Source organism: Acidovorax sp. Leaf160, from assembly GCF_001424265.1.
Taxonomy (GTDB): Bacteria; Pseudomonadota; Gammaproteobacteria; order Burkholderiales; family Burkholderiaceae_C; genus Paracidovorax.
In genome coordinates this window covers 1-55,608 of the sequence record NZ_LMOV01000029.1, presented here as the reverse complement: position 1 = coordinate 55,608, position 55,608 = coordinate 1, and the positions used below count along the sequence as shown (strand labels likewise).

The window sequence follows — 55,608 nt, the reverse complement described above, 5'->3', positions numbered from 1 at the left end:
GGATGGAATCGAAGCCGCAGGAAAACACGATGCGGGCGCCGCTGGCCTGGGCCTGCGCTTCGTGCGCGTCGATCATCTGGCGCATCCACGCGGGCTCGCCGCACAGGTCCACGTAGTCCACGCCGGCCTGGGCGCAGGCGGTCACCAGCGCGCTGCCATAGAGCTGGTAGGGCCCCACGGTGGTCAGCACCAGGCGCGTCTGCGCCATCAGCGCCTGCAGGCTGGCCGGATCGGCGATGTCGGTCGCCACCAACGGGGTGTCGGCCGGGGCGCCGAGTTCATCGCGCACCGCCGCCAGCTTGTCCGCACTGCGCCCGCCCATGGCCCAGCGCAGGCCGCTGCCCGCGGGGTAGCGCCGCAGCAGGTATTCGACGACCAGCCGCCCGGTGAAGCCGGTGGCGCCGTGGACGACGAGGTCGAAAGCAGGAGTCGTCATGCGGGGGTCTCCATAACGGGGCAAAGGTGGAGGCGGCCGTACGGGCTGCCGTGGGTGGACGCGATTGTCAGACGCCCGACCGCCGGCACCTGTCGCCCAGATTCAGCGCGCGGTGCCGCTGTGGGGGCTTGGGCAGGGCAGAAAGTATTGGAAATCGATACCGGCCAGCATGTCTCAGGCCACCGGCGGCATTCGCTGGGGCCGCCAGCGCATCGCACCGCCACCATGTGGCCTGTGTTCCACCACGGCCCGAGCGGCCACCACCTTCATGCCTTCCGCCGCATCCGCGTCTTTTCCTGTTCAGCGTGACACCCGTGCCTGGCAGCTGCAGGTCTGGGTATCGTTCGGCCTGGCCGTGTTCCTCTGCGCCGTGGGGCTGGCGTGGCTGCCTGGCGCGCAACTGGAGCGGGCCTTCATGGTGATGGGTTATGTGTTCTGCCTGTCGGCGGCCTTCGTGCTGGCGAAGTTCGTGCGCGACAGCGAAAGCGCCGCGCGCCGGGGCGGGGGCGACACACCGCTCTGGAAGCTCGTCGTCTGGGGCGGCTTCGCGGTGGCCATGGGGCTGACGGGCTGGGGGCTGCTCGGTATGCAAATCAATGTGACCTACAAAGCCTTTCTGGGCGTGGGCTGGCTCTACCTCATCACCACCGCCTTCACGCTGGCTAAGATGCTGCGCGACCGCCACGAGGCCGATCTGGCCGAGGCCCGGCTGCAGGGCCGGCGGGACGCGGCCCAGTCGCCTGAGGCGGGCGAGTGAACCGATGCAGCAGCACCTTCGCCATGCCCCGTCGGCTCCCACCCACCCCAGCGCTCCCGTCGCCCCTACCGATCTGAAGGAGGCCACCCCATGATGCATTCGACCCTGTTCCGTTCCGCCCTGGCGCGCGCCGCGCTTGCGCTGGCCTGTGGCTGGTGCGCAGCGGCCGGCCCTGCGCACGCGCAAAGCGAGGCTTCCGCCGCACTGTCGCTGATGCCCGTGGCATCGGTGGTCGGCTCGGTGGGTGCCGGCTCGGCAGTCGCCGGGGCGGTGGCGACCTTGCCGGTGGCCCTATCGGTGGGCGGTGCGGTGCTCACGGTGAAAGCCGTGCAGGCGTCGGCCACCGGCACCGTGTACCTGCTGGAGCGCGCGTCCGACGGCGCGCAGGCCAGCATCGAAGTCAGCGGCCGTGCGGCTTCGGCCGTCGCGCAGGGTGTGGGCACGGTGGTGACCTGCAGCTCGATCGCGTCGGGCGTCATTCTTTCGGCGGCCGGCGAGGTGCTGGCCTTCGTGCCCAACGCCCTGGGCCGTGCCCTGCTGCACAACGAGCGTCTGTGATGCAGCGCCTTGCCTCCCCGGTCGCTTGCATCGCCCGGCGCAGCCTGCCCTGGCTGGTGGCGGCCCTGACCGCCGCGCCGGCCCTCGTGGGCACAGCGCATGCCGGGCGCTCGTGCGAGCAGCGCCAGCCCTCGGCGCAGGTCATCGAGCGCGGCATGCAACTGGCCGAGCGCACGGCCCGCGCGCTCGATGCCGAATTCGCGCGCTCCGGCACCCGTGTGGTGGTGCTGGCGCGTGCGGGGCAGGACCTGTCGAAATACGGCCTGCGCTGGTCGCACCTGGGCTGGGCCTACCGCACGCCCGAAGGCCCCTGGCGCGTGGTGCACAAGCTCAACGCCTGCGGCACGGCGGTGGCCCACGTGTACCGCCAGGGCCTGGGTGACTTCTTCCTCGACGACCTCTGGCGCTACGAAGCGGCCTGGGCCGTGCCCACGCCGGCCGTGCAGCAGCACGTGCTCACCCCGCTGACCGACGCCAGCCGCGTCAAGGCCCTGCACGAGCCCGCCTACAGCATGGTCAGCTACGCCTGGGGCACCCGCTACCAGCAATCCAACCAGTGGGCGCTGGAAACCCTGGCGGCGGCCATGGAGCCGGTCACGCTCCGCACGCGCAGCCAGGCGCAGGCCTGGCTGCAGTTCAAGGGCTACGAGCCCGCCGCGATGAAGATCGGTCCGCTGACCCGGCTCGGCGGCCGCGTCACGTCGGCCAACGTGGCGTTCGACGACCATCCCAACGAGAAGCGCTTCGCCGACCGCATCGAAACCGTCACGGTGGACTCGGTCTTCACATGGCTGCAGCGCGCGCAGCTGGCCGGCGCGCCGGTGTCGCTGCAGGCCGGGCCCTGAAGCAGCAGGGCCGGCACGGGCCTGAAATTATCGTCAAAATGGCCTCGGGCGCTCGTCAATAAAGCGCGTTTAGCTATAAAAATCATAGCATCAAGCAAGGAGTCCGCATGAGCAAAGGTTTGCGTCTGTCCGAGAAATGGTTCCGCCGCGGCCTGTGGCTGGTGGCGCTGGTGTTCGCCGGCTTCCTGATCGGCCTGGGCGGCACGGTGGTGGGCGACCTGCCGCGCGTCGAGGCGCCATTGCAGCTCGACGACTACCTCGACCGGAACGCCGCCGAGGCGCTGCGCGCGCAGGTCGCCGCCGCCGAACGCGCCCAGTCCGCCGCAGAGACCGCGCTGGAACAGGCCCGCCTGCAGCACGACAAGGCGCGCAGCGCAACCGCCGCCGAGCGCGAAACCTTCGACAACTGGCTGGCCACCCGCAGCGCCACGCAGCAGGCCGAGCACAACCCCGAGGTGGTGCGCCGCACGCAGGCGCTGGACGCCCTCACGCAGCGCGAGCGCCAGGCGCAGCAGGCCGTGCAGGCGCAGCAGCAGGCGCATCTCGATGCGCGCCAGGGTGCTGCCGCCGCACGCCAGCGGCTGAGCGCGGTGGAGGACAGCGGCTACCAGCGCATGCAGCAGGAGATGCGCAAGGTCGAGCTGCGCGTGTTCCTCTACCGGCTGGCGCTGACCCTGCCGCTGCTGATCGCCGCCGGCTGGCTCTTTGCGAAAAAGCGCAAGAGCACCTACTGGCCTTTCGTCTGGGGCTTCATCTTCTTCGCGCTGTTCGCCTTCTTCGTCGAGCTGGTGCCCTATTTGCCCAGCTACGGCGGCTATGTGCGCTACGCGGTCGGCATCATCGTCACCGTGCTGGTGGGCCGCTATGCCATCGTGGCGCTCAACCGCTACCTCGAACGCCAGCGCCAGGCCGAGGCCCTGCCCGACCAGGAGCGCCGCAAGGAGCTGAGCTACGACGTGGCCCTGGCCCGGCTGGCCAAGGGCGTCTGCCCCGGCTGCGAGCGCGCCGTCGATCTGAAGAACGAGGCTATCGACTTCTGCCCGCACTGCGGCATCGGCCTCTTCGACCATTGCAGCTGCTGCAGCACCCGCAAGAGTGCCTTCGCGCGGTTCTGCCACGCCTGTGGCACGCCGGGAGGCGCGCAGCCCGTTGGGCAGTGACGGCGCGAGCCTGCACGACAATCGCGCCTGACGCGGCCACCGCCGCCGCTGCCTTTCCTGCCGCCCACGCCATGGCCAAACTATCCGACACCCTCTACGCCGACCTGCGCCGCCGCCTCATGTCCGGCTACTACACGCCGGGCGCCCGGCTGCGCGAGGAGCACATTGCCGAAGAGATGAAGGTGAGCCGCACACCCGTGCGCGCGGCGCTGCAGCGCCTGGTGGAAGACGGCCTGCTGGTGGCCGCCGCGCGCGGCGCCACCGTGGCGGAATGGACGCGCTGGGACGTGGCCGAGGTGTTCGAGCTGCGCATGCTGCTGGAGCCCCATGCGGCGGGCCTCGCCGCCGAGCGGGCGACGCCCGAGCAGGTGGCCGAGATGGAGGCGCTCAACGACGAGATGCTCGACTGGGTGAAGTCGCGCAAGGATGACCGGCTGGCGCGCATCCAGGCGGTGAACAACCGCTTCCACCATCTGCTGGTCGAGGCCGCCCGCTCGGGCCGCCTGAAGGCCATGCTGCAGAACTTCCTCGACATGCCGATCATGATCGGCTCGTTCTACTTCTACACGGAGCAGGACATGCTCAACAGCGTCGAGCACCACCGCCAGGTCACCCAGGCCATCCAGCGCCGGGACCGGCGCCATGCCGAGCAGGCCATGGCTTTCCACCTGCGTGCATCGTTCCTGCGGTTCGAGATGCAGCGCGTGGCCTCGGCGCCCGAGGACGCCGCCCTCAGCGTTCGACCGGACAGCCCAGGCGCTTGAGCGTCTCGTCGATCCAGGGCGCGCTGTACGTGCCTGCCGCGATGTCGGCCACCATCTTTGCCTCGATCACCTGCTTGTGGTGCGCGGCCTCCAGCAACGCCTCGGCCTGGGCGAAGGGCACGCACAGCAGGCCGTCGTCGTCACCGATCACCAGGTCGCCCGGCTCGATCACCATGCCGTCGATGGCGATGGGCACGTTGATCTCGCCCGGCCCATCCTTGTAGGGCCCGCGGTGCGTGACGCCCGCCGCGAACACCGGAAAGCTGCCGGCCCGGATCCAGGCCGCATCGCGGATCGCGCCATGGATGACGATGCCGCCGAGCTGCCGGCGCATCGCGTCGCCCACCATGATCTCGCCGATCAGCGCGTTGGTGAGGTCGCCGCCCGCATCCACCACGATCACGTCGCCGGGGCGGGCCAGCTGCAAGGCCTTGTGGATCATCAGATTGTCGCCCGGGCGGGTCTTGATGGTGAGTGCCGGGCCGGCCATGCGGCCGCCCGCATGCATGGGCCGCAGGCGGGCGCCGCCGGCCGTCATGCGGGCCATGCAGTCGCTCACGTTGGCGACGGGAACCTCCAGGTAACGCTGGGCGAGGTCGAGGCTGACGGAGCGCTGGCGCTTGAGAATTTGAAGACCGATCATGGTGTGTGCAATCAGAGTGGAACAGGCAGGGAAGCACCGGGTGCGGGCGCAGTCAGGGGTGCGGGAAAGCGGTAGAGGCGGGCGGGGTTTTCGACCAGCACGCGCTGACGCTCGCCTGGCGAGAACCAGTGCGCCAGCAGCTGCATGAGCGCCGCGTCGTCGGGTGCGTCCGGTGCCGTGACGTGGGGCCAATCCGTGCCCCAGACCAGTTGGTCCAGCGAGGCATCGGCCAGCCGGCGCACGAAGCCGCCCAGCGCCGCCTGCGGCGGGGAACCCGGCGCCGCGATGTAGGGCGCGGAGAGCTTGAGCCACACGCGCCGGCTGGCCAGCAGGCGGGCCACCGTCGCCTCGACCCGTTCGGCATGCCCGGTGGAAGCGACATCGGCATGCAGGCGCGCGAAGTGGTCGATCACCACCGGCACGGGCAATGCGAGGAGACGGTCCGCCAGGCCGATCAGGTCGCCGGAGTGCGCATGCAGCTGGATGTGCCAGCCGAACGGCTGGATCAGGCGGGCCACCGGCTCCAGCATGTCGGCCGTCGGGGCACCGGCCTGCACCAGGTTGAACCGCACGCCCACGACGCCGTGGTCGCGCAACTCCAGCAGCTCGTCCGCAGGGGTGAGCGGGTCGATGACCGCGATGCCCCGGGCGCTGTCGCCCAGGCGGCGCAGGCCGGCCAGCAGCACGCGGTGGTCTCGCCCGTAGCTGGAAGGCTGCACCAGCACGTTGCGGCCGATGCCGAGGCGGCGCATCAGCCGCAGATACTGCCCGGCGTTCGCCTCGCCGGGCCGTAGCACGGCGCCCGGCACGAAGGGCACGGCCGGGTCGAACAGGTGCATGTGGCAGTCGCACGCCCCGGCGGGAACGTCGATCGGCACCGCCCCCGGTTCCGCTGGGTGGGCCGCTTGCTGCGTCATGGAGTGGGCTTGGCGGCGTGCCAGAACTGGTAGGACTTGGCGAGTTCTGCGGCGGACTGCTCCAGGTCCGTGGGCGCGAGTTCCAGGGACATGTCCTGCACGCGGGCCTGCACCTCGGGGTCTTTCAGCACGCTGCGCAACGCGGCATTGAATTTCTCGGCCAGCGGCGTGGGCAGGCCCTTGGGCGCGAAGAAGGCGTTGAAGCTGCTCACGTTCACGCCGCTGAAGCCCAATTCCTCGAACGTCGGAACTCCCGGCAGCAGCGCCGAGCGCTTGCCGCCCGAAATCGCCAGGATGCGCACCTTGCCGCCCCGCGACATGGTCACGCCTTCGGGCTCGCCGGTCACGCCCGAGGCCAGCTGCCCGCCGATCAGCTGCGGCATCATCTGGGCCGAGCCGCCGAAGGCGATGGCCTCCATCCTCACACCGGCCTTCCGGCTGATGGCCGCGCCGATGATGTCCGGCACACCGCCGATGAGGGGCACGCCGTAGTTGCCCAGCTGCGGGTTGTTGCGCACCGCGTCGACGAATTCCGGCAGCGTCCTGGCGGAGCCGCTGAGCGGCACGGCGAAGGTCCACTGGAAGCGGGCCACCTGGCCGACCGCAACGAAGTCCCGCATCGCGTCGTAGCCCGCGCTGGGCGTGAGGATCGGCACGACGACGACAGAATGGTCGAGCGCCAGCAGGAAGGTGGCGCCATCCGGCGCGGCCGCCTTGACAAACGCGGTGCCGATCTGGCCGCTCGCGCCGGGTTTGTTCTCGATGACGACGGTCTGGGACAGCGCCTTGCTCAGCCGTGGGCCCAGCAGCCGCGCCAGGGCATCGGTAGCGCCGCCGGGCGCGAAGGGCACGACGATCTTGATCGGATTCTTGAAGTCCTGCGCGGCGGCGCTGGCCGCCAGGGCGGCGAGGATCGCGCCGAAGAAGAGGGTGCGGAGTGTCTGCATGGTCTGTGCGGGGTGGGAGCGGGCGGAGGGGCTGGGCGGTTCAGTCGAGCTTGGTTCCCGAATCGCGCACCACGGGGGCCAGGCGCGCCCGGTCGGCGGCGTAGAGTTCGCCCATTTCCTTGGGCGTGCTGCCCAGGATGTCGGCGCCGCTCGCCAGGATCTTGGCGCGCGTGTCGGGCTGCTGCAGCACCTGGTTGACGGCGGCGTTCACGCGGCTCACCACCTCGGGCGGGGTGCCGGCCGGGGCCATCACGCCCCAGACGCTCGCCAGCTCCACGCCGGCAATGCCCGATTCGGTGTACGTGGGCACATTGGGCAGCACGGGTGAGCGCTTGGCGGTGGTGACGCCCAGCGCCCGCACCTTGCCGCCCTGGATGTGGCTCTGCAGCGTGGGAATGGAGCCCATGTACATGTCCACCTGGCCGCCGATCAGGTCGGGCAGGGCCTGCGACATGCCCCGGTAGGGCACGTGCGTGAGCTTCATGCCGGAGCTTTTCTGCCACAGCTCGCTGATCAGGTGCGCCACGGTGCCGGTGCCCGGCGACGCGAACGTGAGGCGCCCCGGCTGGGCCTTGGCCGCCGCGATCACGTCGGCCAGCGTCTTGTAGGGCGAGTCGGCCCGCACCACCAGCACAGCCGGGCCGCTGGCGACCAGGCCCACGGGGATCAGGTCCTTGACGGGGTCGTAGGTGAGCTTGGAATAGAGCAGGGGGTTCAGCACCACGTTGTCGGTCTGCGCCATCACCAGCGTGTAGCCGTCGGCGGGCGCCTTGGCCGTGCTGTCCAACGCTAGGTTGCCGCCAGCGCCCGGCTTGTTGTCGACCACGACGGTCCACTTCAGGGTGTCGGTCAGCTTGGTGGCCATCAGCCGCGTCAGGCTGTCGGTGCCGCCGCCGGGCGGGAAGGGAACGATGAACTTGATCGGTTTGGCCGGGTAGTCCTGGGCGAGGGCGGTGGCGCCCACCGCCAGCAGGCAGGCGGTGGCGAGGATGCGGTGAAGAAGGCGCATGGGTCGTGTCTCCGGAAGTCGTTTTAGAGGGGCTTGAGGGGCAGGGAATCAAGGGCGTTCGGTGCGTGACAGCGCGGCCAGCCAGGCCAGGGCGTCGGCGGTACTGCTGCCGCCGTAGGGCGTTCCGGCCTGGCCCTGCACGGTGCGCTCGAACAGCTGCTGCACGGCGGGCAGCACGAGCGGCTGCACCCCGGAGAGCTGCATCTGGCGCTGGGCCTCGACCACCTCGTTGCGGCGGCGGCCGGCATGCGGGATGTGCGTGCGCACCATCGACTCCATGGTCTCGCGCAGCGAACCCTGGTCGATGTCCAGCAGCACGTCGTGCAGCTCGGCGCGCAGCCCCTTCTGCTCTGCGGTCACCAGGCATTCCACGGCCAGCGCCTCCATGCCCTTGGTGAAGATGCTGCGCAGCAGCTTGAGCGATGCGGCGTCGCCCGGCCGCGCGCCCACGGGGCGGATGGGGGCGCCGCAGGCGGCTAGCAGCGCCGCCACTTCCTGCGCCGCCGTGCCCGAGCACAGCAGCGGCGTGCGCGCGCCGCTCAGGTTGACGGCTCCGGTGATGGCCACGTCGACGAAGCGGTGCCCGCAGGCTTCAGCCTCCTGCTCGGCCTGGCGCATGTCGTCGGGGTCGGCCGTGGTCATGTCGACGTACAGCGCGCCGCGCTGCAGGTGGGGGAAGGCCTGGCGAGCCACCTCCAGCGCGACGGTGCCGAAGACGGCGCTCACCACCAGCTCGGCCTCAAGCATCCACGCGCCGGGCGCGGCGTGCAGGCCGGCACCGAGCCTGCCGGCAAGGGCCTGCAGCGCTTCGCCGGGTTGCGGATCGGCAAAGCCGCTGATCGTGTGGCCCTGGGCCGCCAATGCCTGTGCGTAGCACTGTCCCACCGTGCCGCCACCCAAAATGACTGTGTTCATATAAATACAAGAAAAGTACAAAAAGGATTGGACACTCCCCGAGATGGGCAGTCAATCCGGCTGAAATGGAATTTCATTAGGGTTTGTGTTTATTATTTGTATTTATTTGGGCTTGAGCGGGTGGTCTGGGCGCATCGTCGGGGTGAGGTCGATGCAAGCCGACACGCAGTGGGGCGAGTTCTCCTACAACCCGGGGGCGCTGGCTGTTCGAAGACTGCGGGGCTGCGGGTGCCGCTGCCCGGCACCCGGTTTTCATCCCACTTCCAGGAGCCTTTCCCATGCCTCTCGATCCCCGCACCGCCGGTCCCCGGCCGCCGTTTTCCGACCAGCAGCCGCTGACGCCGCCGGGCGCTGAAACCGACATGAATCCGCGTCCCGACTACGGCGCCGAGTCGTACCGGGGCTCGGGCAAGCTCCAGGGGCGCAGGGCCGTCATCACCGGCGGCGACAGCGGCATCGGGCGGGCCGTCGCGCTGGCCTATGCGCGCGAGGGCGCTGACGTGCTCATCGCCTACCTTCCGGAGGAGGAAGGCGATGCGCGCCACACGCTGGAAATGGTCGAGGCCGAGGGTCGCCGGGCCATCGGCGTGCCGGGCGACATCCGCGAGGAAGCGCACTGCAACGGCATCATCGAGCGCGCGGTGAAGGAGCTGGGCGGCATCGACATCCTGGTCAACAACGCGGCCTACCAGATGTCGCACGACAGCATCGACGAGCTGACGGCCGAGGAGTTCGACCGCACTTTCCGCACCAATGTCTATGCCACCTTCTATCTGAGCAAGGCCGCAGCGCGGCACATGCCGCCGGGCAGCGCCATCATCAACACGGTGTCGGTGAATGCGGACAAGCCGAACAAGACGCTGCTGGCCTATGCGTCGACCAAGGGCGCGCTGCAGAACTTCACCGGCGGGCTGGCGCAGCTGCTGGCCGACAAGGGCATCCGCGTGAACTGCGTGGCGCCCGGGCCGATCTGGACGCCGCTCATTCCGTCCACGCTGGACATCGAGCGCGCGCGCGAGTTCGGCAAGCAGGTGCCCTTCCAGCGCCCCGGCCAGCCGGCGGAACTGGCGCCTGCCTATGTGCTGCTAGCGTCCGACCAGGCGAGCTACATCTCCGGCGCCACCATCGCCGTCACGGGCGGCGTGCCGATCATCTGACGGGCAGCCTGCGCCGGCGCCTCTGTGTTCACGCAGGTGCCGGCCGCGCCGGTCGGATCAGGTAGACATCAGGACATCACCACGGGCCCGCCCTTTTCCAGCGCGCGCTGGTAGGCGGGCCGGGCGCGCATGCGGTCCCGATAGGCGCGCAGGTGCGGATGGCGGTCGGCCCCTTCGGCGCGCGAGAGGGCGGCTTCCACCGGAAAGCTCATCTGGAAGTCGGCCAGGCTCAGGTGGTCGCCCGCGAACCAGGTGTGGCGCGACAGATGCTCGTCCATGAAGGCGAGGGCGGTGGCCAGGTTCGGATCGACCAGTTTCTGCTGCGCCTGGCTGCAGATGCCGCGTGCCACGGGCCGCACGAAAAACGGCATGGGCCGGGTCGGCAGGGTCTTGAACACCAGCTTCAGCATCAGCCAGTTCATCAGCGAGCCTTCCGCGTAGTGCATCCAGAAGCGGCACTGGCGCAGCGCGGGCGTGCCGCGGGCGGGCACCAGATCAGCCAGTTCAGGCGGCGCGGCATCGCCGAAGCGGTCGGCCAGGTATTCGAGGATGGCGCCGGACTCGGCCACCGTGTCGTCGCCTTCGGTGATGACCGGGGACTTGCCCAGCGGGTGGATGCGCTTGAGTTCGGGCGGCGCCAGCCGTGTGCGCGGGTCGCGCTGATACCGTTTGAGCGTGTAGGGCACGCCCAGCTCTTCCAGCAGCCACAGGACGCGCTGCGAGCGCGAGGTTTCGAGGTGGTGAACGGTGATCATGGCTGCATGCTAGCCACGGGCGGGTGAGCCATGCGTACGACAAGTTCGCCAGCGTGTCGTTGGCTGGGGCTGGGGCTGGGGCATCGGCATGGAGCTTGGCAGGGGCACGGTTCGCGCCGGGCCCGCCCGCCCTGCGGGCCTGCCCGTCGCTTCAGACCCCGCGTGCCCGGTCGGCCGCAAACCGCTGGCGGAAGGCCGCGAATGCGCCCGCGTCCAGTGCTTCTCGCACTTCGCGCATCAGGTTCAGGTAGTAGTGCAGGTTGTGGATGGTGGTGAGCATGGGGCCCAGCATTTCGCCGCAGCGGTCCAGATGGTGCAGGTAGGCCCGGCTGAAGCCGCCGCGGCCGCCGTCTGCCCAGGCCACGCCGTCCTTGCCGGCGCACGCATGGCAGGTGCAGGTGGCGTCCAGCGGCTGGTGGTCGGCCTTGTGGCGGGCGTTGCGCAGTTTCAGGTCGCCGTAGCGCGTGAAGATGGTGCCGTTGCGCGCATTGCGGGTGGGCATCACGCAGTCGAACATGTCCACGCCGTCGGCCACGCCCTGGACCAGGTCCTCGGGCGTGCCCACGCCCATTAGGTAGCGCGGCTTGTTCGCCGGCAGCAGGTGCGGCGTGTGGGCCATGATCTCCAGCATCTCGTCCTTGGGCTCGCCCACGCTGACGCCGCCCACGGCATAGCCGGGAAAGTCCATCTCGACCAGGGCCTGCAGCGATTCCTCGCGCAGGTTCGTGTACATGCCGCCCTGCACGATGCCGAAGAGCGCATTCGGGTTGCCCAGGCGCTCAAACTCGTTCTTGGAGCGCACGGCCCAGCGGCGGCTCATCTCCATCGACTTGCGCGCCTCGGCCTCGGTGGTCTTCTGGCCCTTGGTCTCGTAAGGCGTGCACTCGTCCAGCTGCATCACGATGTCGGAGTTGAGCGTGGTCTGGATCTGCATGCTCACCTCCGGCGACATGAAGAGCTTGTCGCCGTTGACCGGGCTGGCGAAGGTCACGCCTTCCTCGGTGATCTTGCGCATGGCACCCAGGCTCCAGACCTGGAAGCCGCCCGAGTCGGTGAGGATGGGCTTGTCCCACTGCTCGAACTTGTGCAGGCCGCCGAAGCTCTGCATCACGTCCAGGCCGGGGCGCATCCACAGGTGGAAGGTGTTGCCCAGGATGATCTGCGCGCCCATGTCGTGCAGGCTCTGCGGCATCACGCCCTTGACGGTGCCGTAGGTGCCCACGGGCATGAAGATGGGCGTCTGCACCACGCCGTGGTTGAGAGTCAGGGTGCCGCGCCGCGCGTGGCTTGCGGGGTCGGTCTTGAGGAGGTCGAACTGAAGCATGGCGCGATTGTCCCAGACCGCAGGGGATTGGCCGGCCGCTGCGCCGGGCCGCCGCTACACTGAATCGCACCGGGGCGGGCTGGAACCGCCCTGTCCACCAACGCTGCGAAAGGACCGACCATGACCAAGATTCTGATTGCCGCCGACGGCTCCGACCTCTCGCTGGATGCCGTGCACCACACGCTGTCGCTGCTGCGCGGCGGCCTGCGTGGGGAGGTGGTGCTGGCCCATGTGCAGGAGCCCGCCACGCTGTATGAAATGGTGACCACCCGCGACCCCGACCTCATCGCCGCAGCCAGCGTGGAGGCCGGCCAGCACCTGCTGGCGCCGGCCCGCGCGCTCATCGAGGCGGCGGGCGTGGCCTGCGACACCGAGGTGGGCGTGGGCGACGTGGCGCACACGCTGGTGGACATTGCCGAGCGGCGCGGCTGCGACCTGATCGTGGTGGGCGCTCGCGGCCAGGGCGCCATTGCCAGCGCGCTGCTGGGGTCGGTATCGCAGGCGCTGGTGCAGGCCAGCCCGGTGCCGGTCACCATCGTCAAGCATGCAGATACGCTGCAGGACATGGAGGCGGAGCCGGCCTTGTCGGCGGAGGTGATCGCAGACCGCGGCGGCCTTTGAGGCGTTGGCGGGCGAGCGGGCGGGGGGAGCGGCGGCGGTGAAGACCGCCGAAAGGTGCCGGATGGCCCGAGCAGGGGTCTGGCCGCTTTCGTCTTTCTGTATCTGCCTGCGGCTCTTCCGATGTTGTCCTCAGGCCGCCTTGCGGAAGGGCTCGGCCGTGCGCTGCAGCTTGCCGTGCGGCAGGCTGGCCAGCCGCTTGAACATGCGGCGGCAGTAGCCGTTGATCCAGAGGCACTTGTTCAGTTCGTCCACCGGCAGCGGCCCCGACACGACCACGATGTCGTTGGCGGCTTCGACCGCACCGGCCGCGCGCAGGCGGCGGCGCGTGTTGCTGGCCCACGACTGGATGCGCGTGGGGCTGCCGTGCTGGTGCACTTCGCCCGTGTGGGCATCGAAGGCGATGGCCACGGTGTCGGTCTTGAGCTTGAACCGCCGCTCGCCCGTGACGGCGCTGGGCGCATCGCGCATGTCGTACAGGTAGTAGCTGCCCGACTTGAGCTGGTATTGCATGTCCATGGTGTTCGTCCTCCGAGCGGCATTTTCGAGGGGGCTCGTGGCCGGCAATGGCGGAGAAAACGGGAAGAAAACCGCTCTTATTCCAGGAGCTGCGCGTGGCGCGCCGTGTGCCTGCCGGGCTGCTGCATTGTGTCGGTGCCGTGGGGCAGCTTCAAGGCATCGGGGCGGGCAAAGGGTAACGGGTTGTGATGCAGGGCCGCTGCAGCCGCGCGGGCCGCGAAGGCCCAGCCTTGGGGCCGTCGCTCGAGCCCGGCGCCCGCGCGGGCGCCGGGCCGCCGGATCAGAAATCGACCAGGCTCAGGCCCACGCTGAACACCGTGCGCTTGCGGTTGTAGTCGGTCATGGTGTCGCCATAGCCGCTGAAGAGCGCCGTGTGCAGGCGCAGGTTGCTCTTGCCCGCGCCCAGGTTCTGGCCCAGCGTCTGCATCCACTCGAAGCGCGCCGAGCCCCGGTGCGCCGAGCCCAGCGAATGCCGGCCCGTGAAGATGAAGGTGTTGTTGCGGTCGCGGTTCCACGACACGGTCATCTCGCCGCGGCCCAGGTAGTTGCTGATGCCGGGGTTGTCGTCGCTGTCCGCGCCTTCGTTCAGGCGCTTCCAGACGCGGCCGGTCACCGTCCAGCGGTCGTCCAGCTCCATGCCGCTCATCAGGTAGACGCGGTTCCAGCTGCGCGACAGCGGCAGGCTCTGGCCGTTGGACTGGTGCACCAAACCCAAGCCGGTGTAGCGCCAGCGCCAGCCGAACGGCAGCTTGGCGTCGGTGGGGTAGACGTACATCACTTCCGGCTCGTGGTCGGTGGCGCGGAAGGGGCGCGAGATGTCGGGGCTGAACAGCTGCCAGTACGACTGCTGGGTGTAGCCCACCCAGAGCGAATCGGTCTGCGTGGGATGGCCCTGCGTCAGCAGGCCCTGGGCGAGCTTGGTGCGCACCGACAGCTGCACGCGCATCTCGGTCGTGCGGTAGTCCACGGCGGTGAGCGCGTTGTGGTCGGGCGCATCGGAGGTGGGCTGGCGGTTCACGTTGCTGCCCTTGACCACCGACACGCTGATGGGCCGGTAGCCGCGGAAGCGGAAGGTGCCGCAGTCGCTGCCGGTTTCCAGCTCCCAGAAGCGCGACAGGGTGCTGTACTGCGCGTCGCGGCAGCCGTCGGTCTGCGCGACTTCGATCACGCGGGTGGCGGGCAGCGTGGCATCGACCGGCTTGGGCGGTGCATTGCCATCGGCAGGCGGCTGCGCGGCGGCGCTGGCGGCGGGCGCCTGCCACGATTGCTGGCCGGCCCACTGGTCGAAGCAGGCGAGGCGTGCGTTGCTGTCGCCGGTCATGGCGGAGCAGCGGCGCCAGGCCGCGTCGCTGCCCGGGCCGGCGGCGTTCTGGGCTGAGCCCGCCTGCGCCCAGGCGGCGCCGGCAGGTGCGCACAGCGCCAGCGCCAGGGCGGTCAGGCGGGTTGCCGGCAGGCGGCGGGAAGAAGAGGAAGCGGGGGCAGAGGGCATGGTGCGCGGGTGATGCTGGCGGCAGGGGAAGAGTATCGCTGCGCGGCCCGCCTGGCGGAGCGCGCGGTAGGGACTGATGTTTTTAAGCCAAAAATGCCTGTCGCGCCCATGAATAAAGCGCGTATAGCTATCAAAATTATAGCAAACGCTTCGCGCGCCTCAAGCGCCGGCGGCCGGCTGGGCTTTGCGCGCGGCGAATTCGGCACGTAGGGCGCGCAGCTTCTCGCGCGGGTCTTCCCGGGCGGTGTTCTTGTCCAGCCCCATTTCGGCAATGAACCGGCTGGGCTGGGCGGCCACCATCTCGCGGCCCTTCTTGCGGCGCTTGGTCCAGCTGACGGCCAGGCTGCGCTGGGCGCGGGTGATGCCCACGTACATCAGGCGGCGCTCTTCCTGCAGCCGCTGCACGGTCTCGTCGCTCACCGTGGTCGCCCGGCCTTCGTTGTCGTCCAGCTTGAAGGGCAGCATGCCTTCGGTCACGCCCACCAGCATCACGTGCGGCCATTCCAGGCCCTTGGAGGCGTGCAGGGTCGAGAGCGTCACCAGGTCTTCGTCCTTCTCGCGTTCGCTGATGGTGGACAGGAGCGCGATGGTCTGCGCCACTTCCAGCAGGCTCTTGGTTTCCTTGGCCACCACGGCGCCGGCGGTGTCCTCGATCTGCCCGCCTGCGCGCTGGCTCATCCAGTCGCAGAACTCCAGCACGTTGCTCCAGCGGGCGGCGGCCACCGTCTCGCTGTCCTCGCTGTCGTAGAGATACTGCTCATAGCCGATCTCCTTGAGCCATTCGGTCATGAAGGCGCGGGCGTCCTGCGCGCCCAGGGTGCGGCGGGCGCGGTATTCCAGGTCGTTGATGTAGCGGCCGAACTCCAGCACGCTTTCGTGCGCCTTGCGCGGCAGCACGGCCTCCAGCATGTGGTTGAACAGCGCGCCGAACATGCTCACCTTGTGCTGCGTGGAGAACTCGCCCAGCTTGGCCAGCGTGGTGTGGCCGATGCCGCGCTTCGGGGTGGTCACCGCGCGCAGGAAGGCCGGGTCGTCGTCGCTGTTGATCCAGAGGCGGAACCAGGCACACAGGTCCTTGATCTCCGCCCGGTCGAAGAAGCTGGTGCCGCCCGAAACCTTGTAGGGCACGTTCGCCTTGCGCAGCGCCTTCTCGAACGGCTTGGCCTGGTGGTTGGCGCGGTACAGGATGGCGAAGCTCTTCCAGGCCGGCTGCGGGTTCACCGAGGCACGCAGGCTGAGGATGCGCGCCACGGCGCGCTCGGCCTCGTGCTCCTCGTTGTCGGCGTCCACCACGCGCACCGGCTCGCCCTCGCCCAGTTCCGAGAACAGCGTCTTCGGGTAGAGCTTCGGGTTGGGCTGGATGACGTTGTTGGCCGCGCGCAGGATGGCGCTGGTGGAGCGGTAGTTCTGCTCCAGCTTGATCACCTGCAGCTGCGGGTAGTCGACCGGCAGCTTCTTCAGGTTGTCCAGCGTGGCGCCGCGCCAGCCGTAGATGGACTGGTCGTCGTCACCCACGGCCGTGAAGCGCGCGCGCTCGCCCACCAGCAGCTTGAGCAGTTCGTACTGCGTGGCGTTGGTGTCCTGGTACTCGTCGACCAGCACGTGGCCGAGCGCGTCCTGCCACTTGGCGCGCACCTCGGGGTGGTCGCGCAGCAGGCGCAGCGGCATGCCGATCAGGTCGTCGAAGTCCACGCTCTGGTAGGCCGTCAGGCGCTCTTCGTAACGCTGCATGATGAGCGCGATGCTGCGCTCGTTGTCGTCCTTGGCCTGGGCGAGCGCCTCGGCGCTGTTGAGCCCGGCGTTCTTCCAGGCGCTGATGGTCCACTGCCACTGGCGCGCGGTGGCGATGTCGGTGGTGCCGCCGGCCGCGTCCTTGATGATGCCGGTCACGTCGTCGGCATCGAGGATGCTGAACTGCGGTTTCAGGCCCAGCGCGGCGCCGTCTTCCCGCACCATGCGCACGCCCAGGGCGTGGAAGGTGCACACCAGCACGTCCTTGGCCGCCCGGCCGATCAGGTGCTGCGCGCGCTCGCGCATTTCCGCCGCCGCCTTGTTCGTGAAGGTGATGGCCGCGATGCGGCGCGGCGCGAGGCCGGTCTCGATCAGCCGGCCGATCTTCATCGTGATCACGCGGGTCTTGCCCGAGCCGGCACCGGCCAGCACCAGGCAGGGCCCGTCGGTGTAGTGAACGGCGCGGAGCTGGGCGAGGTTGAGGCCGGCGGACATGGAATGGAAAAAAACGGGTTCTGGAGGGAGAAAAATCAGGCGCGGAGGGTTCGCCGTGCAAGCCGCAGAGGGAGGCGCCCCGCAACGTGCTGCACCAGCGCGTCGCTGGCGGCAAGGGCCGGGCACCCTCACGCCGAGGCAGGCGCCGGAGCCGGGCGCGCCATCATATCGACCCCCGGCGCCGGCCTGCCTGCGCGCGGCCAGTCCGGGGGGGGGGCCGCGCGTGGCCGGGGCGGCCTGGCGGGCGCACTGGCCGGCGACGGTGAATGAATGTCAAAACGGGGCCGGCAGCCGGCTTTCCCGCAGAACCGGCCGTCGCCATCGGCGCCCGCGCTTTTAGACTGAAAGGCAAAGGCATCGAGCCCGCCCTGCACCCCGTTCACCCACCATGCCCACGACTTCGCGCACGGTTGCGGCCCACTTGCTCAGTGCGACCTCGCGCGATCGCTTCAGGCATCTGCTGACGCTGGCATCCCCGCATGCCGTCTGCCAGTGGCACGAAGCGGAGGCCGCGCAGGCCCAGCTCTGGCTGTTGGACGCTTCTTCCACCATTCCCGCCGGGGCGCAGCCCCCGCTTTGTGTCATCTGCATCGGCCCCGCCGTGCCCGAGCAAACGCCGCCTGCCTGCTGGCTGACGCGGCTGGGCGATGGCCATACCGCCGCGGACCTGGCCGACGTGCTGGACCGTGCCGCGATGTTCCTGACGGACTGGGAGGCCTGGCAGGCCAGCCAGCGTGCCCGGGTGCCGCTGGCTGCCGCGCCGCCTGCATCGCCAGCTCTGCAGCGCTGGCGGCTGCGCGCCTGGCCGTCGCTGGGAGCGCCGTACGACACGGGCCCGCACCTGCGCGCGCTCGCCCTGCTGTCGCGGGAGGCCGTCACGGTGGAGCAGATTGGCCGGCATGCCGGGCTGGAACACGCCCGCGTGCTGCAGCTGCTGGCCGAACTGCAGCGCCGCGGGCTGGTCCGCAGGACCAGGGAGCCGGCGCACCGCTGCGCTCCGGCTGCAGCGCCCACTGCACTGCCGGTGTCATCGCCGCTCTCGGCGCCAGTCTCATCGGCGGTCTCATCGCCGCTTGCCTGGGCGACGGCACGGCCCGCATCGGCTCCTCCCGCGCAGCCGATAAGGCAGTGGATCCCTCAGTCGATTACACAGCCGATCCCGCAGTCAACAACGTGGCCGACCGCACCTCTTGCACCCGCCGCAGCGCTCTCGCGCCGTGCCCGGGCCCATGCCAGTGGGGTCGTGGGTTGTCCGGGGCCGGTTCCGGCTGGCCTGGCGCGGCGCCTGTCGTCGTGGGTCGGCAGCCAGGGGTGCGGCCGATGAGTGCAGCCATCTCGCGCGTGGCGCTGGTCGGCCCGATGGGCCTGGGCATGGCCACTCTGCTGCAGACGCTGTGCGGCAGCGTGCGATCGACCGTCGACGCGCCCACGCCCGGGCGCGGTGGGCAGGGGAGGGCGCTCAGCCCCAGCCGGCCTCAGTTCGGCGAGATCGACCTGGGCGGTGGCCATCGTCTGCAGCTGTGCGCCTGCCCGGGGACCCAGCGCCTGGACTTCGTGCGCCGCTGGGTGCTGTCCGCCTCGGTGGGCGTGTTCATCGTGGTGGACGTGAACGCGCCGGAGGCGGTCGATCTGGCCCGCGCTTTGCTGGCCGAAGCGGCGGCGCAGTCGGGCTCCGCCATCGCGCTGGTGCTGAGCGCCTGCCCGGCGACGGCGGCCGCGCGCGAAGCCTTCGGCAGGGCTCTCGCCGACGGCTGCGGCGGCGGGGTCGTCCCCGTCCTGCAGGTGGACCCGGCCAACCGCCTGCAACTGCTGGAAGCCCTGAGCGTGCTGGCCTGCCTGCTGGCGCTGCAGCAGGAACGGGTCCTGCCGCTCTGATCGTCCTCGGCCCAGGGAAGCTCTGCACGAATCGAGCGGAAAGTGGGCGCTGCGGATCGGGAGGGGCTGCAAGGCGCAAACCGCTGCCAGAGCGGGGCCATGGCGAGGATGTGCAACGCCGCAGGCTGCCCGAATCCGCAGAGGCCCACGGCGCGGTGATTCGTGCAGGGCTTCCCTGGCGGCTTTCCGCCACCCGGGCCGCCGGCGGCGTCGCCCGCAGCGGCCGGGCGTTGCGACAATGCCGCCGTGCTGTCCATTCTTGCCATCACCTTTCCCTTCTTCGCCCTGGTGCTTTGCGGCTACCTCGCGGCGCGCGGCGGGGTGCTGCCGCAGGCGGCCATCCCCGGGCTCAATGCCTTCGTGCTGTTCTTCGCGCTGCCGTGCATGCTGTTTCGCTTCGGCGCGCGCACGCCCATCGCCGATCTGCTGGACCCGGCGGTCGCGGCGGTCTACATCGCCTGCGCGCTGGTGATGGTGGCGGGCGCCGTGGCGCTCAGCCGGCGCCGCCTGGGCTGGAACGACGCGGCCTTCGGCGCCCTGGTGGCGGCTTTCCCGAACACCGGCTTCATGGGCGTGCCTCTGCTGGTGGCGCTGCTGGGCACGGCGGCGGCCGGGCCGGCCATCTTCACCATGCTGGTGGACATGGTGCTCACCACGTCGCTGTGCATCGCGCTGTCGCGGCTGGACGGCGCCGGCGCGCACGGCGTGGCGGTCGCGCTGCGCCGGGCCCTGCGCGGCATGCTGACCAACCCCATGCCGTGGGCGATCGCGCTGGGGGCGGTGGCCTCTGCCGCCCGCTTCACGCTGCCGGGCCCGGTCGATCGCACGGTGGCGCTGCTGGCCGATGCGGCCTCGCCGGTGGCGCTGTTCACCATCGGCGCGGTGCTGGCGCGCTCGCAGATGCAGGCCGTCGCCCATGCCAGCGAACGGGTGGCGCCGCGCGACTATGTGCCCATCGCTCTTGCCAAGCTGTTCCTGCACCCGCTGCTGGTGTGGGCGGCCGGCCACGCCGCCACCGCCGCCGGGCTGCCGCTCACGCCCTTCGCGCACACCGCGCTGGTGCTGGCGGCGGCGCTGCCCAGCGCCAGCAACGTGTCGCTGCTGGCCGAGCGCTTCGGGGCGCACAACGGGCGCATCGCCCGCATCATTCTGGTGTCGACCGCGCTGGCGTTCCTGAGCTTCTCGGGCGCCGTGGCCCTGCTGGTTTGATGCTATTTCTTTGATAGCAATAAGCGCTTGTCCATCAAGCGCTGGCGGCCGAAAACGCCCTGAGTTTCAGCCGCATCGCCATCATCAAGCGGCGGGCGGGGTGGCGGGCCGGGGCGCGCTGCGCCGCCCCACCAGGTACACCACACCCTCGGGGCCGTACCACTCGGCATGCGGTTCTTCATGGGCCAGGTGGAAGACGTCGCCCGCCCGGTAGGTGCGATCGGCGCCGTCGGCCATGGTCCGGATGCGGATCTCGCCCGACAGGATCAGCGCCTTGGCTTCGAACGGATGGGTGTGGTCGTCCCAGAGGCCGTCGGCTTCGCGCTCCACGCGAACGGCGGGCTCGAAGCCTTCCTGGGCAAGCTGGCTCTGGAATGTGGTGGCATCCATGGGGCTGTCGGGTAGTGAGGGGTGGGAGCGAAGGCTATCACCGCGCCCGGGCGGGCGGCATCGGCTTTTCCAATCTGCGCCATAGCCGCGCCGCACTCGCGCCGCAGGCCGGGGTGCGGTCCACTCCCTGGCGGGGCCGACCGACGCCAAGGCAACGCCAAGCCAACGCCAACGCGACCGGCGGGGGCTCCCGGACCGCAGCCACCGCCTGCGGCCCGCATCTTTACAATCGCGCACCTCTCCTCCTGTCCGGCCTTTTCCGATGCAAGCGACCGCCCCTTCGCCGCAGCTTTCCCTTCCACTGCGGCCCATCTTCTGGGTGGCCGTGGTGTACGTCCTGGCGTGGTCGCTGCTGCCGCCGGTGCTCAGCTCCAGCCTGCCGCTGGATGTCGTCGAAAGCCTGTCCTGGGGCCGGGAGTGGCAGTGGGGCTACTACAAGCATCCGCCGCTCGCGCCATGGGTGCTGGAGCTGTTCTTCCGCGCCTTCGGCTGGGTCGGCCCGTTCCTGCTGAGCCAGCTCTGCATCGCCGCCGCGCTGTGGCTGGTGTGGCGCATGGGCTGCCGGCTCATGTCGCCCGACCGGGCGCTCATCGGCGCGCTGCTGACCCTGGGCGTGGCCTACTACACGCGGCCTGCGCTGGAGTTCAACCACAACATCGCCCAGGTGCCGATCTGGGCCGCGCTGGGCTGGTGCCTGCTGGCCGCGCTGCAGGACGGGCGCCTGCGCCAGTGGGCGCTGCTGGGCGTGATCGCCGGCCTGGGCCTGCTCACCAAGTATTCGGTGGGCGCGCTGCTGGCCGTGATGGCGGTCTACCTGCTGCTGACGCCGTCACGCCGCGTGCTGCTGACCCCCGGCCCCTGGCTGGCCCTGGCGGTGATGCTGCTGCTGTTCGCCCCGCACCTCTATTGGCTGCGCCAGTCCGAATGGCTGCCCATGGCCTATGCCCAGAGCCGCGCCGTCACCGAAAGCGCCAGCCCTCGGCTCGAAGCCCTGGGCTTCCTGGCCACGCAGGCCGTCAACCATGTGCCGCTGATCGTCATCGTGCTGGTGGCGCTGCTGACCAGCCGGCGCGAGCGCCGCGCCGCGCCGGTGGATGCCACCGCCGGCTGGCGCCTGCACTGCCGCATGCCCGGCTACCTGCTGGCGGTGTCGCTCGGCGCCTGCCTGCTGGTCACCACTGCGGGCCTGGCCACCGGCCTGCGCCTGCGCGACATGTGGGGCGTGCCCATGTGGGTCTTCAGCGGCCTGCTGGTGGCCGCGTGGCTGCCGTCCCGCTGGCTGGCGGCGCTGCAGCCGCGCCTGCTGCGCGGCCTGGCCGTGTGGCTGGTGCTGATCTCGCTGCTGTCGGGCGCCTTCCTGGCCTATGGCGCCGCCTGGCGCAAGCGCCCGGCGCGCACCGACTGGCCACAGGCCGCGCTGGCGCAGCAGGTGCAGTCCACCTGGCAGGCGCAGGTGCTGCCCGGGCCGCAATGCGCCCTCGATGCGGTGGCGGGCGACTACTGGCTGGTGGGCCTGGTGGCTGCGCAGCTGCCGGGGCGCCCCTCCGTCTTCATCAACGGCGACGAGCGCTTCTCGCCCTGGATCACGCCGCAGCGGCTGCAGGCGCACGGCACGCTGTGGCTCGGCCTGGAAGCCGATCTGGCCCTGCCGCAGCAGCCCATGCTGGCACAGTTGCAAGCCGTGCCCGGCATGCGGCTGCAGCAAGGCCAGTGGCAGATCGACTGGCCGGAGCGCCGTGCGGGCGCGCCGCTCGTCATTCACTGGCGCACCTACGTGCCGGCCGCCTGTGCCGCCTCCTCCTGAAGCGCGCTGCCGCCCGACCCCGACCCCGCCTTCACCGACACCCGGAACACGACCTACTCGATGACCAAGGCTTCCCCGCCGTCCACGGCAATCGACACCGACTTCCACGCCGAATTCGCCCCAGCCGCGCCCGAAGGCGTGCTGCCCCGCGCGCCGCTGCGGCTGAGCTGCGTGGTGCCCGCCTACAACGAAGGCGAGAACCTGGACGGCTTTCTGCGCGCCCTGGCCCAGGCCGTGCGGTCGCTCACGCCCGACTTCGAGATCGTCGTCGTCAACGACGGCAGCCGCGACGCCACGCACCAGGTCGCGATGCGCCTGGCGCAGGAGCTGCCGCTGCGCTACATCGCGCTGTCGCGCAACTTCGGCAAGGAGGCGGCACTCTCCGCCGGCATCGACCATGCGCGCGGCAATGCCGTGCTGCTGATCGACGCCGACTTCCAGCACCCGCTGGAGATGGTGCCGCAGATGCATGCGCTCTGGCAGTCGGGCTTCGACATGGTCTACGGCGTCATTGCCGACCGCTGCGCCGAGAGCGGCGCCAAGCGTGTGGGCACCAACGTCTTCTACCGGCTGATGAACGCCGGCAACAACCGCGTGCGCATTCCACCCCACGCGGGCGACTTCCGCTGGATGGACCGCAAGGTCGCAGACGCCATGAAGGCCCTGCCGGAACGCAACCGCTTCATGAAGGGCCTCTATGCCTGGGTGGGGTTCAAGACCGCCGCGCTGCCCTTCGTGCCGCTCGACCGCGCTGCCGGCGTGTCCAGCTTCAACTTGCGCAGCCTGGGGTCGCTGGCACTGGCCGGGCTCACCTCGTTCACCACGCTGCCGCTGCGCATGTGGAGCCTGGCGGGCGGCCTGATCTCGCTGGCCGCGCTGGCCTACGGCATCTGGATCGCCGTCTCCACCCTGGTGTTCGGCAACGACCTGGACGGCTGGCCCACGCTGGCCGCCAGCATCATGCTGTTCTCGGGCGTGCAGCTCATGTCCATCGGCATCCTGGGCGAATACATCGGCCGCATCTACGACGAGGTCAAGCGCCGCCCCATTTACCTGGTGGCGCGGGATGAAGACCGCAGCCCGCTGCGGGGCCTGGACGAGCGCCCATGAGCGTGCTGGCCCGGTTGCTGCAACCGCTGCGGCGCCTGCCGCAAGGGCTGCAATTCATGCTGGTAGGCGGTGCCGCCGCCGCCACGCACCTGGCCGTGGTGGGGCTGGCCGTGACGCTGGCCGGCATGCCGCCGCTCGCGGCCAACGTGGTGGCCTTCCTCGTCGCTTTCGTCGTCAGCTACCAGGGCCATGCACTGCTCACCTTCGCCCGTGCCCAGGCGCGGGGCTGGGCCGTGGTGGCGCGCTACTTCGCCGTGGCCAGCCTGTCGTTTGCGGTCAACGAACTGCTCTACTACGTCGCCCTGCACTGGCTGCACTGGCACTACCTCTGGAGCCTCTTCGGCGTGCTGGTGCTGGTGGCGGTCGGCACCTTCGTGCTCAGCAAGTTCTGGGCCTTCAAGGCGCCCGCCGCGCCCTGATTTGCAGTCCCCAGCCATGCCCCAGCCCACCGCTCCGGTCAAGCGCCCGATCCTGCTCTGCGCCGACGACTATGCGCTGCACCCGCTGGTCGACGAAGCCGTCGAACGGCTGACGCACGCCCGGCGCCTGTCCGCCACCAGCTGCATGACCACCTCGCCGCTCTGGCCCGCATCCGCGCCCCGGCTGAAAAGCCTGCGTCCGCAGCTGTCCGTGGGCCTGCATTTCAACCTGACCGAAGGCCACGGCGGCGCGCACCCCGCCCAGCCCCTGGGCACCGTCATTCGCCAGGCCTACGCGCGGCAGATGCCCGCCGAGGCGGTGCGTGCCGCCTGGCAGACGCAACTGGACGCCTTCGAGCGCGCCCTGGGCACTCCGCCCGACTTCATCGACGGCCACCAGCACGTGCACCAGCTGCCCGGCCTGCGCGCCGCCATGTGGGCCGAGCTGGAAGCCCGCTACGCCCCGCACGAGCGGCCCTGGGTGCGCTCCACCGCCCCCGCCGGAGGCCTCTGGCGCCAGCCGAAGGCCGCCGTCATCGCACTGCTGGGCGGCTGGGCCGCCACCCGCCAGGCGCGCCGGGCCGGCGTGGCCACCAACCGCGGGTTCGGTGGGGTCTACGGTTTCGATGCGGCCGACGAGGCGCAGTACGGCGCGCAGATGGCGCAATGGCTGCCGCACATGCCGGCCGGTGGGCTGTTGATGTGCCACCCGGCGACGGACGTGGTGCAGGGGGATGCCATCGGGGCGCAGCGGCCGGTGGAATATGCGTATTTGATGTCGCCTGCGTTTGGAGAACTGCTGGTACGACATGGCTGCCATGTCCACCAGGGGCCTGCACAGCCGCTGTGAAGTCAGGGTTCGTAACCCCGCTGCCAGTCAAAGCGGAAGGTGGAATTGCTTTGTGATCTGAAGGCGGCAGCGCAAGTGTGAGCGAGCCAGCACAGCGGCTGGTGGACGTGTTGGTTGGCGCCTGCTTCTGTTCTCCTGGATATGCGCTTCGGGCCTTAAACCGAAGTTCAATTAGCCCCGAATCAGTCGGTCGGGAGCTTAACCCGGTGAGGCCGTGAATAGATCTACCGTTGCTTTCAATGGGCCCCAGCTTTGTTCGGTCCGAATGTAGGCGTATACGGATATTCCCGAGGCCATTGCCCGTCGAGTAGCAGCCACGACTGCGAGATCGGTTTGGTCGCACGCCATTCGTCGTCGACAGCTCGTCGCAGTGAGTCTGAGTTCAGGGTGCCGTCATCCAGAGGGAAAGCAAGCAGGAATTGTTGATTGACCGCGATTGCGGCAAATTCGTCCTGCTTGAACTGCTTTTGAAGGCCTTGGTAAAGCACGCTCAACATCAATCCACCGGCAGGCGCCATCCAGTTGCCGCGGGCATAGCCAATCTCACGCCCATCCAGCAGCGTGGCGCCTCCGACCTCGAACTCCCCCTGCTGGTATGAGTTGGACAAATTATGTGCCCCAATCTCGAAGAGACTATCTGGCGTTTCGTTTACGTTTTCAAGGTCTTGCGGTCTGACGTTCTGCACGGTTCCAAATCTGTTTACGACAAGAACCATGCGGACATCCTCTGAGAATTCCCATGTCAGCAGCGTATCCTTGCCCGCGTAGTCGACCCAGGACTTGGGGACTATGTAGGGGTAGACGAGATTCAGATCGTCGCGTGTGAAGGACAGTGCATCGGACTTGCTTGGATCTGTCCCCTGCCGAACCTTGAAGATGCCCCTCTCCTGCGCCTCATATTTCCGATCGACCAGAGTCCATCCGCCGAACATTTTTTTCTTCAAAATCAGGCGGACTGACACGCGGCCATCTTCACGGTGCTCGACATCCAGCATCACCATGCCGTTGGAGTCATCGGTGATCGGAGTGATGATCACGCTCGCGATGATTTCGCGACGGACTGCTAAGCCTGTCAGTTCCGCGACCGTGTGCTTCAATGCCCGCTCCCAGTCGTCACTCTCAATGGGCGATTGGACGACGGACATATGTCCGCCAGGCAGTTCTGTGATGGCAAACACATCGAGACGGCCATTGGTCTCTAAGAGCCTGTTTACGATCTTTTCAGAGTCGACAATTGCTTGGTGAAAAGAAAGCCCTACCCAAGCGACATAAGCAGAGAGAAGTTCGCCGAGATCGAGCCATGTCGGACGCGCCGATCTGCAGCGGGATCATCCAGTTCGCGAAGCCCACGAAGGCCGGCATGATGGCGCCGAACACCATGATCGCTCCGTGGTTTGCCGAGGACGGCATCACCNGTTGTCAACAAACCCCTCCCTGAATTTGAAGAGAGCCTGTTTACGATCTTTTCAGAGTCGACAATTGCTTGGTGAAAAGAAAGCCCTACCCAAGCGACATAAGCAGAGAGAAGTTCGCCGAGATCGAGCCCTTGTTGCGCAGCGTTCGGCGCAGTACCAAGCCCATAGAGCTGGATCTCTACGAGGTGTTCTGCGCGGTGCTCTACCTCCTGCGCACAGGCTGCCAGTGGAGGTTTCTTCCGCCGGAGTTTCCCAAGTGGCAGAACGTGTATGCGTACTGGCGCAAGTGGAGCGAGCCTGACCTGCACGGGATAAGCGTGCTGGAGCAGGCCCTCAAAAAATCAGGTTGGCGCGGCCCGCGAGAGACTGGGGCGCAGCGCCTCGAGCGCGCTCTTGATCGTGGACGCACAGAGCGTGAAGAACACGGATACAGCGACCCACAAGGGCTATGACGCGGGCAAGAAAGTCTCGGGCGTCAAGCGCCACATTGCGGTGGACACCCAAGGGCTACCGCACGCCATTGCAGTGACCACGGCAGAAGTGACGGACCGCAAAGGAGCCTTGCAGGCGCTGCAGCGCTGCCAACCTGCGCTGGGCAGGGTGCGAAGCCTGCTGTGCGACAGCGGCTACGTGGGCAAGCCGTTCGCCCAGGGCGTGCAAGAGATCCTGGGCGAGCACGTCACCGTTCAGATCGCCAAGCGAAGCGAGTTGCACGCGTTCAAGGTGATGCCTCAGCGCTGGGTGGTCGAGCGCAGCTTTGCCTGGTTGGACAAGAACAGGCGTTTATGGAAGAACTGCGAGAGGTTGCTCAACACCAGCTTGCAGTTCGTCCACTTGGCATTCTTGGCTTTGCTGTGTCGAAGATCGTAAACAGGCTCTCAGTGCCGGCGCAGCGTCTGGCTGGGCGATTCGCCGTAGCGCTGCTTGTATTCGGTGCTGAAGCGGCCCAGGTGGGCAAAGCCCCAGCGCAGCGCAATGCCGGCCACGTTGCTGGCTTCGCCGGTCATCAGTTCGGTGCGCACATGTTCCATGCGCAGGTCGCGCAGGTAGTGCATGGGGCTCACGCCCAGGAATTCCTTGAATCCGGCGAACAGGCTGCGTACGCTCACGCCGGCCACCTCGGCCAGCTGGTCGATGCAGATCGGCTCATGGGCGTGTGTCTGCAGATAGTCCTGCGCCCGCCGCACGTGGCGCGGAAGGATGGTGCTGCGCCGGGTGGGCGAGGTACCGCTGTGGTTGTGCTGGTGCGAGGTGAGCAGGATGAGCGAAACCAGCTGCTCGACCTGCGCCACCACCAGTTTGTTGTGGGCCATTTCCGCGTTCTGCGTAGCGCAGTCCAGCAGGTAGGACAGCAGACAGCTCCATGGAGCGCAGTCCTGCCAGCGGAAGGAGAGGTCGAAGCGCAGCGGCTCGTTCAACGGGCGGCCCAGTTGCCCCACCAGGGTGCGCTCGACCTGGGCGCGTGCGATGCGCAGCATGAGCTGGTCGGTGCCCGAACTCCAGTGCATGCGGGTGTCGTCGTCGGGGTTGAGCACCGAAGCGGTACCGGGCGTGGAATCGACGTCCTGGCCGCCGCTGTCGATGCGCGCATGGCCCGCCAGCGGCATCTGCACCAGGAAGAAACTCTCCAGCGCGCCGGGTTCGATGGCGACGGCGGCGCCGTAGCGCAGCCGGCTGATGGAGACGTCGCCCAGCGACACGTGGTGCATGCGCGCTTCCAGCCGCTCGCCCGCCGACAGCTGGCGCAGCGCGTGGGGCTTCATCACGCGGCCCACCATGGAGCGGGTCTCGTCGAGGTCGCTGGAGGCAAACAGCAGCCGATCGGACGTGCCGGAAAAGCGGTCGATCACCTGCGGCATGGGGACATGCGCGCTGGCGGCGGGAGAAGTCATCGTGGAGAGCATGGCGGCCTCCTTGTGGTGAGCACTGCGTCTTTTTGGGAATAACGGGCTGTTGCCGGCGTTGCAGCGGCCGTCGGCAGCGAGGTTCTTTGCAAGTCGTGTGCCAGTCCCTGTGAAACGTCCCGTGAAATAACTTCCCGTGGGGTTCCAGGGGAATCGGCCGTGGCCGCGCTGCCGTGTGCGCTCTGGATCTGCCGCCCGATCGTAGGACGGAGGCTCTGCGCGTGTATCAAGGAAAACCCGGAATTTCCCGCTTTTGTGGCGATAAATACATGATGAATCATTCAATCGTCTCTCCACATGAAAGCGATTAACGGCGGGATGACGCACCAGAAATGCGCACCATTTCTGCTCTCAATGCGCGTTTTCAGGTCGATTTCCCTTGGCTTTAGTGACGTCTGCTGCATCGCACTATCCCGTTTGTGAAGCTCTCTGTCCTCCCTCTGCAGGAAACGCATTCGCATGAATAATCATGGATTGACGCGGCTTTGAGACAGGCCGAAAGTGCATCCCAAGGCGGCTGAACCGAACCGGATCAGCCAAGTACCAGGGGAACCACGATGGCAGAACGTTCGTTTGTCGAAGAAGTCAAGAAGCTGCGCATGGGCGCTGGCGAGGTGTTCAGCGGCGAGGGCATCCTCGCCGTCACCAAGGCCCTGCTCGAATCGGGCGTGGCCTACGTGGCGGGCTACCAGGGCTCGCCGATCTCGCACCTGATGGATGTGCTGTCCGACGCGCAGGACATCCTGGCCGAATACGGCATCCGCTTCGAGAACAGCGCCAGCGAGGCCACGGCCGGCGCCACGCTGGCCGCCTCGGTCAACTACCCGCTGCGCGGCGCCATCACCTTCAAGGCCACGGTGGGCACCAACGTGGCGTCCGACGCGCTGGCCAACCTGGCCTCGGGCGGCGTGACGGGCGGCGCGCTCATCATCGTGGGCGAGGACTACGGCGAGGGCTCTTCGATCATGCAGGAGCGCAGCCACGCCTTCGCGATGAAGTCGCAGATGTGGCTGCTGGACCCGCGCCCCAACCTGCCCTGCATCGTGCAGGCGGTGAAGGACGGCTTCGACCTCTCGGAAGCCAGCAACACCCCCGTGATGCTGCAGATGCGTATCCGCTCCTGCCACCTGCACGGCCAGTTCACCACCGCCGACAACGTGCCGCCGGCCTTCACCGTGAAGGACGCGATGGAGAACCCGGTGCGCGACCTCGACCGCATCGTGCTGCCGCCCGCGAGCTTCCTGCACGAGCGCGAGAAGGTGCATCAGCGCTGGCCCGCCGCCATCCGCTTCATCCAGGAACGCAAGCTCAATGAGTTCTTCGCCGAAGGCGCGTCCGACGTGGGCATCGCGCTGCAGGGCGGCAACTACAACACCGTCATCCGCGCGCTGCAGAAGCTCGGCCTGGCCAACGCCTACGGCGACACGCAGGTGCCGCTCTACGTGATGAACGTCACCTACCCGCTGGTGGACGACGAGTTCGAGCGCTTCTGCCAGGGCAAGCGCGCCGTGCTGGTGGTGGAAGAGGGCCAGCCCAACTTCGTCGAGCAGAACGTGGCCGCCATCCTGCGCCAGCGCGGGCTGGACACCGCCCTGCACGGCAAGGACGTGCTGCCCCTGGCCGGCGACTACAACACCGCCGTGGTGCTGGCCGGCCTGCGGGCCTTCCTGGAGCGCTACGGCGTGGTGCAGCCCGAGGCCAAGGCCCCCGTGCAGCGCCGTGTGATCCCGCTGGTGGCCGCCAAGGCCGCCGCTGCTGCACCTGCCGCCGTGCCTGCCCCCGCGCTGGCCCTGGCCGATGGCGACGACGAGGAGGACGGCGACGTCATCACCGCCGACGACGGCGAAGGCAACGCCATTCCGGCCCGCAGCCTGGCACGCCAGAACGACTGGGCGGCAGGCGGAGAGGGCGCCGCCGCGCCTGCCACGGCGCTCAAGCCGCTCGAAGAGATCGTGCACGCCCGCCCGCCGGGCCTGTGCACCGGCTGCCCGGAGCGGCCGATCTTCACCGCCGTCAAGCTCATCGAGCGCGAGCTGGGCCCGCACCACTACAGCGCCGACATCGGCTGCCACCTGTTCTCCATCCTGCCGCCCTTCAACCTGGGCAATACGACCATGGGCTACGGCCTGGGCGGCGCGGCAGCGGCGGCCTTCACGGTGGCGCCCGGCAGCGCGCCGGCGGGCAAGCGTGCGATCGCAGTGATGGGCGATGGCGGCTTCTGGCACAACGGCCTGACCAGCGGCATCGCCAACGCGGTGTTCAACCGCAGCGACAACCTGACCATCATCGTGGACAACAACTACAGCTCGGCCACGGGCGGGCAGGACATTCCCTCGTCTCGCGCCGTGAACCCCACGCGCAGCACCGGCCACGAGATCGAGCGGGCCGTGCGCGGCGTGGGCGTCGAGTGGGTGCAGACCATCCGCCGCACCTACGACCTGAAGGCCATGACCCAGGCGCTGCGCGAGGCGTTGACCACCGACACGCCCGGCCCCAAGGTGCTGATCGCGCAGAGCGAATGCATGCTGAACAAGCAGCGCCGCGAGAAGAAGGAGGTGCGCCGCGCGCTGCAGGCCGGCGAGCGCGTGGTGCGCGAGCGCTTCGGCGTGGACCCGGACACCTGCACGGGCGACCACTCCTGCATCCGCCTCTCGGGCTGTCCCTCGCTGTCGGTGCGCACCAACCCCGATCCGCTGCGCCAGGACCCGGTGGCCACCGTGATCGACAGCTGCGTGGGCTGCGGCAACTGCGGCGAGGTTTCGCATGCCGCCGTGCTCTGCCCCTCGTTCTACCGCGCGCAGATCGTGAGCCACCCCACGCGCCGCGACCGCCTGCTGCAGCGCGTGCGCTCCGCCGTCATCGGCTGGCTGCAGCGCGGCGAGGCGAAGCGCCGCGCCCGCTACGCGTTCTGATCCGGCCCAGCACAGCAGCAGGAGCAATGACCATGGCCGCACCGATCCCCACCACCACCACCACCGCAGCGGGTTCCCACCCGGTGCGCCCGGCCGTGACCCGGCGCGTTCTGATCGTCTGCTGGCTGGCGATCCTGTTCGAGGGCTACGACGTCGGCGTGATGGGCGCGGTGCTGCCCGCCATGGCCGAAGACCGTGCCTGGAACCTGAACCCGCTGCAGCTCGGCGTGCTCAGCAGCTATGCGCTGGCGGGCATGTTCGTGGGCGCGCTGCTGGTGGGCACGCTGAGCGACCTGCTGGGCCGTCGCCGCATGCTGCTGGCCTGCGTGGCGCTCTTTTCGCTCACCATGGCGGGCGCGGCCTGGGCGCCCACGCCGCTGTGGTTCGGCGTGTTCCGCTTCCTGGGCGGGGTGGGGCTGGGCGGGGTCATTCCGGCCGCCGCGGCGCTCACCATCGAATATTCGCCGCCCGCCCGCCGCAGCTTCAACTACGGCGTGATGTATTCGGGCTACTCCTTCGGCATCCTGTGCGCGGCGCTGCTCGCCCTGCAGTGGCTGCCGCAGATCGGCTGGCGCGGCGTGGTCGGCGCGGGCGCGCTGCCGCTGCTGGCCCTCTGGCCCATGGCGAAGATGCTGCCCGAATCGCTGGAGTACCTGGCGGGCAAGGGCCGCCAGCGCGAGGCCCGCGAACTGGCGCAGCGCCTGGGGCTGCCGGTGCCGAAGCCGGTGCGCGCGGTCGTCCCGCAGGCTGCCACGCAGAGCGCGTTCGGCTGGCGCCAGGTGCTGGCCGAAGTCTTCGCCCGCCGCCACCTGCGCGCCACGGCCTGCTTCTGGGTGGCACTGTTCTGCGGCCTGCTGCTGATCTACGGGCTCAACACCTGGCTGCCCACCATCATGCGCCAAAGCGGCTACGACCTGGGCTCCAGCCTCGGCTTCCTGGTCGTGTTCAGCCTGGCCTCGGCCGTCGGCGGGCTGTTCTTGGGCCGCATTGCGGACCGCTTCGGTGTGCGCGGCACGGTGGGCTGCTTCTATCTGCTGGGCGCCGCCGCGGTGCTGGCCCTCATGTCGCCGGGCGGCCTGTGGGTGAACTACCTGCTGGTGGCGCTGGCAGGCCTGGGCAGCATCTCGGCCTCGCTCATCCTCACCGGCCACCTGGCCGGCTGGTACCCGGCGCAGGTGCGCGCCGCGGCCACGGGCTGGGGGCTGTCGTTCTCGCGCTTCGGCGCCATGGCCGGGCCGCTGCTGGGCGGCTACGTGGCCAGTGCCGGCCTGGGCGTCTCTGCCAATTTCATCGCCTTCGCCGCCGTGGGCGCGCTGGCCGCCATCGCCGTGTTCCTGCTGCCCGCGCGCCCTCCCGGCGCATGAGCCGCGCCGCCTCGCCCGCTCGCTTCACTTCCTGTTTTCCCCCTCAGCTTTCTTCGGAGCCTTCCATGACCATTGAACCGATCAAGATCGCGATCCTCGCCATGGGCGGCGAGGGCGGCGGCGTGCTGGCCGACTGGGTCGTCGATCTGGGCGAATCCAACGGCTGGTTCGCGCAGACCACCTCGGTGCCCGGCGTGGCCCAGCGCACCGGCGCCACCATCTACTACGTGGAACTGTTCCCCGGCGCGGACCAGCCCGGCGCTCGCGTGCCGGTGCTGGCCCAGGCCCCGATGCCGGGCGACGTGGACATCGTGCTGGCCTCCGAGCTGATGGAAGCCGGCCGCGCCGTGCAGCGCGGCCTGGTCACGCCGGACCGCACGGCCTTCGTCACCTCCACCCACCGCGTCTATTCCATCGCCGAGAAGTCCGCCATGGGCGACGGCCGGGTGGACGGCGATGCGTTGCTGGCCCAGGCCCGCCGCGCCGCGCAGCGCTTCATCGCCTTCGACATGGCCGCCGCCGCCGAGCGCAGCGGCAGCGTCATCAGCGCGGTGCTGTTCGGCGCGCTCTGCGGCGCAGGCGTGCTGCCCTTCAACCGCCAGCAGTTCGAGGCCACCATCGAGCGCGGCGGCGTGGGCGTGAAGCCGAGCCTGAAGGCCTTCGCCGTGGGCTACGAGCAGTCGCGCCAGGAGTCGCCCGAGCGCATCGCGTCGGGCAAGCCCCAGCCGCGCGCCGCCGCCAGCGTGCGGCCCGCCCACCCCGAAGTGGCCCGGCTGGTTGCTCGCGCCCAGGCCTATCCGGCCGAGGCGGCGGACATCGCCGTCGAAGGCGTGCGCCGCCTGATCGACTACCAGGACATCGCCTACGCCGCCCTCTACCTGCAGCGGCTCGACGCGCTGGCTGCTGCCCGCGGCACCGACGCCACGCTGCTGGCCGAGACGGCCCGCCACCTGGCGCTGTGGATGTCGTACGAAGACGTGATCCGCGTGGCCGACCTGAAGACCCGCGCCAGCCGCTTCGAGCGCGTGACGGACGAAGTGCACGCCCAGCAGGACCAGGTGCTGCACATCCAGGAATTCATGCACCCGCGCCTGGAAGAAATCTGCGAGACCCTGCCCGCCGGCCTGGGCCGCTGGCTGGCCCGCCCGCATGCCGTGCACCGCCTGGTGGGCCGCTTCACGCGCGAAGGGCGCATCGTGCGCACCAGCAGCCTGGGGGGCTTCCTCACGCTCTACCTGCTGGCGCGGTGGCGCCGCGGCCGCCGCAGCACGCTGCGCTATGCGCAGGAGACCGAACGCATCGATACCTGGCTGGCGCGCATCCACCGCCTGGCGGCCATCGACCCGGCCCTGGCGCTCGAGGCGGCGCGCTGCCAGCGGCTGGTCAAGGGCTACAGCGACACGCACGCCCGGGGACTGAAGAACTACGAAACCCTGATGGCCGTGGTGGACCGCCACGCCGCCACGCTGGCGCCCGCCACGCTGCGCAGCCTGCGCGATGCCGCACTGGCCGACGAACACGGCGTGAAGCTGCAGGACAGCCTCCGCCGCCATGCCCTCATCACCGAAGGGGCCGCCGCATGAGCCCGCGCCCCCACCCCCGCCACTTCAGCCGCCCGCACCGCATCCGCTTTTCGGAATGCGATCCCGCCGGCATCGTCTTCTACCCGCAGTACTTCGTGATGTTCAACGACCTGCTGGAAGCCTGGGTGGACCAGCTGCTGCCGGGCACGGGCTTCGCTGGCTACATCGGCGAGATGCGCTTCGGCCTGCCGACGGTGCGGCTGGAGGCGGACTTCCGCGCGATCAGCCGCATGGGCGACGACGTGACGCTCTCGCTCGACGTGGAGCAGCTGGGCGGCAAGTCGATCACGCTGGCGCTGGCCTGCACCGGCGCCGATGGCGACCTGCGCATGCGCGTGCGGCAGGTGGTGGTGACCACCTCGCTGCAGACGCACCAGGCCGTCGCCATTCCCGCCGTGCTGCGCCACGCCCTGGTTCCCGAGCAGCCCGACACCCCCGAACACAACACCTGAGACGACAAAGAAGGAGCGCACCATGAAAATCGCCTGCATCGGCGGCGGCCCCGCCGGCCTGTATTTCGGCCTGCTGATGAAGCTGCAGGACCCGTCCAACGAGGTCGTGGTCATCGAGCGCAACCGGCCCTACGACACCTTCGGCTGGGGCGTCGTGTTCTCCGACGCCACGCTGGAGAACCTGCGCGGCGCAGACCCCGTCTCGGCCCAGACCATCGCGGCCGAATTCAGCCGCTGGGACGACATCGACGTCCACTTCAAAGGCCGCATGGTCCGCAGCGGCGGCCACGGCTTCATCGGCATCGGCCGCAAGAAGCTGCTGAACATCCTGCAGTCGCGCTGCGAGGAACTGGGCGTGCAGCTGGTCTTCGAGACCCAGGTGCAGGACGACCAGGAGGTGGCGCGCCAGTACGGCGCCGACCTGGTCATCGCCAGCGACGGCATCAACAGCCCGATCCGTACGCGCTATGCCGATACTTTCCAGCCCGACATCGACCAGCGCAATTGCCGCTTCGTGTGGCTGGGCACGCGCAAGGTGTTCGAGGCCTTCACCTTCATTTTCGTGCCCACCGAGCACGGCTGGTTCCAGGCCCATGCCTACCAGTTCGAGAACGGCCTCTCCACCTTCATCGTGGAAACCACCGACGCCGCCTGGCAGGCCGCCGGCATCGACAAGATGTCGCAGGAAGACGGCATCGCCTACTGCGAAAAGCTGTTCGCACCCTGGCTGGACGGCGAGCCGCTGATCTGCAACGCCACCCACCTGCGCGGCTCGGCCGTGTGGATCCGCTTCCCGCGCGTGATCTGCAAGCACTGGGTGCAGTGGACGCAGCCCGACGGCGCCCAGGGCCGCGAGGTGCCCGTGGTGCTGATGGGCGATGCCGCGCATTCCGCGCATTTCTCGATCGGCTCGGGCACCAAGCTGGCGCTGGAAGACGCGATCGAGCTGGCCAACACCTTGAAGGCCGGCGGCGCGCTGCGCGAGCGGCTGCAGCACTACGAGGCAGTGCGCGGCGTGGAGGTGCTCAAGATCCAGAACGCGGCCCGCAACTCCACCGAATGGTTTGAGAACGTGGCGCGCTACGCGGGCCTTGCACCCGAGCAGTTCGCCTATTCGCTGCTCACGCGCTCGCAGCGCATCTCGCACGAGAACCTGCGCCTGCGCGATCCGGCCTGGCTCGAAGGCTACGAACGCTGGCTGGCCGAGCGCTCGGGCGTGGAGGCGCCCGCGGGCCAGCCGCCGCGCCCGCCGCTGCTCACGCCCTTCACGGTGCGCGGCGTCACGCTGCCCAACCGCATCGTGGTGTCGCCCACCATGCTCTATTCGAGCCAGGACGGCGTGCCCGGCAACTTCCACCTGGTGCACCTGGGCAGCCGCGCCCTGGGCGGCGCCGGTCTGCTGATCGCCGAGGCCACGGCCGTGGCGCCCGAGGCCCGCATCACCCCGGGCGACCCGGGCCTGTGGAACGACGAGCAGATCGCCGCGTGGAAGAAGATCGCCGACTTCGTGCACGCCCAGAGCGGCGCGCGCATCGGGGTGCAGCTCAACCACGCGGGCCGGCGCGGCTCCACCCAGCTGGGCTGGGAAAAGCCCGACCACCCGCTCGCCGAAGGCAACTGGCCGCTGGTGTCGGCCAGCGCGCTGCCCTACCGGCCCGGCATCTCCGCCGTGCCGCGCGAGGCCACGCAGCACGATCTGGAGCACATCCGCGACGGCTTCGTGGCGGCAGCGCGCCGTGCGGCCGAGGCCGGCTTCGACTGGCTGGAGTTGCAGGCTGGCCATGGCTTCCTGCTCTCGTCCTTCATCTCGCCGCTGACCAACCGGCGCACCGACGCCTACGGCGGCTCGCTGGACAACCGCCTGCGCTTCCCGATCGACGTGGTGGCGGCGGTGCGCGCCGTGTGGCCCGAGCACCTGCCGCTGTCGGTGCGCATCTCGGCCACCGACTGGGCCGAAGGCGGCACCACCGTCGATGAGGCCGTGGAGATCGCCCGCCGCCTGAAGGAAGCGGGCGCCGACCTGGTCGATGCCTCGTCCGGCGAAGTCACGCCCGACCAGAAGCCTGTCTATGGCCGCATGTTCCAGGCCCCGTTCGCCGACCGCATCCGCAACGAGGCCCAGGTGCCGACCATCGCCGTGGGCGCCATCACCGAGGCCGACCAGGTCAACGGCATCGTGGCCTCGGGCCGCGCCGACCTGTGCGCTCTCTCCCGCCCGCACCTGGCCAACGCCGCCTGGCTGCTCGACCAGAGCGCCCGCCACGGCTGGCGCGACGTGCAGTGGCCCGCCGCCTACGAGTGGGGCCGCGACCAGCTCGAGCGCAGCTACGCTCGCGCCGGCCAGGCCTGATGCCGCAGCCCGCCCGTTCATCGCACAGCAAAGGAGCATCACCATGGCCCAAGCATCAACGTCACCCAACTACGACCAGTACCGCGAAAGCATCGCCGGGCGCGCGGACGTGGAGGACACGCCCGAACTCGTCGCCTACTACCGCCAGCTCGAACAACTGAAGGCCGGCGCCCTCTGGACGGTGGCCAACAAGATCGAGCCCTGGCAGCCCAAGTCGGCCTCGGTGCCGGTCCTCTGGCGCTACCGCGACCTGCGCGAGCACGTGCTGCGCTCGGTCGAACTCGTCACGCCCGAGAAAGCCGGCCGCCGCGTCATCTATCTGAACAACCCGGGCCGGCAGGAGGTCTCCGCCGCCGTGGGCTGGCTCTACTCCGGCCTGCAGGTCATGCACCCGGGCGAAGCGGCTTCGGCCCACGCACATTCCGCCTCGGCACTGCGCTTCATCATGGAAGGGCAGGGCGCCTACACCGTGGTGGATGGCCACAAGATGACCCTGGGCGCCAACGACTTCGTGCTCACGCCCAACGGCACCTGGCACGAGCACGGCGTGGAAGCGGGCGGCCTGCCCTGCATCTGGCAGGACGGGCTGGACATCCCCCTGGTCAACGCCATGGAGGCCGGCTTCTACGTCGTCCACCCGGATCTGCGCCAGGCCGTGGGCCACCCGGTGGACGATTCCACCGCGCTCTGGGGCGCGCCGGCCCTGCGCCCGCACGGCCTCGCCTGGAACAAGCCCTATTCGCCGCTCTTCAAGTACGAATGGGCGCCCACCTACGAGGCCCTGGTGCGCCACGCATCGGTGTCGGACGGCAACCCCTTCGACGACGTGCTCATGCACTACACCAACCCGGTCACGGGTGGCTACGTCATGCCCACCATCGGCGCCAGCATGCAGCGCCTGCGCCCGGGCTTCGCGGGCAAGGCGCATCGCCACACCGGCAGCTTCCTCTACCAGGTGGCCAAGGGCCGCGGCCATTCCATCATCAACGGCCAGCGCTTCGACTGGCAGGAGCGCGACATCTTCTGCGTGCCCTCCTGGGCCTGGCACGAGCACGCCAATGCCTCGCAGACCGAAGACGCCTGCCTGTTCTGCTTCAGCGACCTGCCGGTGATGGAAAAGCTCGACCTCTACCGCGAAGAGGCGCTGGCCGACAACGGCGGCCACCAGCCGGTGTCGGCGCCCGCCTGATCAACACCGAACCCTGACCCCCTTTTTACCGATTCACCCCACTGGAGACCCGCACCATGAAACTCGTCACCTACCGCGCCCACGTCGCCGCCGCCGCCCGCCTGGGCGCCCTCGTCGATGGCCTCGTCGTCGATCTGCAGCGCCTGGGCGAGCACACCGGCCACGATCTGCCCGACGACATGCTGGACTTCATCGACCTCGGCCCCTCTGCCGTCGCCACCACCTCCGAGCTGCTGGCCGACCAGCAGGGCCGCTGGCCGCTGGGCGTGGCCGTGCCGCTCGCCAACGTGAAGCTGCTCGCTCCCATCCCCCGGCCCCGCAAGAACATCTTCGGCATCGGCCTGAACTACGTCGAGCACGTGGCCGAATCCAGCCGCGCGCTGGACACGTCCAAGGACCTGCCCAAGCAGCCCGTGATCTTCTCCAAGCCGCCCACGACCGTCATCGGCCCCGGCGACGCCATCGAGCACAACGCCGACATCACCCGCCAGCTGGACTGGGAAGTGGAGCTGGCCGTCATCATCGGCACCCGCGCCAAGCGCGTTCAGGAAGCCTCGGCCCTGAACCACGTCTTCGGCTACAGCCTGATGATCGACATGAGCGCGCGCGACAACCGCCGCGCCGGCCAGTGGATCTATTCCAAGGGCCAGGACACGTATGCGCCCTTCGGCCCGGTGATCGTCACCGCCGACGAGATCCCCGATCCGCAGGTGCTGGACCTGAGCCTGCAGGTCAACGGCGTGACCAAGCAAAGCTCCAACACCCGCCACATGCTGTTCAAGGTGAACACGCTGATCGCCGACATCAGCGCCGGCATCACGCTGGAGCCCGGCGACATCATCGCCACCGGCACCCCCGAAGGCGTGGGCGCCGGCCGCAGCCCGCAGGAATGGGTCTGGCCCGGCGACGTGATCGACGCCACGGTCGAGAAGATCGGCAGCCTGCGCCACCCCGTGGTGGCCGTGGGCAACGACCCGTGCGCCGGCCGCGAATAAGAGGAGGCCGCCATGCTCGAATTGCCGAAATTCAAGGCGGCGGCCGTGCAGGCCGCCCCGGTGTTCCTCGACACCGACGCCACGGTGGACAAGGCCTGCCGCCTGATCGCCGAAGCCGCCGGCAACGGCGCGCAGCTCGTCGCCTTCCCCGAGGTGTTCGTGGCCGGCTACCCGTACTGGAGCTGGATCGCCAACCCGATCGACGGCAGCCCGTGGTTCGAGCGCCTGGCGCGCTCGGCCATCGAGATTCCCGGCCCTGAGATCGCAAAAATAGCCCAGGCCGCGGCGCGCCACAAGACGCATGTGGTGATCGGCGTGAACGAGCGCAGCCGCCACGGCATCGGCACGATCTACAACACCCTGGTCACCATCGGCGACGACGGCCGCATCCTGGGCCGCCACCGCAAGCTGGTGCCCACCTGGGCCGAAAAGCTCACCTGGGCGCCGGGCGATGCCTCGGCCCTGCGCGTGCACCGCACCTCCATCGGCCCGCTCGGCTCGCTCGCCTGCGGCGAGAACACCAACACGCTGGCGCGCTTCGCGCTGCTGTCGCAGGGCGAACTGGTGCACGTGGCCAGCTACATCTCGCTGCCCGTGGCGCCGCCCGACTACGACATGGCCGAGGCGATCAAGGTGCGCGCGGCGGCCCACTGCTTCGAGGGCAAGCTGTTCACCATCGTCTCGTGCTCCACCGTGTCGGAAGAGATCATCACGGCGATGGAGCCGCTCAACCCCAAGGCGCGCGAGCTGCTCACGCGCAGGAACAGCGCGTTCTCCGGCTTCCTCGGCCCCGATGGCCGCGTGATCGGCCAGCCGCTGATCGACGACGAGGGCATCGCCTATGCCGACATCGACCTGGGCCGCTGCATCCAGCCGCGCCAGATGCACGACATCACCGGCCACTACAACCGCTTCGACGTCTTCGACCTGCGCGTGAACCGCCGGCCGCTGCAGGCCGCGCGCTTCGACGACGCGCCGGCCGACACCGACGCCCTGCAGCCGCGCGAGGGCGGCGGCGCCGACGCATTCCAGGAGACACCCCAATGACCACCACCGCCACCCCCCGCGCCTTCCGTATCGGGCAGATCGTGCCCAGCTCCAACACCACCATGGAAACGGAGATCCCGGCCATCCTGCGTGCGCGCGAGGCGCTGCACCCGGAGCGCTTCACCTTCCATTCCAGCCGCATGCGGATGAAGCACGTCACCAAGGAAGAGCTGGCCGCCATGGACGGCGACAGCGACCGCTGCGCGCTGGAGCTGTCGGACGCGCGCGTCGATGTGCTGGGCTACGCCTGCCTCGTCGCCATCATGAGCATGGGCCGCGGCTACCACCGTGTCTCCGAGGCGCGCCTGCACCAGCGCACGGTGGACAACGGCGGCCCCGCGCCCGTGGTGACCAGCGCCGGCGCCCTGGTCGATGGCCTGCACGCCATCGGCGCGAAGAAGGTCTCCCTCCTCACGCCCTACATGAAGCCGCTCACGCAGCTGGTGATCGACTACATCGAGAGCGAAGGCATCGAGGTGGTGGACAGCATCTCGCTGGAGATCCCCGACAACCTCGAAGTCGGCCGCCAGGACCCGCGCGCACCCATCGAGATCACGAAGCGGCTCCACACCGCCGGAGTGGATGCGGTGGTGGCCTCGGCCTGCGTGCAGATGCCCTCGCTCGCCTCCGTGCAGCCCATCGAGGACCGCGTGGGCCTGCCGGTGCTGTCGTCGTCCGTGGCCACCACCTGGCAGATGCTCAAGAAGCTGGGCCTTTCCACCCAGGTACCGGGACATGGCGCGCTGCTCAGTGGGCGCTACTGAGGCTGCCGGCGACGCGACAGGCGCGGCGGCTCCGACAACGGGGCCCGCATCACACCGGGCGCCTGGGGCGGACGAAGCCGGGCGGTGGGCGCACCTAGAATGGGACGAAGCCCTCCTGCCCCGCAGCGGCGCCCTGGCGGCAGAGCCCGCGGGTGCGGCCGCCGCCGATGCCTGCCCCGCTTCTCCGCCCATGCCCGAGACAGAACCCTTCGTCGATCACTACCTTCCCGCCCTGCTGGGCCAGGCCTGGCATCTGGTCTCGTCCGAATTCCATGCGGTGGTGGAGTCGCAGGGGCTGTCGGTGCTGGAATGGCGCGTGCTCTCCACCCTGGTCGGCAATGGCCCGATGCCCATCAGCCGCCTGGCGCAGAAGACCGTGAGCAAGCAGCCCACCGTCACCCGCCTGCTCGACCGGATGGAGGCGCAAGGCCATGTGCAGCGCGTGCCCGACGCCACCGATGGCCGCGTCACGCGGGTGCGCGTCACGCGCAGCGGGCGCAAGCTGGTCTCCGGCCTGCTGGCCCAGGCCGAACTGCACGAGAAGATGGTGCTGGCCTCGCTGGGCGCGCGCAAGTCCGAGGCGCTGAAGGCGGCGCTGCATGAGCTGATAGACAGGTACGGCCCGGCAGACTGAGGGAGCGTGGCGCACAGAGCCCTGCTGGCGTCGTTGCCGCATCTTGCCGTGGCGCTGCCACTGTCTGCGATGCGGCGCCTAGCCAGAAGGGCTCTGTGAGCCGCTTGGGTTGGGTGGGGCTTGAGCAATGGGCACGGGTGTCTTTGTTGCTCTGGCCAATGCCTGCGCCGGCCAGTCGATTCGTGCAGGAATGCATACCGATCCAGCCACAGCGGCGTTTGGCGCGGGCAGACTGCAAGCATGATTTCCTCATCGAAAGACCCTGATGTTGGCCCCGCCGCCGGCACCCTGCACAGCTACCGGCCCGGCGAGGGCCATGGCCTGCCGCACGATCCGCTTCCCTCCATCCTCGGGCCCCGGCCCATCGGCTGGATCTCCACGCGCAGCGCCGCAGGCCGCATCAACCTGGCGCCCTACAGCTTCTTCAACATCTTCAACTACCGTCCACCCATCGTGGCCTTCTCCAGCGTGGGCTACAAGGACACGGTGGCGAATGCCGAGGCGACGGGCGAATTCGTCTGCAACCTGGCCACGCGCGACCTGGCCGAGGCCATGAACGCCACCAGCACCGAACAGCCATCGGAACACGATGAATTCACGCTGGCCGGCCTCGTGCCCGCGTCCTGCGCGCAGGTGGCCGCGCCGCGCGTGGCGCAGAGCCCCGTGGCGCTGGAATGCCGCGTCACCCAGGTGCAGCGCCTGGCCGATCACGCGGGCCGCCTGCTGGATACCTGGATGGTGTGGGGTGAAGTCGTGCAGGTGCACATCGCCAGCGCGTTGCTGCCGGGCGGCATCTACGACACCGCTGCAGCCCGGCCGATCCTGCGCGGCGGCGGTCCGGCGGATTACTTCGAGATCACGCCCGAGGCGCGGTTTCTGATGCGCCGGCCGCGCTGAGGGGCTGCAGCTCGCGGGTCACCACGCCGTCGTCATAGCACTGGCGGGACCGCTCTTCCCAGCGGAGCGCGTGCCTGCCGTGACTCGCGCTGCCCCAGAGCGGGATGCCGGCGCCGAGCGTGACGGGCATGGTCGCCAGCATCAGGCGATGCACGCAGCCGCTGCGCAGAAACTGCCCGGCTGCGTCGCCTCCGCCTAGCAGCCAGCCGCGGCGCACGCCCTGGCGTTGCCAGTGTGCAAGCAGTTGCTGGGGTGAGCGGGGGCCCCACTCCATGTGCTGGGGCAGGCCGCTGGCCGATGGTGGGCGTGGCTGGTGGCTGAGCACCTGGCCGGGGCGCTCGCCGTAGGGCCAGACGCCGAACGACATCACTGCCTCGCAGGTACGGCGGCCCATGACGACGGCGTCCACGGTGTCGATGAAGGCCGCCATGCCATAGTCGGTGGCAGCGTTCTCGAAGGGCATCAGCCATTCCAGCTCGCCCTGCGGGCCCGCGATGAAACCGTCGAGGGAGGCGGCGACGTAATAGACGATCTCGGTCATGTGGCAGAAGAGGAAGAGGAAGGGGAAGGAGAAGGGTGGGAAGGCATGGGCAGGCCGCGTTGCGCACCGGCCTGGCTTGCGGCCTCGACCTGGGCTGCCGCCCTGGCAGCCATCTTGGCCTCTTCCCGGCGCAGCAGGTCGGCCAGCGTGCGGCCCTGTTGCGTGGGAAAGCGCTGGTCCAGCAACTCCAGCGCGGCCACGCGGTCGATCCGGAAGCCCCGGAAATCGCCACGCAGTTCGCACCAGGCCGCCAGGGTCCACACCCGGCCCCAGTAGAAGCAGCCCAGCGGCCACACCCGGCGCACGCTGGATCGGCCCTGGTCGTCCGCGTATTCGATGCGCACGATGCGGCGTGCAGGCACGGCTTCGCGCAGCGCCTGCAGCATGGTCCGCTCCCGCTCATCCAGTCCCACCGCCGGGGCGTACAGTGCCTGGGCTTCGGCCGCGGCGCGGGCCGCGGCCGGCAGCACCGACAGGATCTTGCCCAGCGCCTCTTCCAGATCGCAGGCCAGGCCCGCGTCCAGCCAGGTCTGCGCCAGACGCGCCGCCGCTACCAGGGCGTTGGCCTCGCCCTGGCTGAACATCAGCGGCGGCAGCTCGAAGCCCTTGCCCAGCCGGTAGCCCACGCCCGCCTCCCCCTCGATGGGAACGCCCTGGCGCTGCAGGTCGGCGACGTCGCGGTAGATGGTGCGCGCCGACACCTCCAGCCGCCCCGCCAGGAAGTCGGCCGTGGAGAGGCGCCGGCCCCGGATGAGCTGGACGATCTGGAACAGGCGGTCTGCGCGGCGCATGGCGTGTGGATGGGCGATGGATGATGAGTTGCGTCGAAAAGGCCTGAAGCGCTTGGTATATATGCGCATGAAGCTATGAAAGATATAGCAACCGGGTGCATGTGCCTCGGGCCGTGCCCATGCTATCCGGCGCGCGACCCGAGCCCCGGGTGGGCGCCGCCGGGCTCCGTCGGCATGGAGCGCATTCGATCAGCGCGTCGCCGCATACAGGCCGACGGTATGGCCCTCGGTGTCGCGCAGGTGGGCGATGAAGCCGATGCCCCGGGGCCGTTCGATGCAGGCGTCGATCAACCGCCCGCCGGCGGCGGCCACGCGGGCCACGGCGGCGTCCAGGCTCGGTGCGCAGTCCAGGCGCTGCGCAGGGGGCGTGCCAGCACGGCTCCATGGAAGGCCTGGGCGCCGCCCAGGTCAGTGCCGGGGATCTCGAACCAGCGGATGGCCGTGGCTGACGTGGCCGTGGCGGTTGCTGGTGCTTGTGCGGAAGGGGGAGGGAAGCGGTTGCGCTCATGACGTTCACCCGAGGGTGTGTTTGCAAACAACGTCATGGTGCGGGGGGGGGCTGCTGACAGCGTGGTGTCAGCAGGCGGGTGCGGCGCCGGCGGGCAAGGGTGTCACGCCAGTCAGTCAGTCAACCTGTTCGCGCAGAGGCTGCCTGGCGCGCCCTGGCTGCGACGCTTCGACAAGCTCAGGACAGGCCAAGCTGAGCCCGAACGGGCTTCGATGAGCGGACTGGCAGGGGGTGGGAGGCCGCCTGCGCGGTTCAGGCTTCGGCCGCTGGCTCGGCTGGGGCGTCGACGGGCGCAGTGGTCGTTGTGGGCGTAGGTGCGGGTGCCGGTGCGGGTGCCGGTGCGTTGTGCAGCTGGCGGGCGCGCTGCAGCTGCCGCTCGACCGCGCGCGCATCCATGCCGTACATGTCGGCGAACTGTTCCACCGACGCGCTGCCGCTGGCCTCGAAAGCGCGCAGCAGCGCTTCGGCCTTGGCGTCGCGTTCGGCGACTTCGGCAAACGCTTCGTCCAGCAGGGCGTTGGCGCGCTCGTCGCGGCCGCGCACCAGGGCGTCGTAGGCCTCGCGCGTCAGGCCCGAGGCTTCGTAGGCCTGGGCGATGCGGCGGCGCAGCTTGGCCGTGAGGTCTTCGCCGTCGCGCGGCTTCTTGCGGCGGAACACTTCCAGCAGGGCGTGGTGGACGTGTTCGGGCGCCATGGCCTCGACCGGCTGGCCGCTCAGGTCGTGGCGCTGGCGGCCCTCGGCCACCACCTGCAGGTAGCGCGTGGAGCGGGTGTGGATGCCGAGCGCGGCCTTCAGGTCTTCCTTTTCGAAGACGCCGGGGTGGGCGTCCTGCAGGTCCTGGAAGATGCCGCGCTTGAGCGGCAGGAACTGCGCGCCGAAGAGGTGCGGGTAGAAGCCCGCCAGTTGTTCCAGCGCGGGGTGCGTGCGGCGCGGGCCGCTCTGGCCTTTGGGCGGCGTGCCGGCCGCGGCTTCGCCCGTCTGCCGGTTCTGGCCGCCGCCACCGCCCGAGCGGCCGCGCCCGCCACGCCGGGACGCGTTGGGCGAGCGCGGAGCGCGGCCTTCGCCGCCGGCGGCTTCTGGGGCGGCGGAGGCTTCTGAGGTGCCTGCTTCGCCGCCGGCCGCTGCTGCCGGCACGGCCTGGCTGTCCGTGGCCGGTGCAGCGGCACTGGCTGCGGGTGCGGCGGGTGCGGGGTTCTGGGATTCGGGTGCGGTCGCGTTGTCGGTCATGGCTATCAAGGGTGCGGTCGGGTCACGGCGGTGCGGCCGGGCAGCGGTGGCGGCGGAGGAGGGAAGGCCTCCGGCGCGCCCGGCTGCGCGGCGGAAAACCCGCCATCATGCCAGTTCGCCGCTGGCCGAAGCTGTCAGGCCTACAGCGCGCCGGGGCGCAGCGCCTCGTCCAGCACCTCCACCCAGTGCCGCACGGGCACGTCGGTGCCGCTTTGCAGATGGGTGATGCAGCCGATGTTCGCCGACAGGATGGCGGCTGGCGCCTCGCCTTCGGCGAAGACTTCGCCCAGCGCGGCCAGCTTGCGGTCGCGCAGCGGCAAGGCCAGTTCGGGCTGCAGCACCGAATAGGTGCCGGCCGAACCGCAGCACAGGTGCGACTCGGTGCGCGCGGTGCGCACGCGAAAGCCCAGCGCCGTCAGATGCGCCTCCACGCCGCCGCGCAGCTTCTGGCCGTGCTGCAGCGTGCAGGGCGGGTGGTAGGCCAGCAGCGCCTGGCCGGGGTCGATGCGGCCCTGCAGGCGTTCGGCCAGCTCGGGCAGCAGGTCGGGCAGCAGCTCGGACAGGTCGCGCGTGAGGGCGCTGATGCGGGCCGCGCGCTCGGCGTATTGCGCGTCGCCGCGCAGCAGATGGCCGTAGTCCTTGACCATCACGCCGCAGCCCGAGGCGTTCATGACGATGCTTTCCACGCCGCCCTGGAAATCGATGTAGGGCCACCACGCGTCGATGTTGGCGCGCGCCTGGGCCAGGCCCCCGTCCTGGTCGTTCAGGTGGAACTTCACGGCGCCGCAGCAGCCGGCCTGCGGCGCGATCACGGTCTGGATGCCCGCCGCATCGAGCACGCGGGCCGTGGCGCGGTTGATGTTGGGCAGCATGGCGGGCTGCACGCAGCCGGCCAGCATCAGCACCTTGCGGGCGTGTTCCCGCACCGGCCAGGCGCCGGCCTGCTGCGGTGCGGGCACCTTGGCGCGCAGCGCCTCGGGCAGCAGGCCGCGCACGGCCTGGCCGGCCTTCATGGCCGGGCCGAAGAGGGGCGAGGGCAGGCCCTCCTTCAGCGCCCAGCGCGTGGCGCGCTCGCCCAGCGGGCGGGGCACCTGCTCGTCGACCAGCTTGCGGCCGATGTCCACCAGGTGGCCGTACTGCACGCCGCTCGGGCAGGTGCTTTCGCAGTTGCGGCAGGTCAGGCACCGGTCCAGGTGCAGCTGGGTCTTGCGGGTGGGGGTTTCGCCCTCCAGCACCTGCTTGATGAGGTAGATGCGGCCGCGCGGGCCGTCCAGCTCGTCGCCCAGCAGCTGGTAGGTGGGGCAGGTGGCGGTGCAGAAGCCGCAGTGCACGCACTTGCGCAGGATGGCCTCGGCCTCCTGCCCTTCGGGCGTGCCCTGGTAGTGGGGGGCGAGGTTGGTTTGCATCGTGTTCTTGGGGGTATGTCGTGGGAGGCGGGTCAGGACGTGGCGGTGTCAGTGCGGCGGGCCGTCGCCGCCGGCTGCCGGGGGCGCGCGGTGGCGCAGGCGCAAGTGGCCCCACCAGCCGAAGGTCCAGTCTCGCAGCGCGCGGTTGTGGCGCAGGTCGTCCAGGTAGGCGGGCAGCGACAGCCACAGCAGCAGTGCGGCCAGCGGCAGCACGCAGACGAAGCCCACGTGCTTGAAGCCGGCGGCGCCCGCCACGCCGCCCAGCACGAAGGCCGCGATCAGCCCGCCGAAGAGCCGCACCCGGTCCAGGTTGGGCCGCACGCGGTTGGCTTCGGTGCGAAAGCGGTTCCAGTAGAGCGCCTTGCCCAGCTCGATCCCCAGGTCGGTGAAATGGCCGGTCATGTGCGTGGTGCGGATCTTGCCGCCGGACACCTTGGACGCCACGGCGTTCTGCACGCCCATGATGAAGGACAGCAGCAGCACCGTAAGCGGCACGGCGAAGGGCGTGGACCAGCCCAGCGTCAGCGCGCCCATCAGGCCGAAGGGCAGCATCAGCGCGGCCTCCAGCAGCAGCGGCAGGGCGTAGAGGTGGCGCAGCCCGAACTGCCGGCCCCAATTGATCTGAATGGCGGCGGTGGCGGCGCCGGCCAGGAAGGCCAGGATGGCGCCCAGCGCCCCCAGCAGCACCTGCATGTCGCCCGTCACCAGCGAGTCGGCCACCTGCGACGTGAAGCCCGTCATGTGCGATGTGTAGCGCGCCAGCACCAGGAAGCCGCCCGCATTCACCGCGCCCGCGATGAAGGCCAGCAGCAGGCCCAGCACGCGGTTGGTGGCGCGCGTGCGGTGCAGCCCGGTCAGGTGGCGCAGCAGGCGCATGGCGGCCTAGCCGGCTGCGCCCACCAGGTGGCCCGGGTTGAAGAGGCCGGCCGGGTCGAACGCCTGGCGCAGCCGCGCGTGGATCTGCGCGATGGCCGGGGATTGAGCATCAAAAGGGCCGCTGGCGCTTGTGGAATGGCCGTCTTCTGCTATAAAAATAGTAGCATTTCCACCCGCCTGCCGTGCGACCTGCCGCAGGGCCGCGCCATGCGCCAGCGGCGCCTGCACCCAGCGCAGGGCGCCGTGCCATTCGATGAGCGGCGCTGCCACCCCGGCGGGCAGGGCAAGCACCGGGGCGGTGGCGGGCACCGACAGGCGCCAGAGCGCGTGGCCGGGTCGCGCGCTGCGGTCGGTGAACCACGGCAGGGTCTGGTCCCGGCAGGCGTTCCAGTCGGCGGCGGTGGCGTCCTGCGGCATGCGCTCGCCGCCCAGGCTGCGGCAGGCGGCCTCCACCGCCGCCGTGGCGCCGCGCAGGCGCAGGTAGAGCGTGCCTTCGCGGCCGGGGCCGCCCGTGCCGTCGTCCACAGGGTCCACCCAGCAGCTGGCGTTGAGCGGCAGCGGCTGGCCGCCCCAGGCCTGCAGCCGGGCGAGCGCATCGGCCTGGGTGCAGGCAAACCGCAGTGTGGCCTCGGCCGGCGGCACGGGCAGCACCTTCAGGCTGACCTCGGTGATCACGCCCAGCGTGCCCCAGGCGCCCACCATCAGGCGCGAGACGTCATAGCCGGCTACGTTCTTCATCACCTGGCCGCCGAAGCGCAGCAGCTCGGCCCGGCCGTTGACCAGCTCCAGCCCCAGCACGTAGTCGCGAACCGCACCCACGCTGGCACGCGCCGGACCCGACAGGCCGGCCGCCACCATGCCGCCCACGGTGCCGCCGTCGCCGAAGCGGGGAGGCTCGAACGGCAGGCACTGGCCGTGCTGCGCCAGCAGCGCCTCCAGCTCGGCCAGCGGAGTGCCGGCGCGGGCAGTCACCACCAGCTCGCTGGGCTCGTAGCTCACGATGCCCGCCAGGGGCCGCAGATCGAGCACCTCGCCCTGCAGCACGGCGCCGCCGTGAAAGTCCTTGGTGCCGCCGCCCCGCAGGCGCAGCGGGCGTTGGTTGGAAGCACTGGCGCGCACGCGCTCGACGATCTGGCTGAGGGCTGAATCCATCCGGGCATGGTACGGCAGCACCCCGCGCCGAGGGGGTGCGCCAGCCTTGAATTTTTTGAACGGCGCGTGTGAGCGGATTGGCCGGGCGCCCAGCGCGGGGGAGGGGGTCGGCCTCGCGGCCCGTCAGCGGCGGCCGGGGTCGAAGAAGGCGACGGGCAGGCCCGGCACCTCGACCTGCAGGGAGAAGATGCAGCCCGACCCCGGCAGCTCGGCCAGTTCCTGGGCCGGCCGACCCTGGCGCGCGGAGGTGACGAACAGCGTGCGGCCGTCGTCGCCCCCCAGGCAGGGCATGGTGGGGCAGCGCACGGGCAGCGCCACATCGGCCAGCACCTCGCCGGTCGGCGAGAGGCGCAGCACCCGGCCGCCTTCATAGGCCGCGCTCCAGTAGGCGCCTTCCGCGTCCACGGTGCCGCCGTCGGGTCGCCCGCCGTAGGCCGCCTGGCCTGGCTGGACGGCGGCGCCGGGCTGCCACCCCGCCGGCTTGGGTGCGTAGCGCTTCAAGACCTGCGGCTCGCCCTGCGGCTCCAGCGCCGCATCGCAGCGCCAGGTGCGGATCTCGTGCGTCGGCGTGTCGCACCAGTAGAGCGTCTCGCCCCCCGGTGACCAGGCCAGGCCGTTGGCCGTTGCCACGCCGCCCAGCATGCGGCGCACGGTGGCGGGGCCGGCGCCCCGGGCATCGACGCAGTAGAGCGCCGCCACGGGCTGGCGCGGCCCTGCCTTCGGCTCGTGCATGGAGCCCACCCAGAAGCGGCCCAGCGCATCGCATTTGCCGTCGTTGGCGCGCTCGGTCGCCGGGTCGAAAGGCAGCTGCGCCACCGGCTCCAGCGTGCCGCCCCACTCGCGTGCCATGAAGATGCCGGCGCGCAGCGCCACGACCAGGCCACCGCCGCGCACGGGCGCGATGCAGCCGGGCTCGGTGGGCATGGGCCAATGCTCGACGCGGCCCGAGGCCGGGTCCACCCGCGAGACCTGCCGCCCGTCGATGTCCACCCAGTACAGGCGGCGCTCCCCGGGGTGCCAGAACGGCGACTCCCCCAGTTGCGAAGGCTCGGTGGTGACGGCGGTCCAGGGCATGCGGGCGAACTCCTAGCGGGATGGAAATGCGGTGGGGGAGGGCGGCGGGACCCGCCCGCGCCTGCCGACGGGCCCGCGGCCTGGCGGAAAGGGCGCAACCCTTTGCCCACTCTACCCCAGGCCGGGGCTCCTTGCTGGCATGATCCGCGCATCGCGCCCCGCCGCCTTGCCGTCCGTATCCGCCTTGACATCCGCCCCCGACCTCTCTCTGTGCGACATCGAGCCCATCCGGGTGCCCGGCGCGATCCAGGCGCATGGCCGCATGCTGGTGCTGGACGGCGCCGCGCTGGCCCTGCTGGCCTGGAGCGCCAACTGGGCGGACGCTGCTGCCAGCGGGGCTGCCAGTCCGGCCGCCGGGGCGCTGGCGGCGCTGACGTCGCTGGACGCAGAGGTGCTCCGCGCCACGCCCGCCGACGGGTCCGCCGTGCAGGTGGGCAGCCTGCGCTCGGGCGACCAGGCGTACGACTGCTGGGCGCATCGCACCGCCACGCAGCTGATCGTGGAATGCGAACCCCAGCCCCGCCTGCGGCGCCACGAAGCCCCCATCTACGCCCTGGCGCGCGACTTCCTGCCGCGCCTGCAGGCCGCCCGGACCGTGGAGGCCCTGGCCCAGCTGGCAGCGCGTGAACTCCAGCGCCTGACCGGCTTCGGCCGCAGCCTGGTGTACCGGTTCGACGACGAGGGCCATGGCGAGGTGCTGGGCGAGGCCGTCGAGCCCGGCTACGACAGCTACCTGGGGCTGCACTTCCCCGCCGCCGACGTTCCGAAGCAGGCCCGGGCCCTGTATCTGGCCAACCGCTTCCGGCTGATTCCCGACGCCGGCTACCAGCCCGTGCCGCTGCTGGCCGCAGCGGACGGCCCCGCCGCGCAGGACATCGACCTGTCGCAGGCCTTCCTGCGCAGCGTGTCGCCGGTCCACCTGGAATACATGCGCAACATGGGCACGATGGCGTCGCTGTCGGTGTCCATCGTGGTGGACGGGCGGCTCTGGGGGCTCGCCTCCTGCCACGACCACGCGCCGCGCCTGCTGGATGCGGACATGCGCGCCGCCTGCACCCACCTCGGCCAGCTGCTGTCCATCCAGGTCGAAGCGCTGCAGGCCAATGCCGAAGTGGCCGCGCGGCTGGAGCTGCGCCACTGGACGCTGCAGCTCGTCTCCCAGCTGGCCGACAGCGACGCCAGCCTGCGCCGCATCCTGCAGGAGCCCGCCGCGCTTTTGCGCATGGCCCGCGCCACCGGTGCGGCCGTGGTGCTCGACGAGCAGGTCTGGACGACCGGCGAGACGCCGCCGCAGCCGGCGCTGGTGGAACTGGCCGGCTGGATCGCCGGGCTGGGCACGGAGGTGTACGAAAGCGCCGGGCTGGCCGCCCACTACCCGCCCGCGGCCGCCTGGCCGCAGCAGGCCGCAGGCGTGCTGGCCATCTCCATCTCGCAGGTGCACCGCCACGTGCTGCTCTGGTTCCGGCCCGAGGTGGTGCAGACGGTCACCTGGGCCGGCGACCCGCGCAAGCAGCTGCTGCAGCCCGATGCGGCAGGGCGCATTCACCCGCGCCGCAGCTTCGAGCGCTGGGCCGAACAGATCGGCGGGCGCTGCCTGCCCTGGTCCGCGGCGGAGACGGCAGCAGTGGCCGAGCTGCGCCAGGCGCTCATCGGCATCGTGCTGCGCCGCGCCGAGGAACTGGCCGCCATGGCCAGCGAGCTGGGCCGCGCCAACAAGGAACTGGAAGCCTTCTCATACACCGTGTCGCACGACCTGCGCGCGCCGATGCGCCACATCGCGGGCTATGTCGATCTGGTGATGGACGCCGAGGGCGCGGCGCTCAGCGAGCGGGCGCACCGCTACATGCACCACGTCAAGGACGCTGCCGCCTTCGCCGGGCAGCTGGTGGACGCGCTGCTGGACTTCTCGCGTATGGGCCGCACCGCACTCAACCTCAAGCGAGTGGACACCGACAGCCTGGTGCAGGGACTGGTGCGGGAGATCGCGCGCCACGAGCGCGAGCGCCAGATCGAGTGGCATGTGGAAGCCGGCCTGCCCGCGCTCACCGCCGACCCGTTGCTGCTGCAGGTGGCGGTGCGCAACCTGATCGGCAACGCCGTCAAGTACAGCCGCGACCGATCACCGGCGGTGGTCCACGTCCGGGCGGTACGCAACGCCGAGGGACAGGGGCTGGAGGTGCAGGACAACGGCGTGGGCTTCCAGATGCAATACGTCGGCAAGCTCTTCAACGTGTTCCAGCGCCTGCACCAGAGCGAGGAGTTCGAGGGCACCGGCATCGGCCTGGCCAACGTCAAGCGGATCGTGGAGCGGCACGGCGGCCGGGTCTGGGCGCAAGGAGAGCCCGGCCACGGCGCTACATTCGGTTTCGTGCTGCCCGGCTCCGGGCAAAATGCGCAAGCCATGCCTTCTCCCGCAACCCCGTCCAGCCATGCTTAAACCCATTCTTCTCGTCGAAGACGACCTGCGCGACCAGGAGCTGACATTGCTGGCGCTGGAGCGCAGCCAGCTGGCCAACGACGTGGTGGTGATGCGCGACGGCGCGGCGGCGCTCGATTACCTGCGCCGGGAAGGCGAACACGCCAGCCGCCAGGAAGGCAACCCGGCGGTGATCCTGCTCGATCTGAAGCTGCCCAAGGTCAACGGCCTGGAGGTGCTGGAGGCGGTGCGCAACACGCCCGCGCTGCGCAGCGTGCCGGTGGTGATGCTCACCTCGTCGCAGGAAGAGGCCGACCTGCTGCGCAGCTACGAGCTGGGCGTGAACGCCTACGTGGTCAAGCCGGTGGAGTTCAAGCAGTTCGTCTCGTCGATCGCCGAGCTCGGCATGTTCTGGGCGGTGCTCAACGAGCCGCCACCAGGGTCCCTGCGCGCCAGCCGCCGCCATGACTGAGCGGTCGGCACAAGAGCGTTCCCAGCAGCCGCTGCGGGTGCTGCTGCTGGAAGATTCCGCCTTCGATGCGGAACTGCTGCAGGAATCGCTGTCGGCTGCGTATCCGCGAGCCCGGCTGCAGGTGGTGCGCAACGGCACCGACTACGTCGCCGCGCTGCAGCAGGGTGGTTTCGAAGTGATCCTGTCCGACCACGAACTGGGCGGCTTCAGCGGCACGGAGGCGCTGCTGCTGGCGCGCGAGCGCGCCCCGCATGCCCCTTTCATCTTCGTGTCCGGCGTGATCGGCGAAGACAACGCGGTCGAACTGCTCAAGCAGGGCGCGACCGACTATGTCAGCAAGGGCCGGCTGTCGCGGCTGCCCTCGGTGCTGGACCGGGCCATGCGCGAGGTGGCCGAACGCGCCGCGCGCATCACCGCCCAGGCCGAGCTGCGCCAGGCCAAGGAAGAAGCCGATCGCCTGACCGAGGAACTGGCCCAGCGCGTGCGCGAGGTGGAAGCGGGCGAAGCCCGGCTGCGCACCGCCACCGACGCGGGGGGGCTGGGCGTCTGGCAGCTCGATCTGCAAGACCGGTCCCTCTACGCGTCGCCGCACTGCAAGCAGAATTTCGGGCGGGACCCGGATCAGCCGTTCACCTACCAGGAATTGCTCGATGCCGTGCATCCGGACGACCGGGAGCGCATGCGCGCGGCCGTCGCACACACCATCGCGACGGGTGAGGACTACCAGATCGAATACCGCATCCAGCGGCCCGATGGCCAGCTCGCCTGGGTGCGCGTGGTGGGCCGGCTGGAGTCGGACGGCAGTGGCCGCCCGCTCTACATGGCCGGCATCTCGCAGGAGATCACCGACACCATGCTGTCGCGCCGGCGCGCAGAGCTGCTGGACCTGCTCGACCTGGAGGTGTTCGGCGTGGTGCCCGAGCCGTCCGACATCGCCTACCGCGCCGCCGAGGCACTGGGCCGGGTGCTGGACGTCAGCCGGGCCGGCTACGGCATGGTGGACCGCGAGGCGGAAACCATCACCATCGAGCGCGACTGGAACGCGCCCGGCATCGGCACGCTGGCGGGCACCCTGAGCTTTCGCGATTACGGCAGCTACATCGAGGATCTCAAGCGCGGCGAAACCGTGGTGTTCGCCGACGCCTGGCTGGACCCGCGCACCCGCGACAACGCCGAGGCGCTGATCGCCATCCAGGCGCAGTCTGTTGTCAACATGCCCGTCAACGAAGAGGGTGGCCTGGTCGCGCTCCTCTATCTGAACCACGCGACCAGCAGGCACTGGACGGCCGAGGAGATGAGCCTGATCCGCGAGGTGGCGCACCGCACCCGCCACGCGGTGGAGCGCCGGCGCGCCGAGCAGCGCCTGCATGCGCTGGCCAACTCGCTGGAGCGCAAGGTGCAGGAGCGCACGGCCGAGCTGATGAAATCCGAGGCAGCGCTGCGGCAGTCGCAGAAGATGGAAGCCGTCGGCCAGCTGACCGGCGGGCTGGCGCACGACTTCAACAACCTGCTGGGCGCCATCTCCGGCAGCCTGGAACTGCTGCGCCGCAAGCTGGGCGAGGAATCGTCGGCGCTGCGCTACGTGGACATCGGGCAGACGGCCACCAAGCGGGCGGCAGCGCTCACGCACCGGCTGCTGGCGTTCTCGCGCCAGCAGACGCTGGAGCCCAAGGTCGTGCAGGTCAACCAGCTCGTTGCCGGGTTCGAGGATCTGGTGCGGCGCACCATCGGCCCGCAGATCACGCTGGAGGTCGTGGCGGGCGCGGGCGTCTGGCCGGTGCATGCCGATCCGAGCCAGCTCGAGAACGCGCTGCTGAACCTCTGCATCAACGCCCGCGACGCCATGCCCGAGGGCGGGCAGCTCATGATCGAGACCGCCAACAGGGCGATGGGCGACGCCATGGCCCGTGACTACGAGATGCAGCCCGGCCAGTACGTGTGCATCGCCGTCAGCGACAACGGCAGCGGCATGCCGGCCGAGGTGATCGCCCGGGCTTTCGACCCCTTCTTCACCACCAAGCCCATCGGCGTGGGAACGGGCCTGGGCCTGTCCATGGTGTATGGCTTCGCCCGCCAGTCCGGCGGGCAGGCGCGCATCCATTCGTCGGTGGGTTCGGGCACCACGGTGTCCATGTACCTGCCGCGCTACGTGGGCGATGAAGAGGCGGTGGACGAGGGCGGCGGCGCGCAGCCTGCGCTCGACGGTGTCGGCCTGGGAGAAACCATCCTGGTGGTGGACGACGAGGCGTCCGTGCGCCTGCTGATGGTCGAGATGCTGCGCGAGATGGGCTACCGGGTGGTGGAGGCCGAGGACGGCGCCCGTGCCACCCAGGTGCTGCAGAGCGATGCGTCCATCAAGCTGCTGGTGACCGACGTGGGCCTGCCGGGCGGCATGAACGGCCGCCAGGTGGCGGATGCCGCGCGCACCATTCACCCGGCGCTGCAGGTGCTGTTCGTCACGGGCTACGCCGAGAACGCCGTGCTGAGCCACGGCCATCTGCCTGCGGGCATGCAGGTGCTGACCAAGCCGTTCGAGCTGCACGCCTTCGGCCAGCGCGTGCAGACCATGATGAAGCTGGCCACCGCGGCAGCCGCTTCGCCCAGAACCGCCGCCTGAGAGCGCCCGCGCCGTGTGCGCGGCGCGCCCGACCGGCTCGACCTGCGGCCGATCCACCGAAGTCTTCCCCACGGGTGGCTGCGCGCTCCCCGCGCGCGCTCCGACGCGCACCTGCGCGCACCTGAGCAGCGCGCCCGGCCGGTGAGCGACCTGGCAGCACGGGACGGCCTGCGACAGGCAAAAAAAAGCCCACCTTGCGGCGGGCTGAATGTCCAGAGGAGTCACTAGAGCGTGTTATGAACTTCCCGCCGAAGTCAGCACCCGTACGGCAGCGGGCAACATGAGCACTGCGAAAACCAGGAAATGCAGTCCACCGAGCACTTCGG

At 69.8% G+C, this 55,608-nt stretch carries 51 protein-coding genes and 1 pseudogene (1 of these 52 only partly in view); 29 read left to right on the top strand and 23 right to left on the bottom strand.

Annotation, left to right across the window (positions count from 1 at the left end; all coding sequences use genetic code 11):
• Positions 1-436, bottom strand: the start of a protein-coding gene (locus ASF94_RS19910; protein WP_056670775.1) for a trans-acting enoyl reductase family protein. 761 nt of this gene lie to the left of the window's left edge; only the first 436 of its 1,197 coding nucleotides appear in the window; the start codon lies at positions 434-436; its stop codon lies beyond the left edge, outside the window.
• Positions 437-704: 268 nt separating this feature from the next.
• On the opposite strand from ASF94_RS19910, the gene ASF94_RS19905 reads away from it, so the two are divergent.
• The 5 genes from ASF94_RS19905 (at position 705) to ASF94_RS19885 (ending at position 4,520) form a co-directional block, all read left to right on the top strand.
• Positions 705-1,193 carry a YiaA/YiaB family inner membrane protein gene (locus ASF94_RS19905; protein ID WP_056670772.1) on the top strand — a complete coding sequence of 163 codons (489 nt, stop codon included), beginning with the start codon at positions 705-707 and terminating at the stop codon, positions 1,191-1,193.
• Between the two features lie 93 nt (positions 1,194-1,286).
• Positions 1,287-1,751 carry a hypothetical protein gene (locus ASF94_RS19900; protein ID WP_200933179.1) on the top strand — a complete coding sequence of 155 codons (465 nt, stop codon included), beginning with the start codon at positions 1,287-1,289 and terminating at the stop codon, positions 1,749-1,751.
• Positions 1,751-2,596 carry a DUF2145 domain-containing protein gene (locus ASF94_RS19895; protein WP_056670766.1) on the top strand — a complete coding sequence of 282 codons (846 nt, stop codon included), beginning with the start codon at positions 1,751-1,753 and terminating at the stop codon, positions 2,594-2,596. Before ASF94_RS19900 ends, ASF94_RS19895 begins: the two co-directional genes overlap by 1 nt.
• Before the next feature lie 107 nt (positions 2,597-2,703).
• Positions 2,704-3,756 carry a zinc ribbon domain-containing protein gene (locus tag ASF94_RS19890; protein WP_056670763.1) on the top strand — a complete coding sequence of 351 codons (1,053 nt, stop codon included), beginning with the start codon at positions 2,704-2,706 and terminating at the stop codon, positions 3,754-3,756.
• A 71-nt stretch (positions 3,757-3,827) separates the two neighbouring features.
• The gene (locus ASF94_RS19885; protein ID WP_056670760.1) at positions 3,828-4,520 is read left to right on the top strand and encodes a GntR family transcriptional regulator; all 693 of its coding nucleotides are present in this window, start codon (positions 3,828-3,830) and stop codon (positions 4,518-4,520) included.
• Here ASF94_RS19885 and ASF94_RS19880 read toward each other — a convergent pair.
• The 5 genes from ASF94_RS19880 to ASF94_RS19860 are packed head-to-tail and all read right to left on the bottom strand — an operon-like array spanning position 4,489 to position 8,951.
• The gene (locus ASF94_RS19880) at positions 4,489-5,163 is read right to left on the bottom strand and encodes an RraA family protein (RefSeq protein WP_056670756.1); all 675 of its coding nucleotides are present in this window, start codon (positions 5,161-5,163) and stop codon (positions 4,489-4,491) included. The two genes, ASF94_RS19885 and ASF94_RS19880, sit on opposite strands and share 32 nt — an antisense overlap.
• An 11-nt stretch (positions 5,164-5,174) precedes the next feature.
• Positions 5,175-6,080, bottom strand: a complete 906-nt coding sequence (locus ASF94_RS19875) for an amidohydrolase (RefSeq protein ID WP_082493448.1) — start codon at positions 6,078-6,080, stop codon at positions 5,175-5,177.
• Complete coding sequence (locus ASF94_RS19870) at positions 6,077-7,027, bottom strand: tripartite tricarboxylate transporter substrate binding protein (RefSeq protein ID WP_056670748.1); 951 nt, start codon at positions 7,025-7,027, stop codon at positions 6,077-6,079. The genes ASF94_RS19875 and ASF94_RS19870 overlap by 4 nt, the downstream gene beginning before the upstream one ends.
• A 40-nt stretch (positions 7,028-7,067) precedes the next feature.
• Positions 7,068-8,036, bottom strand: coding sequence for a tripartite tricarboxylate transporter substrate binding protein (locus tag ASF94_RS19865; protein ID WP_056670745.1), 969 nt, complete (start codon positions 8,034-8,036; stop codon positions 7,068-7,070).
• 48 nt (positions 8,037-8,084) lie between these two features.
• Complete coding sequence (locus ASF94_RS19860) at positions 8,085-8,951, bottom strand: NAD(P)-binding domain-containing protein (protein ID WP_056670742.1); 867 nt, start codon at positions 8,949-8,951, stop codon at positions 8,085-8,087.
• A gap of 278 nt (positions 8,952-9,229) precedes the next feature.
• Between ASF94_RS19860 and ASF94_RS19855 the strand changes: the two genes are divergently transcribed.
• Positions 9,230-10,108, top strand: coding sequence for an SDR family oxidoreductase (locus tag ASF94_RS19855; protein ID WP_056670739.1), 879 nt, complete (start codon positions 9,230-9,232; stop codon positions 10,106-10,108).
• A gap of 68 nt (positions 10,109-10,176) precedes the next feature.
• On the opposite strand, the gene ASF94_RS19850 is transcribed toward ASF94_RS19855, so the two are convergent.
• Together ASF94_RS19850 and tgt are read right to left on the bottom strand one after the other, a co-directional pair.
• Positions 10,177-10,863 carry a glutathione S-transferase family protein gene (locus ASF94_RS19850; protein ID WP_056670736.1) on the bottom strand — a complete coding sequence of 229 codons (687 nt, stop codon included), beginning with the start codon at positions 10,861-10,863 and terminating at the stop codon, positions 10,177-10,179.
• A 151-nt stretch (positions 10,864-11,014) separates the two neighbouring features.
• Complete coding sequence (tgt, locus tag ASF94_RS19845; protein WP_056670733.1) at positions 11,015-12,187, bottom strand: tRNA guanosine(34) transglycosylase Tgt; 1,173 nt, start codon at positions 12,185-12,187, stop codon at positions 11,015-11,017.
• Positions 12,188-12,307: 120 nt separating this feature from the next.
• Between tgt and ASF94_RS19840 the strand changes: the two genes are divergently transcribed.
• Positions 12,308-12,808 carry a universal stress protein gene (locus ASF94_RS19840; protein ID WP_056670731.1) on the top strand — a complete coding sequence of 167 codons (501 nt, stop codon included), beginning with the start codon at positions 12,308-12,310 and terminating at the stop codon, positions 12,806-12,808.
• A 129-nt stretch (positions 12,809-12,937) separates the two neighbouring features.
• Here ASF94_RS19840 and ASF94_RS19835 read toward each other — a convergent pair whose 3' ends face one another.
• The 3 genes from ASF94_RS19835 to ASF94_RS19825 form a co-directional block, all read right to left on the bottom strand.
• The gene (locus ASF94_RS19835; RefSeq protein WP_056670729.1) at positions 12,938-13,324 is read right to left on the bottom strand and encodes a hypothetical protein; all 387 of its coding nucleotides are present in this window, start codon (positions 13,322-13,324) and stop codon (positions 12,938-12,940) included.
• A 280-nt stretch (positions 13,325-13,604) separates the two neighbouring features.
• Positions 13,605-14,813, bottom strand: coding sequence for a phospholipase A (locus ASF94_RS19830; protein WP_082493447.1), 1,209 nt, complete (start codon positions 14,811-14,813; stop codon positions 13,605-13,607).
• Between the two features lie 159 nt (positions 14,814-14,972).
• A complete protein-coding gene (locus ASF94_RS19825) occupies positions 14,973-17,039 on the bottom strand; it encodes an ATP-dependent helicase (protein WP_056670726.1) in 2,067 nt (688 codons plus the stop codon).
• A 388-nt stretch (positions 17,040-17,427) separates the two neighbouring features.
• Between ASF94_RS19825 and ASF94_RS19820 the strand changes: the two genes are divergently transcribed.
• The 3 genes from ASF94_RS19820 to ASF94_RS19810 all read left to right on the top strand — a co-directional run bounded on the left by ASF94_RS19820 (position 17,428) and on the right by ASF94_RS19810 (position 20,123).
• Entirely contained in the window at positions 17,428-18,363 is a 936-nt protein-coding gene (locus ASF94_RS19820) for a helix-turn-helix domain-containing protein (protein ID WP_056670724.1), read from the top strand.
• The gene (locus ASF94_RS19815; RefSeq protein WP_056670722.1) at positions 18,360-18,914 is read left to right on the top strand and encodes a hypothetical protein; all 555 of its coding nucleotides are present in this window, start codon (positions 18,360-18,362) and stop codon (positions 18,912-18,914) included. Before ASF94_RS19820 ends, ASF94_RS19815 begins: the two co-directional genes overlap by 4 nt.
• Before the next feature lie 246 nt (positions 18,915-19,160).
• Positions 19,161-20,123 (top strand): AEC family transporter, encoded by a 963-nt coding sequence (locus ASF94_RS19810; RefSeq protein WP_056671114.1) that lies wholly within the window; start codon positions 19,161-19,163, stop codon positions 20,121-20,123.
• 84 nt (positions 20,124-20,207) lie between these two features.
• Here the strand turns inward: ASF94_RS19810 and ASF94_RS19805 are convergent, their stop codons facing one another.
• Positions 20,208-20,513, bottom strand: coding sequence for a hypothetical protein (locus ASF94_RS19805; RefSeq protein WP_056670719.1), 306 nt, complete (start codon positions 20,511-20,513; stop codon positions 20,208-20,210).
• A gap of 262 nt (positions 20,514-20,775) precedes the next feature.
• Here ASF94_RS19805 and ASF94_RS19800 point away from each other — a divergent pair, with 262 nt between their 5' ends.
• The 4 genes from ASF94_RS19800 to ASF94_RS19785 are packed head-to-tail and all read left to right on the top strand — an operon-like array spanning position 20,776 to position 24,696.
• Complete coding sequence (locus ASF94_RS19800; protein WP_056670716.1) at positions 20,776-22,317, top strand: glycosyltransferase family 39 protein; 1,542 nt, start codon at positions 20,776-20,778, stop codon at positions 22,315-22,317.
• A 60-nt stretch (positions 22,318-22,377) separates the two neighbouring features.
• On the top strand, positions 22,378-23,427 hold the full coding sequence (locus tag ASF94_RS19795; RefSeq protein WP_056670713.1) for a glycosyltransferase family 2 protein: 1,050 nt from the start codon (positions 22,378-22,380) through the stop codon (positions 23,425-23,427).
• Positions 23,424-23,846, top strand: a complete 423-nt coding sequence (locus ASF94_RS19790; RefSeq protein ID WP_056670709.1) for a GtrA family protein — start codon at positions 23,424-23,426, stop codon at positions 23,844-23,846. The genes ASF94_RS19795 and ASF94_RS19790 overlap by 4 nt, the downstream gene beginning before the upstream one ends.
• 16 nt (positions 23,847-23,862) lie before the next feature.
• Positions 23,863-24,696, top strand: a complete 834-nt coding sequence (locus ASF94_RS19785; RefSeq protein WP_056670706.1) for a ChbG/HpnK family deacetylase — start codon at positions 23,863-23,865, stop codon at positions 24,694-24,696.
• Positions 24,697-24,932: 236 nt separating this feature from the next.
• Here the strand turns inward: ASF94_RS19785 and ASF94_RS19780 are convergent, their stop codons facing one another.
• Entirely contained in the window at positions 24,933-25,841 is a 909-nt protein-coding gene (locus ASF94_RS19780; protein ID WP_056670703.1) for a hypothetical protein, read from the bottom strand.
• Between the two features lie 94 nt (positions 25,842-25,935).
• Positions 25,936-26,110, bottom strand: a pseudogene (locus ASF94_RS22025) (cbb3-type cytochrome c oxidase subunit I); the annotation flags it as partial.
• Between the two features lie 69 nt (positions 26,111-26,179).
• Between ASF94_RS22025 and ASF94_RS20985 the strand changes: the two are divergent.
• Positions 26,180-26,981, top strand: a protein-coding gene (locus ASF94_RS20985) for an IS5 family transposase (RefSeq protein ID WP_369818683.1) whose coding sequence is annotated in 2 segments (ribosomal slippage) — positions 26,180-26,455 and positions 26,457-26,981 — 801 coding nt in all. Because the reading frame shifts where the segments join, the coding sequence is not laid out codon by codon here.
• 8 nt (positions 26,982-26,989) lie between these two features.
• Here ASF94_RS20985 and ASF94_RS19770 read toward each other — a convergent pair.
• Positions 26,990-28,015 (bottom strand): AraC family transcriptional regulator, encoded by a 1,026-nt coding sequence (locus ASF94_RS19770; protein WP_056670701.1) that lies wholly within the window; start codon positions 28,013-28,015, stop codon positions 26,990-26,992.
• A 557-nt stretch (positions 28,016-28,572) separates the two neighbouring features.
• Between ASF94_RS19770 and ASF94_RS19765 the strand changes: the two genes are divergently transcribed.
• From ASF94_RS19765 to ASF94_RS19715, 11 genes are all read left to right on the top strand, one after another.
• Positions 28,573-30,927 (top strand): indolepyruvate ferredoxin oxidoreductase subunit alpha, encoded by a 2,355-nt coding sequence (locus ASF94_RS19765; protein WP_056670697.1) that lies wholly within the window; start codon positions 28,573-28,575, stop codon positions 30,925-30,927.
• Between the two features lie 32 nt (positions 30,928-30,959).
• Complete coding sequence (locus tag ASF94_RS19760) at positions 30,960-32,291, top strand: MFS transporter (RefSeq protein WP_056671109.1); 1,332 nt, start codon at positions 30,960-30,962, stop codon at positions 32,289-32,291.
• Between the two features lie 65 nt (positions 32,292-32,356).
• A complete protein-coding gene (locus ASF94_RS19755) occupies positions 32,357-33,874 on the top strand; it encodes an indolepyruvate oxidoreductase subunit beta family protein (RefSeq protein ID WP_056670694.1) in 1,518 nt (505 codons plus the stop codon).
• Positions 33,871-34,326: a thioesterase family protein gene (locus ASF94_RS19750; protein WP_056670692.1), complete on the top strand. Its 456-nt coding sequence runs from the start codon at positions 33,871-33,873 to the stop codon at positions 34,324-34,326. The genes ASF94_RS19755 and ASF94_RS19750 overlap by 4 nt, the downstream gene beginning before the upstream one ends.
• A 22-nt stretch (positions 34,327-34,348) precedes the next feature.
• Positions 34,349-36,676, top strand: coding sequence for a bifunctional salicylyl-CoA 5-hydroxylase/oxidoreductase (locus ASF94_RS19745; protein ID WP_056670689.1), 2,328 nt, complete (start codon positions 34,349-34,351; stop codon positions 36,674-36,676).
• Positions 36,677-36,719: 43 nt separating this feature from the next.
• Entirely contained in the window at positions 36,720-37,865 is a 1,146-nt protein-coding gene (locus ASF94_RS19740; RefSeq protein WP_056670686.1) for a cupin domain-containing protein, read from the top strand.
• Positions 37,866-37,921: 56 nt separating this feature from the next.
• A complete protein-coding gene (locus ASF94_RS19735) occupies positions 37,922-38,860 on the top strand; it encodes a fumarylacetoacetate hydrolase family protein (RefSeq protein ID WP_056670683.1) in 939 nt (312 codons plus the stop codon).
• Between the two features lie 12 nt (positions 38,861-38,872).
• The gene (locus ASF94_RS19730; RefSeq protein ID WP_056670681.1) at positions 38,873-39,907 is read left to right on the top strand and encodes a carbon-nitrogen hydrolase family protein; all 1,035 of its coding nucleotides are present in this window, start codon (positions 38,873-38,875) and stop codon (positions 39,905-39,907) included.
• A complete protein-coding gene (locus ASF94_RS19725; RefSeq protein WP_056670679.1) occupies positions 39,904-40,671 on the top strand; it encodes an Asp/Glu racemase in 768 nt (255 codons plus the stop codon). Before ASF94_RS19730 ends, ASF94_RS19725 begins: the two co-directional genes overlap by 4 nt.
• Before the next feature lie 190 nt (positions 40,672-40,861).
• A complete protein-coding gene (locus ASF94_RS19720) occupies positions 40,862-41,305 on the top strand; it encodes a MarR family winged helix-turn-helix transcriptional regulator (protein ID WP_056670676.1) in 444 nt (147 codons plus the stop codon).
• Positions 41,306-41,545: 240 nt separating this feature from the next.
• A complete protein-coding gene (locus ASF94_RS19715) occupies positions 41,546-42,202 on the top strand; it encodes a flavin reductase family protein (protein WP_082493445.1) in 657 nt (218 codons plus the stop codon).
• Here the strand turns inward: ASF94_RS19715 and ASF94_RS19710 are convergent.
• From ASF94_RS19710 to ASF94_RS19680, 8 genes are all read right to left on the bottom strand, one after another.
• Positions 42,162-42,743: a dihydrofolate reductase family protein gene (locus ASF94_RS19710; protein WP_056670673.1), complete on the bottom strand. Its 582-nt coding sequence runs from the start codon at positions 42,741-42,743 to the stop codon at positions 42,162-42,164. The two genes, ASF94_RS19715 and ASF94_RS19710, sit on opposite strands and share 41 nt — an antisense overlap.
• Positions 42,740-43,534, bottom strand: a complete 795-nt coding sequence (locus ASF94_RS19705) for a YafY family protein (RefSeq protein ID WP_082493444.1) — start codon at positions 43,532-43,534, stop codon at positions 42,740-42,742. Before ASF94_RS19705 ends, ASF94_RS19710 begins: the two co-directional genes overlap by 4 nt.
• 189 nt (positions 43,535-43,723) lie before the next feature.
• On the bottom strand, positions 43,724-43,855 hold the full coding sequence (locus ASF94_RS22020) for a hypothetical protein (RefSeq protein ID WP_369818682.1): 132 nt from the start codon (positions 43,853-43,855) through the stop codon (positions 43,724-43,726).
• 439 nt (positions 43,856-44,294) lie between these two features.
• The gene (locus ASF94_RS19700; RefSeq protein ID WP_056670670.1) at positions 44,295-45,269 is read right to left on the bottom strand and encodes a ProQ/FINO family protein; all 975 of its coding nucleotides are present in this window, start codon (positions 45,267-45,269) and stop codon (positions 44,295-44,297) included.
• Positions 45,270-45,409: 140 nt separating this feature from the next.
• Entirely contained in the window at positions 45,410-46,675 is a 1,266-nt protein-coding gene (glcF, locus tag ASF94_RS19695; RefSeq protein ID WP_056670667.1) for a glycolate oxidase subunit GlcF, read from the bottom strand.
• A 48-nt stretch (positions 46,676-46,723) separates the two neighbouring features.
• On the bottom strand, positions 46,724-47,551 hold the full coding sequence (locus ASF94_RS19690) for a YoaK family protein (RefSeq protein ID WP_082493443.1): 828 nt from the start codon (positions 47,549-47,551) through the stop codon (positions 46,724-46,726).
• A 6-nt stretch (positions 47,552-47,557) separates the two neighbouring features.
• The gene (gene glcE / locus ASF94_RS19685; protein ID WP_056671104.1) at positions 47,558-48,703 is read right to left on the bottom strand and encodes a glycolate oxidase subunit GlcE; all 1,146 of its coding nucleotides are present in this window, start codon (positions 48,701-48,703) and stop codon (positions 47,558-47,560) included.
• 123 nt (positions 48,704-48,826) lie between these two features.
• The gene (locus ASF94_RS19680) at positions 48,827-49,777 is read right to left on the bottom strand and encodes an SMP-30/gluconolactonase/LRE family protein (protein ID WP_056670664.1); all 951 of its coding nucleotides are present in this window, start codon (positions 49,775-49,777) and stop codon (positions 48,827-48,829) included.
• A gap of 184 nt (positions 49,778-49,961) precedes the next feature.
• Between ASF94_RS19680 and ASF94_RS19675 the strand changes: the two genes are divergently transcribed.
• Genes ASF94_RS19675 through ASF94_RS19665 form a run of 3 tightly spaced genes read left to right on the top strand, consistent with a single transcriptional unit; the run spans position 49,962 to position 55,282 of the window.
• Positions 49,962-52,214 (top strand): ATP-binding protein, encoded by a 2,253-nt coding sequence (locus tag ASF94_RS19675; RefSeq protein WP_235505443.1) that lies wholly within the window; start codon positions 49,962-49,964, stop codon positions 52,212-52,214.
• The gene (locus tag ASF94_RS19670) at positions 52,207-52,665 is read left to right on the top strand and encodes a response regulator (RefSeq protein WP_056670661.1); all 459 of its coding nucleotides are present in this window, start codon (positions 52,207-52,209) and stop codon (positions 52,663-52,665) included. The genes ASF94_RS19675 and ASF94_RS19670 overlap by 8 nt, the downstream gene beginning before the upstream one ends.
• Positions 52,658-55,282: a response regulator gene (locus ASF94_RS19665; protein WP_082493441.1), complete on the top strand. Its 2,625-nt coding sequence runs from the start codon at positions 52,658-52,660 to the stop codon at positions 55,280-55,282. Before ASF94_RS19670 ends, ASF94_RS19665 begins: the two co-directional genes overlap by 8 nt.
• Positions 55,283-55,608 lie beyond the last annotated feature (326 nt).

Coding starts and splice junctions, on each gene's coding strand:
- ASF94_RS19905 (WP_056670772.1), top strand. CDS start 705: ATGCCTTCCGCCGCATCCGCGTCTTTTCCTGTTCAGCGTGACACCCGT.
- ASF94_RS19900 (WP_200933179.1), top strand. CDS start 1,287: ATGCATTCGACCCTGTTCCGTTCCGCCCTGGCGCGCGCCGCGCTTGCG.
- ASF94_RS19895 (WP_056670766.1), top strand. CDS start 1,751: ATGCAGCGCCTTGCCTCCCCGGTCGCTTGCATCGCCCGGCGCAGCCTG.
- ASF94_RS19890 (WP_056670763.1), top strand. CDS start 2,704: ATGAGCAAAGGTTTGCGTCTGTCCGAGAAATGGTTCCGCCGCGGCCTG.
- ASF94_RS19885 (WP_056670760.1), top strand. CDS start 3,828: ATGGCCAAACTATCCGACACCCTCTACGCCGACCTGCGCCGCCGCCTC.
- ASF94_RS19880 (WP_056670756.1), bottom strand. CDS start 5,163: ATGATCGGTCTTCAAATTCTCAAGCGCCAGCGCTCCGTCAGCCTCGAC.
- ASF94_RS19875 (WP_082493448.1), bottom strand. CDS start 6,080: ATGACGCAGCAAGCGGCCCACCCAGCGGAACCGGGGGCGGTGCCGATC.
- ASF94_RS19870 (WP_056670748.1), bottom strand. CDS start 7,027: ATGCAGACACTCCGCACCCTCTTCTTCGGCGCGATCCTCGCCGCCCTG.
- ASF94_RS19865 (WP_056670745.1), bottom strand. CDS start 8,036: ATGCGCCTTCTTCACCGCATCCTCGCCACCGCCTGCCTGCTGGCGGTG.
- ASF94_RS19860 (WP_056670742.1), bottom strand. CDS start 8,951: ATGAACACAGTCATTTTGGGTGGCGGCACGGTGGGACAGTGCTACGCA.
- ASF94_RS19855 (WP_056670739.1), top strand. CDS start 9,230: ATGCCTCTCGATCCCCGCACCGCCGGTCCCCGGCCGCCGTTTTCCGAC.
- ASF94_RS19850 (WP_056670736.1), bottom strand. CDS start 10,863: ATGATCACCGTTCACCACCTCGAAACCTCGCGCTCGCAGCGCGTCCTG.
- tgt (WP_056670733.1), bottom strand. CDS start 12,187: ATGCTTCAGTTCGACCTCCTCAAGACCGACCCCGCAAGCCACGCGCGG.
- ASF94_RS19840 (WP_056670731.1), top strand. CDS start 12,308: ATGACCAAGATTCTGATTGCCGCCGACGGCTCCGACCTCTCGCTGGAT.
- ASF94_RS19835 (WP_056670729.1), bottom strand. CDS start 13,324: ATGGACATGCAATACCAGCTCAAGTCGGGCAGCTACTACCTGTACGAC.
- ASF94_RS19830 (WP_082493447.1), bottom strand. CDS start 14,813: ATGCCCTCTGCCCCCGCTTCCTCTTCTTCCCGCCGCCTGCCGGCAACC.
- ASF94_RS19825 (WP_056670726.1), bottom strand. CDS start 17,039: ATGTCCGCCGGCCTCAACCTCGCCCAGCTCCGCGCCGTTCACTACACC.
- ASF94_RS19820 (WP_056670724.1), top strand. CDS start 17,428: ATGCCCACGACTTCGCGCACGGTTGCGGCCCACTTGCTCAGTGCGACC.
- ASF94_RS19815 (WP_056670722.1), top strand. CDS start 18,360: ATGAGTGCAGCCATCTCGCGCGTGGCGCTGGTCGGCCCGATGGGCCTG.
- ASF94_RS19805 (WP_056670719.1), bottom strand. CDS start 20,513: ATGGATGCCACCACATTCCAGAGCCAGCTTGCCCAGGAAGGCTTCGAG.
- ASF94_RS19800 (WP_056670716.1), top strand. CDS start 20,776: ATGCAAGCGACCGCCCCTTCGCCGCAGCTTTCCCTTCCACTGCGGCCC.
- ASF94_RS19795 (WP_056670713.1), top strand. CDS start 22,378: ATGACCAAGGCTTCCCCGCCGTCCACGGCAATCGACACCGACTTCCAC.
- ASF94_RS19790 (WP_056670709.1), top strand. CDS start 23,424: ATGAGCGTGCTGGCCCGGTTGCTGCAACCGCTGCGGCGCCTGCCGCAA.
- ASF94_RS19785 (WP_056670706.1), top strand. CDS start 23,863: ATGCCCCAGCCCACCGCTCCGGTCAAGCGCCCGATCCTGCTCTGCGCC.
- ASF94_RS19780 (WP_056670703.1), bottom strand. CDS start 25,841: ATGTCCGTCGTCCAATCGCCCATTGAGAGTGACGACTGGGAGCGGGCA.
- ASF94_RS19770 (WP_056670701.1), bottom strand. CDS start 28,015: ATGCTCTCCACGATGACTTCTCCCGCCGCCAGCGCGCATGTCCCCATG.
- ASF94_RS19765 (WP_056670697.1), top strand. CDS start 28,573: ATGGCAGAACGTTCGTTTGTCGAAGAAGTCAAGAAGCTGCGCATGGGC.
- ASF94_RS19760 (WP_056671109.1), top strand. CDS start 30,960: ATGGCCGCACCGATCCCCACCACCACCACCACCGCAGCGGGTTCCCAC.
- ASF94_RS19755 (WP_056670694.1), top strand. CDS start 32,357: ATGACCATTGAACCGATCAAGATCGCGATCCTCGCCATGGGCGGCGAG.
- ASF94_RS19750 (WP_056670692.1), top strand. CDS start 33,871: ATGAGCCCGCGCCCCCACCCCCGCCACTTCAGCCGCCCGCACCGCATC.
- ASF94_RS19745 (WP_056670689.1), top strand. CDS start 34,349: ATGAAAATCGCCTGCATCGGCGGCGGCCCCGCCGGCCTGTATTTCGGC.
- ASF94_RS19740 (WP_056670686.1), top strand. CDS start 36,720: ATGGCCCAAGCATCAACGTCACCCAACTACGACCAGTACCGCGAAAGC.
- ASF94_RS19735 (WP_056670683.1), top strand. CDS start 37,922: ATGAAACTCGTCACCTACCGCGCCCACGTCGCCGCCGCCGCCCGCCTG.
- ASF94_RS19730 (WP_056670681.1), top strand. CDS start 38,873: ATGCTCGAATTGCCGAAATTCAAGGCGGCGGCCGTGCAGGCCGCCCCG.
- ASF94_RS19725 (WP_056670679.1), top strand. CDS start 39,904: ATGACCACCACCGCCACCCCCCGCGCCTTCCGTATCGGGCAGATCGTG.
- ASF94_RS19720 (WP_056670676.1), top strand. CDS start 40,862: ATGCCCGAGACAGAACCCTTCGTCGATCACTACCTTCCCGCCCTGCTG.
- ASF94_RS19715 (WP_082493445.1), top strand. CDS start 41,546: ATGATTTCCTCATCGAAAGACCCTGATGTTGGCCCCGCCGCCGGCACC.
- ASF94_RS19710 (WP_056670673.1), bottom strand. CDS start 42,743: ATGACCGAGATCGTCTATTACGTCGCCGCCTCCCTCGACGGTTTCATC.
- ASF94_RS19705 (WP_082493444.1), bottom strand. CDS start 43,534: ATGCGCCGCGCAGACCGCCTGTTCCAGATCGTCCAGCTCATCCGGGGC.
- ASF94_RS19700 (WP_056670670.1), bottom strand. CDS start 45,269: ATGACCGACAACGCGACCGCACCCGAATCCCAGAACCCCGCACCCGCC.
- glcF (WP_056670667.1), bottom strand. CDS start 46,675: ATGCAAACCAACCTCGCCCCCCACTACCAGGGCACGCCCGAAGGGCAG.
- ASF94_RS19690 (WP_082493443.1), bottom strand. CDS start 47,551: ATGCGCCTGCTGCGCCACCTGACCGGGCTGCACCGCACGCGCGCCACC.
- glcE (WP_056671104.1), bottom strand. CDS start 48,703: ATGGATTCAGCCCTCAGCCAGATCGTCGAGCGCGTGCGCGCCAGTGCT.
- ASF94_RS19680 (WP_056670664.1), bottom strand. CDS start 49,777: ATGCCCTGGACCGCCGTCACCACCGAGCCTTCGCAACTGGGGGAGTCG.
- ASF94_RS19670 (WP_056670661.1), top strand. CDS start 52,207: ATGCTTAAACCCATTCTTCTCGTCGAAGACGACCTGCGCGACCAGGAG.
- ASF94_RS19665 (WP_082493441.1), top strand. CDS start 52,658: ATGACTGAGCGGTCGGCACAAGAGCGTTCCCAGCAGCCGCTGCGGGTG.